47 protein-coding genes and 1 riboswitch are annotated in these 45372 nt (G+C 73.2%); of the genes, 27 read left to right on the top strand and 20 right to left on the bottom strand.

What is annotated here, in order from left to right:
* The 4 genes from ETD85_RS23925 to ETD85_RS23910 form a co-directional block, all read right to left on the bottom strand.
* The coding region (locus tag ETD85_RS23925) for a laccase domain-containing protein (RefSeq protein WP_138692008.1) at positions 1–324 on the bottom strand (324 nt) is incomplete at its 3' end.
* 170 nt (positions 325–494) lie between these two features.
* A complete protein-coding gene (locus ETD85_RS23920; RefSeq protein ID WP_138692007.1) occupies positions 495–1214 on the bottom strand; it encodes a TetR/AcrR family transcriptional regulator in 720 nt (239 codons plus the stop codon).
* Positions 1215–1257: 43 nt separating this feature from the next.
* Positions 1258–2475 carry an FAD-dependent monooxygenase gene (locus ETD85_RS23915; protein WP_138692006.1) on the bottom strand — a complete coding sequence of 406 codons (1218 nt, stop codon included), beginning with the start codon at positions 2473–2475 and terminating at the stop codon, positions 1258–1260.
* Between the two features lie 29 nt (positions 2476–2504).
* Complete coding sequence (locus ETD85_RS23910) at positions 2505–3521, bottom strand: MFS transporter (RefSeq protein ID WP_240779362.1); 1017 nt, start codon at positions 3519–3521, stop codon at positions 2505–2507.
* A 196-nt stretch (positions 3522–3717) separates the two neighbouring features.
* On the opposite strand from ETD85_RS23910, the gene ETD85_RS23905 reads away from it, so the two are divergent.
* Positions 3718–4269: a hypothetical protein gene (locus tag ETD85_RS23905; RefSeq protein WP_206058498.1), complete on the top strand. Its 552-nt coding sequence runs from the start codon at positions 3718–3720 to the stop codon at positions 4267–4269.
* Between the two features lie 18 nt (positions 4270–4287).
* On the opposite strand, the gene ETD85_RS23900 is transcribed toward ETD85_RS23905, so the two are convergent.
* Both ETD85_RS23900 and ETD85_RS23895 read right to left on the bottom strand, forming a co-directional pair.
* A complete protein-coding gene (locus tag ETD85_RS23900) occupies positions 4288–4908 on the bottom strand; it encodes a GNAT family N-acetyltransferase (protein WP_138692005.1) in 621 nt (206 codons plus the stop codon).
* A 9-nt stretch (positions 4909–4917) separates the two neighbouring features.
* Positions 4918–5006, bottom strand: a riboswitch (SAM riboswitch).
* Between the two features lie 38 nt (positions 5007–5044).
* A complete protein-coding gene (locus ETD85_RS23895) occupies positions 5045–7840 on the bottom strand; it encodes an ATP-binding protein (RefSeq protein ID WP_170246807.1) in 2796 nt (931 codons plus the stop codon).
* Positions 7841–8014: 174 nt separating this feature from the next.
* On the opposite strand from ETD85_RS23895, the gene ETD85_RS23890 reads away from it, so the two are divergent.
* The gene (locus ETD85_RS23890) at positions 8015–8617 is read left to right on the top strand and encodes a dihydrofolate reductase family protein (protein WP_138692003.1); all 603 of its coding nucleotides are present in this window, start codon (positions 8015–8017) and stop codon (positions 8615–8617) included.
* 89 nt (positions 8618–8706) lie between these two features.
* Here the strand turns inward: ETD85_RS23890 and ETD85_RS23885 are convergent, their stop codons facing one another.
* On the bottom strand, positions 8707–9657 hold the full coding sequence (locus tag ETD85_RS23885; protein WP_138692002.1) for an NADP-dependent oxidoreductase: 951 nt from the start codon (positions 9655–9657) through the stop codon (positions 8707–8709).
* A 49-nt stretch (positions 9658–9706) separates the two neighbouring features.
* Between ETD85_RS23885 and ETD85_RS23880 the strand changes: the two genes are divergently transcribed.
* Entirely contained in the window at positions 9707–10345 is a 639-nt protein-coding gene (locus ETD85_RS23880; RefSeq protein ID WP_240779358.1) for a TetR/AcrR family transcriptional regulator, read from the top strand.
* A gap of 15 nt (positions 10346–10360) precedes the next feature.
* Here ETD85_RS23880 and ETD85_RS23875 read toward each other — a convergent pair whose 3' ends face one another.
* Positions 10361–11419: a tyrosine-type recombinase/integrase gene (locus ETD85_RS23875; protein ID WP_138692000.1), complete on the bottom strand. Its 1059-nt coding sequence runs from the start codon at positions 11417–11419 to the stop codon at positions 10361–10363.
* Between the two features lie 153 nt (positions 11420–11572).
* Here ETD85_RS23875 and ETD85_RS23870 point away from each other — a divergent pair, with 153 nt between their 5' ends.
* Complete coding sequence (locus ETD85_RS23870; protein WP_138691999.1) at positions 11573–12142, top strand: DUF5994 family protein; 570 nt, start codon at positions 11573–11575, stop codon at positions 12140–12142.
* 119 nt (positions 12143–12261) lie between these two features.
* The gene (locus ETD85_RS23865) at positions 12262–12612 is read left to right on the top strand and encodes an STAS domain-containing protein (protein WP_138691998.1); all 351 of its coding nucleotides are present in this window, start codon (positions 12262–12264) and stop codon (positions 12610–12612) included.
* 24 nt (positions 12613–12636) lie between these two features.
* On the opposite strand, the gene ETD85_RS23860 is transcribed toward ETD85_RS23865, so the two are convergent.
* Together ETD85_RS23860 and ETD85_RS23855 are read right to left on the bottom strand one after the other, a co-directional pair.
* A complete protein-coding gene (locus tag ETD85_RS23860) occupies positions 12637–13407 on the bottom strand; it encodes a TioE family transcriptional regulator (protein WP_240779357.1) in 771 nt (256 codons plus the stop codon).
* Positions 13408–13470: 63 nt separating this feature from the next.
* Positions 13471–14493 (bottom strand): LacI family DNA-binding transcriptional regulator, encoded by a 1023-nt coding sequence (locus ETD85_RS23855; RefSeq protein ID WP_138691996.1) that lies wholly within the window; start codon positions 14491–14493, stop codon positions 13471–13473.
* Between the two features lie 52 nt (positions 14494–14545).
* Between ETD85_RS23855 and ETD85_RS23850 the strand changes: the two genes are divergently transcribed.
* Positions 14546–15865 carry an MFS transporter gene (locus ETD85_RS23850; protein WP_138691995.1) on the top strand — a complete coding sequence of 440 codons (1320 nt, stop codon included), beginning with the start codon at positions 14546–14548 and terminating at the stop codon, positions 15863–15865.
* Between the two features lie 306 nt (positions 15866–16171).
* Here ETD85_RS23850 and ETD85_RS23845 read toward each other — a convergent pair whose 3' ends face one another.
* Entirely contained in the window at positions 16172–16582 is a 411-nt protein-coding gene (locus ETD85_RS23845) for a VOC family protein (protein WP_138691994.1), read from the bottom strand.
* Between the two features lie 10 nt (positions 16583–16592).
* Positions 16593–17033 carry a helix-turn-helix transcriptional regulator gene (locus ETD85_RS23840; protein ID WP_138691993.1) on the bottom strand — a complete coding sequence of 147 codons (441 nt, stop codon included), beginning with the start codon at positions 17031–17033 and terminating at the stop codon, positions 16593–16595.
* Between the two features lie 171 nt (positions 17034–17204).
* On the opposite strand from ETD85_RS23840, the gene ETD85_RS23835 reads away from it, so the two are divergent.
* Positions 17205–17912 (top strand): hypothetical protein, encoded by a 708-nt coding sequence (locus tag ETD85_RS23835; RefSeq protein ID WP_138691992.1) that lies wholly within the window; start codon positions 17205–17207, stop codon positions 17910–17912.
* A 218-nt stretch (positions 17913–18130) separates the two neighbouring features.
* On the opposite strand, the gene ETD85_RS23830 is transcribed toward ETD85_RS23835, so the two are convergent.
* Positions 18131–18862 (bottom strand): SDR family NAD(P)-dependent oxidoreductase, encoded by a 732-nt coding sequence (locus ETD85_RS23830; RefSeq protein ID WP_138691991.1) that lies wholly within the window; start codon positions 18860–18862, stop codon positions 18131–18133.
* Positions 18863–18963: 101 nt separating this feature from the next.
* Between ETD85_RS23830 and ETD85_RS23825 the strand changes: the two genes are divergently transcribed.
* The gene (locus ETD85_RS23825; protein WP_138691990.1) at positions 18964–19566 is read left to right on the top strand and encodes a TetR/AcrR family transcriptional regulator; all 603 of its coding nucleotides are present in this window, start codon (positions 18964–18966) and stop codon (positions 19564–19566) included.
* Positions 19567–19799: 233 nt separating this feature from the next.
* Here ETD85_RS23825 and ETD85_RS23820 read toward each other — a convergent pair whose 3' ends face one another.
* On the bottom strand, positions 19800–20588 hold the full coding sequence (locus tag ETD85_RS23820) for an IclR family transcriptional regulator (RefSeq protein ID WP_240779356.1): 789 nt from the start codon (positions 20586–20588) through the stop codon (positions 19800–19802).
* A gap of 106 nt (positions 20589–20694) precedes the next feature.
* Here ETD85_RS23820 and ETD85_RS23815 point away from each other — a divergent pair, with 106 nt between their 5' ends.
* From ETD85_RS23815 to ETD85_RS23790, 6 genes are all read left to right on the top strand, one after another.
* Positions 20695–21960, top strand: a complete 1266-nt coding sequence (locus ETD85_RS23815) for a flavin reductase (protein ID WP_170246806.1) — start codon at positions 20695–20697, stop codon at positions 21958–21960.
* A gap of 29 nt (positions 21961–21989) precedes the next feature.
* Complete coding sequence (locus ETD85_RS23810; protein WP_138691988.1) at positions 21990–23267, top strand: acyl-CoA dehydrogenase family protein; 1278 nt, start codon at positions 21990–21992, stop codon at positions 23265–23267.
* Positions 23264–24667, top strand: coding sequence for an aldehyde dehydrogenase family protein (locus tag ETD85_RS23805; protein WP_138691987.1), 1404 nt, complete (start codon positions 23264–23266; stop codon positions 24665–24667). The genes ETD85_RS23810 and ETD85_RS23805 overlap by 4 nt, the downstream gene beginning before the upstream one ends.
* Positions 24664–25803, top strand: a complete 1140-nt coding sequence (locus ETD85_RS23800) for an FAD-dependent oxidoreductase (protein ID WP_138691986.1) — start codon at positions 24664–24666, stop codon at positions 25801–25803. Before ETD85_RS23805 ends, ETD85_RS23800 begins: the two co-directional genes overlap by 4 nt.
* Entirely contained in the window at positions 25800–27203 is a 1404-nt protein-coding gene (locus ETD85_RS23795) for an aldehyde dehydrogenase family protein (RefSeq protein ID WP_138691985.1), read from the top strand. Before ETD85_RS23800 ends, ETD85_RS23795 begins: the two co-directional genes overlap by 4 nt.
* 90 nt (positions 27204–27293) lie before the next feature.
* Positions 27294–28247 (top strand): alpha/beta fold hydrolase, encoded by a 954-nt coding sequence (locus ETD85_RS23790; RefSeq protein ID WP_206058496.1) that lies wholly within the window; start codon positions 27294–27296, stop codon positions 28245–28247.
* Here ETD85_RS23790 and ETD85_RS23785 read toward each other — a convergent pair.
* Positions 28229–28531 (bottom strand): Dabb family protein, encoded by a 303-nt coding sequence (locus tag ETD85_RS23785; RefSeq protein ID WP_138691983.1) that lies wholly within the window; start codon positions 28529–28531, stop codon positions 28229–28231. The two genes, ETD85_RS23790 and ETD85_RS23785, sit on opposite strands and share 19 nt — an antisense overlap.
* A gap of 87 nt (positions 28532–28618) precedes the next feature.
* On the opposite strand from ETD85_RS23785, the gene ETD85_RS23780 reads away from it, so the two are divergent.
* From ETD85_RS23780 to ETD85_RS23720, 13 genes are all read left to right on the top strand, one after another.
* Positions 28619–30145, top strand: a complete 1527-nt coding sequence (locus ETD85_RS23780) for a carbon-nitrogen hydrolase family protein (RefSeq protein ID WP_138691982.1) — start codon at positions 28619–28621, stop codon at positions 30143–30145.
* Positions 30142–30942, top strand: a complete 801-nt coding sequence (locus ETD85_RS23775; protein WP_138691981.1) for an oxidoreductase — start codon at positions 30142–30144, stop codon at positions 30940–30942. Before ETD85_RS23780 ends, ETD85_RS23775 begins: the two co-directional genes overlap by 4 nt.
* Positions 30939–31847, top strand: coding sequence for an alpha/beta hydrolase family protein (locus ETD85_RS23770; protein ID WP_138691980.1), 909 nt, complete (start codon positions 30939–30941; stop codon positions 31845–31847). The genes ETD85_RS23775 and ETD85_RS23770 overlap by 4 nt, the downstream gene beginning before the upstream one ends.
* On the top strand, positions 31840–33027 hold the full coding sequence (locus ETD85_RS23765) for an aromatic ring-hydroxylating dioxygenase subunit alpha (RefSeq protein WP_138691979.1): 1188 nt from the start codon (positions 31840–31842) through the stop codon (positions 33025–33027). The genes ETD85_RS23770 and ETD85_RS23765 overlap by 8 nt, the downstream gene beginning before the upstream one ends.
* Positions 33024–33782: a hypothetical protein gene (locus ETD85_RS23760; protein ID WP_138691978.1), complete on the top strand. Its 759-nt coding sequence runs from the start codon at positions 33024–33026 to the stop codon at positions 33780–33782. Before ETD85_RS23765 ends, ETD85_RS23760 begins: the two co-directional genes overlap by 4 nt.
* Positions 33779–34693 carry a hypothetical protein gene (locus ETD85_RS23755; protein ID WP_138691977.1) on the top strand — a complete coding sequence of 305 codons (915 nt, stop codon included), beginning with the start codon at positions 33779–33781 and terminating at the stop codon, positions 34691–34693. Before ETD85_RS23760 ends, ETD85_RS23755 begins: the two co-directional genes overlap by 4 nt.
* Positions 34678–35385 (top strand): SDR family oxidoreductase, encoded by a 708-nt coding sequence (locus tag ETD85_RS23750; protein WP_138691976.1) that lies wholly within the window; start codon positions 34678–34680, stop codon positions 35383–35385. The genes ETD85_RS23755 and ETD85_RS23750 overlap by 16 nt, the downstream gene beginning before the upstream one ends.
* Positions 35382–36122, top strand: a complete 741-nt coding sequence (locus tag ETD85_RS23745; protein WP_138691975.1) for a maleate cis-trans isomerase family protein — start codon at positions 35382–35384, stop codon at positions 36120–36122. The genes ETD85_RS23750 and ETD85_RS23745 overlap by 4 nt, the downstream gene beginning before the upstream one ends.
* A 12-nt stretch (positions 36123–36134) precedes the next feature.
* Positions 36135–36821, top strand: coding sequence for a hypothetical protein (locus tag ETD85_RS23740; RefSeq protein ID WP_138691974.1), 687 nt, complete (start codon positions 36135–36137; stop codon positions 36819–36821).
* Between the two features lie 86 nt (positions 36822–36907).
* Complete coding sequence (locus ETD85_RS23735) at positions 36908–37735, top strand: alpha/beta hydrolase family protein (RefSeq protein WP_138691973.1); 828 nt, start codon at positions 36908–36910, stop codon at positions 37733–37735.
* 55 nt (positions 37736–37790) lie between these two features.
* The gene (locus ETD85_RS23730; protein WP_240779351.1) at positions 37791–39305 is read left to right on the top strand and encodes a class I adenylate-forming enzyme family protein; all 1515 of its coding nucleotides are present in this window, start codon (positions 37791–37793) and stop codon (positions 39303–39305) included.
* Complete coding sequence (locus ETD85_RS23725) at positions 39289–40554, top strand: DUF4437 domain-containing protein (protein ID WP_138691972.1); 1266 nt, start codon at positions 39289–39291, stop codon at positions 40552–40554. The genes ETD85_RS23730 and ETD85_RS23725 overlap by 17 nt, the downstream gene beginning before the upstream one ends.
* Before the next feature lie 27 nt (positions 40555–40581).
* Positions 40582–41991, top strand: a complete 1410-nt coding sequence (locus tag ETD85_RS23720; RefSeq protein WP_240779346.1) for an MmgE/PrpD family protein — start codon at positions 40582–40584, stop codon at positions 41989–41991.
* Between the two features lie 36 nt (positions 41992–42027).
* On the opposite strand, the gene ETD85_RS23715 is transcribed toward ETD85_RS23720, so the two are convergent.
* The 5 genes from ETD85_RS23715 to ETD85_RS23695 all read right to left on the bottom strand — a co-directional run.
* Positions 42028–42483, bottom strand: a complete 456-nt coding sequence (locus ETD85_RS23715) for a Zn-ribbon domain-containing OB-fold protein (protein ID WP_240779342.1) — start codon at positions 42481–42483, stop codon at positions 42028–42030.
* Positions 42480–43604 (bottom strand): acetyl-CoA acetyltransferase, encoded by a 1125-nt coding sequence (locus ETD85_RS23710; RefSeq protein WP_138691971.1) that lies wholly within the window; start codon positions 43602–43604, stop codon positions 42480–42482. The genes ETD85_RS23715 and ETD85_RS23710 overlap by 4 nt, the downstream gene beginning before the upstream one ends.
* A 70-nt stretch (positions 43605–43674) precedes the next feature.
* Positions 43675–44052 (bottom strand): MaoC/PaaZ C-terminal domain-containing protein, encoded by a 378-nt coding sequence (locus ETD85_RS23705; RefSeq protein ID WP_138691970.1) that lies wholly within the window; start codon positions 44050–44052, stop codon positions 43675–43677.
* Positions 44034–44504 (bottom strand): FAS1-like dehydratase domain-containing protein, encoded by a 471-nt coding sequence (locus tag ETD85_RS23700; RefSeq protein WP_138691969.1) that lies wholly within the window; start codon positions 44502–44504, stop codon positions 44034–44036. The genes ETD85_RS23705 and ETD85_RS23700 overlap by 19 nt, the downstream gene beginning before the upstream one ends.
* The coding region (locus ETD85_RS23695; protein ID WP_138691968.1) for a RidA family protein at positions 44501–45372 on the bottom strand (872 nt) is incomplete at its 5' end. The genes ETD85_RS23695 and ETD85_RS23700, both read right to left, overlap by 4 nt.

Genomic DNA, 45372 nt, shown 5'->3' with positions numbered 1-45372 from the left:
CCCCGCATGGGCCACCCCCACCACTCCGGCCCGCGCGTCCGCCAGCAGGACGGGAGCGCAGTCCGCCACCAGAACGGCGAGCGCCAGGCCCGGCTGGTCCGTGCACATGCCGTCCATCGGCGTGGCGCCGGGATCGGGGCCGCTGACGTAGCCGGCCTCGGCGCCGTGCACCTGCCGCATGAAGACGACGTCGCCCGGCTCCAGGCCGAGCCTGCTCGCGAAGCGCGCCCGCCCGTGCCGGACCGCCGCCCCCGCCTCCTCGCCCAGCCGCCTGACCTCGGCGGGCGGCAGGCTGATGGCGTCGAACCTGTCGGAGAACGCCATACCCACACGATCATCATCGTCCACGCTTACCCAGGCTATGCGACGGCGGCGGCCGGCTCCCGATCGCGACGTCCCCGGTGCGGCAGGCCATGATCGCGTCGAGGTCGCGGCGCGGCATGGGCTCGAAGATCCATCTCCGACGCCTCCGGAAGAGCTCGTGATCGGCCGGATCAGTGTTCGGTGGTCTGGCCGCGTGCGATGAGGTCCAGAACGGCGTCCCTGACCTCGCGGATGACGGCGAGGGTCTCCTCGGCGGCCGCGGCGACGGCCGCCTCGTCCGGCGGGACGGGCGGTTCGAGCAGCAGGGCCACGGTGTCGGCGAGAACCGCGACCGGGTCGGCGACGCCGCCCGGTGCGGTGGCCGGCTCGGCGATGGCGGCGGAGAACCCGCCGAGCACGGCGTGCACGGCATAGGTCTGGCTGGACAGCGGCCGATCGTCGCGGATCAGGCCGTGGCGGCGCAGGATCGGCATGACCGCGGCGCACATGGCGGCGGGACTGGCCCGGTCGAACAGCTCGCGATCGGCGGGCTCCTGGGTGAGCAGCCGCAGCAGCTCCGCGTCGCCGCTGTGCAGGCGCAGCGCCAGCGGGAGCCGCTGCCCGGTCCTGATGAGCAGGGGGGCCAGGTGGCGGGGCAGCACGGTGGCCGGGTCGGCGGAGATGCGGTCGATGCCCTCCTGCGAGAGCGTCAGCAGATCGCGGGCGAACAGGCCGCGGATGAGCTCTTCCTTGCTGGGCCAGTAGAGGTAGACGGTGCCCTTGCCGACGCCGGCCGCGCGGCTGATCTCGGAGACGGTGACCTTGCCCGCGCCGTGGTCGAGCACCAGCTCGCGCGCGCTGTCCAGGATGCGGGCGGCTTTGCGTGAGTGGAGTTCGACCAGCTGGCTCACCGTACGGTCCTTCTCTTTCGTTCTGCCGGGCGTTCGGGCCTGGTCAGGGGGCGGCGACGTCGACGTTCTTGGCCCGCATGTCCTTGCTGTTGAGCATTATCCTGCCCATGGTCTTCCCCACGCCCGGCACGCGCATCAGGCGCATCATCCCGGCGCGCAGGAGGAGCTCTCTGCGGTCCTGCGGCGTGAACATCCGGCGGCCGGTCAGCGCGCTGTCCTGCTGGACGTCGATGAAGGGCCTCATCCGGGCCTCCCAGGCGCGCAGCGCGCCGGGCAGGTCGCCGGGGTGCCGCTCCAGCATGGTGCCCAGCAGCTCGCCGCCGGCGATGCCGCTGGAGGCGCCCATGCCCGCGTACAGGGTGACGCACCAGGCGGAGTCGCCGATCAGGACGACCCTTCCGCGGTGCCAGCGCGGCATCTTGACCTGCTGCACCGAGTCGAACAGGGCGTCGGGCGCCTGCTCGTAGCGGGTGAGCAGGCCCTCAAGAAGGGCTCCCGTGGGCTCGGGGCCGAACGCCCTGCGGATGGACTCGATCGGCGGGCGGGTGAACTCGGCGTCGATGTCGCCGGTGCGGTAGGAGAACAGCAGGCTGGGGGCGTGGTCGGCGAAGGGGAAGGCCCACATCGAGCGGCCTGGCTCGGCCAGGATCAGCCCGTCGGACAGGCCGAAGCCGTCGACCGGCCCGTCCAGGACGGTGGCGCCGATCATGTAGTTCAGCGGGTGCAGGTACTCCTCGGAGCCGAAGACGAGCCCGCGCACCGTCGAGCGCATCCCGTCGGCCCCCACCACCAGGTCGAAGCGCTCGGTGACGGTGGTGCCGGCCGCGGTGTCGTGCAGCGTCACCTCCGCCGCGCGCTCGTCCTGGGTGATGCGGGTGGGCACGGTGGAGTAGCGGATCTCCACGTCGTCCGGCAGCGCCGTGAACAGCCCCCGTTCCACGTCACCACGCAGCAGGGGGCGGGGGCCCACGGCCATGGTGAACGGGTTCATGCTGGGACGGCGGCGCCCGGCGCGGTCGACCTCGTACGTGGCGACGTGGGCGCCGGCGCGGTTGCCGATGTGGTCCAGCACGCCCAGCCGCCGGGCGGAGGCGATGCCGGCCCCGAACAGGACGATGAAGTACCCGCCTGAGCGGCGCGCGGGTGCCCGCTCCACCAGCACCGGCTCCCAGCCGATCTGGCGCAGCCGCACAGCGGTGGCGATTCCGGCGATCCCGAGCCCGACCACCAGCGCGCGGCCGCCCTTGCCTGCGTTCGTCATGACGATTCCTCTCGTATGTTCCCTCCATGCTAGATGAGAGACTGACCAAAACGGTTCTGTTGGTCAGTTTCGGAGAGCTCGGCTCTCGACCGCAGGCGCGGCAGGAGGGCCAGCGCCGCGACGGTCAGCACCCCGCCGGCGAGGAACGCCTGCACGTCACCGGCGGCCGACAGCGCCAGCAGCGCCACCGCCTGCCCGGCCACCGGGAGCGCCAGCGTCGCGAGCGGGAACCGGTCGAGCAGCGGCCCGGTCAGGGTGACCGCCGCGACCCCGGCGATGCCGAACACCAGCAGCAGGGCGCTGACCGAGTTCCCGGACATGCCGCTGACCTCCGCCAGGAACGTCACGACGTAGGTGAACCCGGCGAACGCCCCCGTCGCCGACAGGACAGTGGTCGCCAGCACGACCGCGAACCGGCGGGCGTCCGGCGCGAGCCCGCGGGCGGCATGCCCCTCCTCCGGCCGCGAGGCCGGCAGCAGCCCGGCGACGATGACGAGCGAGACGAGGGCGAGCCCGCCCAGCCCCAGGAAAGGGGCCTGCCAGCCGGAGTGCCGGCCCAGCCAGGCACCGGCCGGGACGCCGAGCACCGAGGCGAGCGAACCGCCGACGGACAGCACGCCGATGACCCGGCCGCGCATCCGAGGAGGGAACAGCCCCACCGCCACCGGCCCCATCACGGCCCAGAAGAGCGCCTGGGCCGCCGCCGTCGCCACCCGGGCCGCGAGCAGCACCTCGTACGAGGTCACCAGCGTCGAGGCCAGGCTGGCGAGAACGAGCACGGCCAGCAGGCCGGAGAGCAGGTACCGGCGCGCGATCCCGCGGGTGAGCAGCGCGACGGGCAGGGACACGATCGCCACCGTCAGGCCGTATCCGCTCACCAGGTGGCCGACGGCCGGCGGCGACACGCGCAGGTCCGCCGAGATGAGCGCGAGCAGCCCGATCGGCAGGTTCTCGGTGGTGTTGAAGGTGAAGGCGCCCAGCATGAGCGCGGCGACCACGGCGAACCTGCGCCAGGCGGCAGGCGGGCGGAAGGAGGTTGGCGACACCGGGCAAGGATGCCGAGCCGCCGACGCCGCCTTCCACTCTTTCGGATGAGGACGAATCACCTCGGCTGCCGGCGCCGGGGCCGGGTTTGACAGATTCCACTGCGATTCGTGATCTTACTGCTGCAGAATGCTTGGTAGAGGCCGTTGAACAGGGACTTCACACCTGACTTCGGACGAGACTCAAGGGGCTGATCCCATGTCAAACCCGACCACGGTACGGCACACGCGCCAGGTGACCGGCCGCGTTGCGCAGGGCGCGCTGACCGCGCTGGCCGCGCTCGCCGCGCTGGCCATGGCCGGCTGCGGCGGCCCCGGCGGGAGCACCCGAAGCGCCGAACTCGCGGCCTCCCCCGCCGCGCAGGATCCGTCTTCCACCGCGCCCGCCCCGTCCCCGGCGGTGACGGCGGCCGACGGGAGCGACCCCGAGGCGTGCTCCGACGGCAACTGCGAGATCGCGGTGTCGGCTCCGGTGACGATCCACTTCAAGATCCCGGACGGTCCCGCGACGCTGTCCCTGACCAAGGTCGGCAAGAACGAGGTCGGCTACAAGGTGACGTCGGGAGATAGCAGGACGAGCGGCGAGGTGAGCGGCGACGGGCGGGGGTGCGTCACCGTCTTCACCCGCAACAGCAGCAACAGCTCGTGCGGCCTGGCCGGCAAGCCCCCGGGCAGGAAGAAAGGCGCGGTCGTGGTGCAGGTGGTGGCCGGGGCGGACGGCACCGCGATCCTCCGGCTCATCTCGGCCTGACCCGGCTCACGGGTCCCCTCATGAGGTACGCGATTCGAGGCGCTTGATCAGGCCGCGTTTGACGTCGTTCCACTCCGTGTCGGTCACGGCGTACATGGCCGAATCCCGCAGCAGGCCCTCCTCGCCGGGCGCCCACGACATCGACCAGTTCCGCAGCACCCCCTCGAAGGTGACGCCCAGGGCCTCGATGGCATGCCGTGACCGCAGGTTGCGAGCGTCGGTCTTGAGGTCGACCCGCGCGACCTCAAGGGTCTCGAACGCGTAGGTCAGCAGCAGGAGCTTCGCCTCGGCGTTGACGCCCGTGCCCTGCGCGGACGCGCCGAGCCAGGTGAAGCCGATCTCGACGGCGCGCAGTTCGTCGCGCCCCGGCCAGCGGCGCGGATCCCAGTACGCCGTGCACCCCACGGCCCGGCCGTCCGACCGGCGGATCTGGGCGAACGGCACCAGCCCCTGTGCCGTCCGGTCGAGCTGGGCCCGCAGGTAGTCGTGGACCTCGTGGCCCCGGGGGACGAGCGTGAAGTCATAGCCGGCGCGATGCTCCTCCGCCGCCAGCGCCAGGTCTCCCGCGTGCGCGAGGGACAGCGGCTCCAGCCGGACCAGGGAGCCGTCCAGCGGCGGCACGACGAACCAGGGACGCATGACGGCGGCTCCTCATCGTTCCTGGCATTGGCACCTTGCCTCAGGGCAGGTTGCCGGACCGTCGCAGGGCCAGGTCCCTCGGATCCTCCCGATGAACGTCATCGATCATGGCCAGGCGGCCGCTCGCCTGTCAAGGTCAGGTCTTGGGCGGTACGCAGCCCAGCTCGGCCAGCTCGCTCGCGCCCTCGTCCGCCCGGCCGGGCAGGAGGAGCAGGGTGCAGGCGCGCTCGAAACGGGCGTCGATCCGCTCCCAGAGTGCCACGGCCGCGCTCAGGTCGTTCTCGTCCTTGCGCAGGCGGCCCCTGGCCCGGGCCAGGCAGGCGGCGGCCCAGTCGTTCTCGCCGGCGCCCGTGGCGGCCAGCCGGCCGGCCGCTCCCGGCAGGCCGGCGGCCACCGCCAGCTCGGCCGCGACCGCCTCCCGGTACGGTGCCGTCGCCGCGGTCGGGCTGCCGACCAGGGCAGCCTCGACGAGCTCGGCCGCCTGCTCGAACCGTCCGTGGTGCAGCGCCAGCCGGGCGTCGGCGAACGTCATGAAGTAGCTGTACCGCCGCCGGTGCGGCGGGTTGAGCGCGCGCGACCGCCACAGCCGTGCGGCGTCGCCGTCGCCGCGCAGGCCGTGGGCGAGGGACAGCGCCCCGATCGGCGGGCCGAGCTGCGGCCCGAACGGCCGGCCCGTACGTCGCCAGCCCTCCCACACCTCCGTCTCCAAGCTCAGCGCCTCGTCGAAGCGGCCGGTGAGGACCAGCGGCGTGATCAGGTGAGCGGCTGCCAGGTAGGAGCCTCCGACCAGGTCGTCGTCCATGGCCTGGCGGGCGACGGCCAGCGCGGCGGGCAGGTCGCCCACGCCGAGAAAGCCGTAGAACGCCATCCTGAGGGTGTCCACGATCTCGGGGCAGGCGGCGGGAACGTGCCGAGGCAGGCTCTCCAGCAGGGACAGTCGCCGGCTGGTGACGTGGCAGGCCTGGCGCCGCCGTTCGCGCCGGAGCGCGGCCATGGTCGCGATGTCCAGCGCCGCGCAGACGAGCACGGGATCCCCGGCGGTTCGCGCCGCCTCCACCGCCGCCTCCACCGCCGCCTCCGCTTCCGTCTCCGCTTCCGTCTCCGTCTCCGGGTGGTCGTCGGCCGCATGCACGTCGGCCGGGTGGTCGTCGGCCGCGTGCTCGTTCGCCAGCCAGGCCGCCGCAGCCGCCAGGTGCGCCGCCACCACCGGGTTCGCCGGGTCGCCGGCGGCTCGCGCCTCCGCCAAAAGCTCGGCCTTGGCCGCGTGCGGGACCCCCTCCTCGAACTCCACGTGATGGCGGCAGGCGGCGCTGACGACGGAGGCCAGAGCGATGGCCGTCAGGTCGCCGTCGCCCGTCTCGCGCGCCCGGCCGACGGCCTCCAGCAGCATCTCGAGCGGCTGCCGTCCGACGTCGCCGATCGCGGAGGTGCAGTCGGCCGCCGCGCGCAGGTCGGCCACCGCCTCCAGCGCGGTCGGCGCCAGCCGCGCCGCCGTCAGGTAGTGGCCCAGCGCCTCCCCGAGGAAGCGCCTGGCGTACGTCAGGTGACCCAGCGCCCCGGCCAGCCGGTACGGCAGGTGCCCGGGCACGTCCGGCGCCCAGGCCAGGGCGGCGCGCAGGTCGTCGGCGACGGCGTCGAAGCCGTCCCGCCACCGGTCGGCCGTCTCCAGGTGAGCCTCCAGAGCGCTCGCCACGCCCGCGGCCCACTCCAGGTGCAGCCGCCTGGCCGCGTCCGTCTCGCCCGCCTGGTCGAGCCGTTCGGCGGCGTAGGCCCGTACGGTCTCCAGCAGCCTCCACCTGGCCGCGCCGGAGCGGCGGTGCACGGCGAGCAGGCTCTTGTCGGCCAGCCGGCCGAGCACGTCCGCCGCCGCGCTCCGGGCCAGGCCGGGAGTGACGGCCACGACGGCGTCCAGGTCGAACGGGCCCGCGAAGACGGCCAGCCGCCGGAACAGCGCCCGCTCCTCCTCATCCAGCAGCTCGTGGCTCCATCCGATGACCGCGCGCAGCGAGCGGTGCCGCTCGTCGGCGCCCCGGCCGCCGGCCAGCAGGCGCAGATGATCGTCCAGGGCGGCGAACAGGCCGTCCGCGCCGAGGGCGGGCACCCTGGCCGCGGCCAGCTCGATGGCCAGCGGCATCCCGTCGAGCCGCGCGCACAGCAGCGTGAGCGTGGCCGGGTCGGCGGTGAAGCCCGGGTCCGCCGCGGTGGCGCGGTCGAGGAAGAGCAGCTCGGCATGGGAGGTGAGCGGCACGGGAGCCGCGGTGGCCGAGGCCGGCGGAAAGGGGGCCAGGGGGAGGGCGCGTTCGCCGGGCACGCCGAGGCGTTCCCTGCTGGTGGCGAGGATCCGGGTGCCGGGGCAGCGGCGGAGCGTCTGCTCGGCGAACCGGGCGACGGCGTCGATCACGTGCTCGCAGTTGTCGAGGATCAGCAGGGCGCCGCCGTCGCCGAGCCGTTCGGCGATGGCCTCGTGCAGGTGCTGGTCCGGGCGTTCCGTGACGCCCAGCGCGGCGGCCACCGCCTGGGCGACATAGGCCTCCCCCACCGGCACCAGGTCGACGAACGCCCCTCCCCCGGGGAAGGAGCCTTGGGCGCCTCCGGCCGTCTCGATCGCCAGCCGGGTCTTGCCGACGCCGCCCGGCCCGACCAGCGTCACCAGGCGGGCGGCCCGCAGGGCTGCCAGCAGCCGCTCGCGCTCGGCGGCGCGGCCGATGAACGTGGTCAGCGGCGCGGGCAGGCCGGTGATGCGGCCAGGCTCGGACGAGTCCTGCCTGGCCAGCCTGCCGAGCTCCCGGCGGTCCGCGACGCCGCATTTGCGCAGCAGTGACGACACGTGGTTCTCGACCGTGCGGACCGACAGGTGCAGGTGAGCGGCGATCTCCGCATTGGACAGCTGCGCGCCGACCAGAGCCAGCACCTCTGTCTCACGCTTGGACACGGCTCCTGGGTACGCGACGGCCACGGCCCCATCATGCCCCGGCCCGGAGTCGGGCGTGATCCGTTGCGTGGTCCTTTGAGTGGTGGAGTAGGTGTTCGCCCCGGATGCCGGCACGGTCCCGCCTGGCGATGATGAGCGCATCAGCCGACAACACCAGAGCAACGGAGCACTGTCATGGGACGAGTCGTTCTCTCCGTCTTCACCACCGTCGACGGCGTCATCGAGAACCCGCACGAGTGGACCTTCCAGTTCGTCAGCCCGGACGCCATGAAGACCGGCCTCGACCAGATCCGCGCCGCCGATGCGCTGCTGCTCGGCCGGGTGACCTACGACGGCTTCGCCGCGGCCTGGCCGGGCATGACCGACGAGGCCGGCTACGCCGACCGGATGAACTCCCTGCCCAAGTACGTCGTCTCGACGACCCTGGACAAGGGCGAGTGGAACAACACCACCGTCATCCGCGAGGACCCGGCCGAGCGGATCGCGCAGCTCAAGAAGGAGATCGAGGGCGACATCCTGATCTTCGGCAGCGCCGCGCTCGTCCGGTGGCTGCTGGGCGAGCGGCTCATCGACGAGCTGCGCCTGGTCACGTACCCGGTCGTGGCCGGCAAGGGGGCGCGGCTGTTCGACGAGTCGGTGGACACCGCGGTGCTCCGCCTGACCGGATCGCAGGCCTTCTCCTCGGGAGTCGTGGCCCTGACCTACGAGCCGACCGGCGACGGGCTGCTCGACCCCGCGGCGGCACGACGCGCGGCGATGGACGCCGCGGAGGGATGAGGGCCGCGCAGGGATGAGGGCCGCGCAGGGATGAGGGCCGCGGAGGGATGAGAACCGCGATCTCCCGGTGACCGGCCGCGGGCGCCGGATCAGTTCACCAGCACGATCCTGCCGCGAGCGCGGCGGCTCTCGCTCAGCTCGTGCGCGGCCGCGGCCTCGGCCAGCGGGAACGCCGCCGCGACCGGCACCCGCAGCCGCCCCTGCGCGGCGAGGTCGATCGCGATGCCGAGGCCGTGCAGCGCCAGCGGGTCGGCGGCGGCCCCGACGGCCGCGCCCGTCTCGTCGGCCGGCGCGCCGTGCGACATGTGTACGCCGTGGGCCGCCGCGGCGAAGTCGGCGATCGTCACGACCCGCGCCTTGTCCCCTGCGACGGCGATCAGGTCGGGCAGGGCTCCTCCGGCGCAGTCGAACACCGCGTCCACCCCGTCCGGTGCCAGCGCGCGGACCCGTTCGACCAGCCCCGTCCCGTACGTCGTCGGCTCCGCGCCGAGGGAACGCAGGAAGTCGTGGTTGTGCTCGCCGGCCGTGCCGATGACGGTGGCGCCGCGGGCGACCGCCAGCTGGACGGCGACGGTGCCCACCGCACCGGCCGCGCCCTGCACCAGGACAGTGTGCCCGGCGCCGACCGCGAGCCGGTCGAGGACCCGGGTGGCCGTCTCGACGCTGCCGGCGGCGCCGCCCGCTTCCGCCCAGCTCCACGCGGCCGGTTTGGGCGCCCAGGCGGCCAGGACCGCGTAGTCGGCGTTGGCGCCGCGCGCCGCCGGGGCGGTCATGCCGAACACCTCGTCGCCGGGCCGGACGCCCGTCACGCCGTCGCCGACCTCGTCCACCACGCCCGCGGCGTCGAACCCGGTCCGGTACGGGAACGTCGTGGGCACCACGTCACGCAGCATCCCGGAACGGATGTAGGTCTCCCCCGTCGAGAACCCGGACGCCCGGACGGCGATGCGGATCTTCCCCGGTCCGGCGTGCGGCTCCTCGACCTCGGCGACATGCACCACGCCGGGCGGGCCGTACTCGGAAAACTGAACAGCTCTCATGCGCCGCACCGTAACGGAACACCCCGTCCGTTTGATTAAAGTGAGAGCGGTGACGGCCCAAGTGATAACGAAGCTCCGCTCGGACGCCCGTGACAACCGCGTGCGCATCCTCGCGGTCGCCCGCGCGGCCTTCGCCGCCGAGGGCCTCGACGTGCCGATCCGGGAGATCGCCCGGCGCGCGCAGGTGGGCGTCGCGACCGTCTACCGGCACTTCCCGACCAAGGAAGCGCTGTTCGCCGAGGCTTTCGCCGAGCCGATGGCCACCTGCTCGGCGGTCGTCGAGGAGGGGCTGAAGGCGGCCGACCCGTGGCGCGGGTTCTGCCTGGTGATCGAGAAGCTCATGGAGGTGCACGCCCTCGACCGGGGGTTCTCACGCGCGTTCACCTCGCGGCTTCCCGCGGCGGCCGACTACTTCACCGCGGATCGCGACCGGACGCTGCGCCTGCTGCTCGAGCTCATCCGGCGGGCGAGGAGGACGGGTGAGCTGCGGGCGGATTTCGTCCTGGAGGACCTCGTCGTGGCGCTGATGGCGAACGAGGGCATCCGCGCCGAGTCACCCGGGATGAGAGTCGCGGCCTCACGGCGCTTCGCCGCCTTGATGATCCAGTCGTTCCGGGCGAACCCCGTCGCTGCGCCGCTCCCGCCGGCCGTCCGGCTGCCGCTGTCCGCCCGCCGTTCGGCCGGATGATGGGCCGCGGCGTCTCTAACGGTCGGTGATGAGGGCGTCCAGGGCGGCCTGCTTGTCGGTTTCGGCGGGCAGGGCGTAGCGGCGGGTGGTGTCGAGCGAGCCGTGCCCGAGCAGCTCAGCGACCAGGATGGGGTCCTTGCCGTCGCGGATGAGCTGGGTGGCGAAGGTGTGGCGCAGGACGTGCGGGCTGAACGGCTCGGCCGGGTCGTCGCCCAGGCCGATGGCGTCGCCGAGACCGGTGATGATGTCGCGGGCGGCGCGGTCGCTCAGTCGGCCGCCGCGGTGGTTGAGGAACACCGCGGTCTGGGTGCTCGCCCCCTTCCAGCCGGCGCGGGTCCGCAGCCATTCGGTCAGGGCCTGGCACAGGTCCGGGTGGACGGGCAGCAGCCGCACCTTGCCGGCGTCGCGGCCCTGACCACGGATGCGCAGCTCCCCGTCCTGGGGCTGCTCACCCTCGCGGCCCTGCTCACCCTCGCGGCCCTGCTCACCCTCGCGGGGCGGGAGGCGTACGTCGGACAGGTCGAGGCCGACGACCTCGGAGATGCGCAGCCCGGCGAAGTAGGGCAGCAGGGCGACGGCCTTGTCCCGCGCGGGCGCGGTGCGCTGGACGTGCCGGACGTAGCGGCGGGCGCTGCGCGCGTCCAGGGCGTACGGGGCCGCGGGGCGGGCGTCGCGCTCGCGATCGGCCTGGGGCTTGCCGAGGCCGCGGCGGGCGTAGAAGTCGTCCAGGGCCGACAGGTAGGTGTCGATGGTGTTGGGGGCGCGGCGGTCGTCCTTGAGGTGACGGCGGAAGTCGCCGACCGCGCCGGTGGCCGCGGCCTGGTCGGCGAGCGGGTCGCCGTCCAGCGCGCCGGCGGCTGCCCGGCCGGCCAGCCAGGCCAGGTAACCGCGCAGCCGGGAGACGTACTTGGCCTTGGTGGAGTCGGCCAGCGGAGCGTGCTCGAGCACGGCGGAGTAGTCGGCCAGGACAGCGGCGTGCGAGGCGGGCAGTGGGACGGCCCGCGACCGGCGCTTGTCTCCGGAAGCCGCTCCGGCCGATTCCCTGGACTCTGAGGGCGCGTTTCCGGAAGTCACTCCACCAGTCTACTTCCGGAATTGAGCAATTCCGGAAGTCTTGGGGTAGGGTGAAGACACCGAGGACTTCTCGAGCGTTGGCATTCGGGTCTGCGTCGCCCCCGGCGAACCACCACCGGTCCTCTCCGAAGGGCCCGGACAGGTCAGGCGGCGATGACGCCGACGCTCGTTTCTCAGCGCTCCACACTCAACCCCGTCTCATCCGCAGTCACTCCGGCCGGCTCCGCGCTCCGGCTTGTTCTCGACCCGGCGCTGGACCGGCGGGCCGTGGTGGACGGCGCCTGGTGGCCCGGCTCTTCCGACGCGTCCGCCGAACTGGCCGGGCTCATCACCGCCGTGGACGAGCGGCTGGGCCGTACCACGCTGCGGGTCGGCGTCCACCGGGACGCCTGGGAGCACATCCCACGCCGCATCCCCGCACAGGGCCGCAATGTCCGCGTCGGCTGGTTCCGCCACGGGGATCCGCATGTGATCACTCTCATCCCCACCACCGGCGAGCCCGTCGTCCTGCTGATCGTCCCGCCGGGCACCGCCGCCGGCGCCGCCGAGGCCACGCTCCGGCTCGCCGCCCAGGACCTCGCCGGCCTGACCACCGACGACATCCTCACCCTGGCGAGCCTGCCGCCAGACCCCGCAGCCCGCGCGGCGACGGCCGGCAGCCCAGGGCCGGTCACCGGGCAGGAGGCAACCTCGTCCATCAGACCGCCGTCGGCTCGGGCATGACCACGTGCCGCCTGCCGGCCGGATTGAGCGGCTCAGGCATCGCCCGTTATGGCGGCGAGCCGCTCTCCGGCCGGCAGGCATCCCATCCCGTTTCAGCTTCTCCAGTGAGGAGACCTTCTATGAGTGTCGTCAACACCGTCCCATCGGGCGAGGCGACCACCACCGTCCCGCCCGGCAGGGCGACCACCGCGGCACGAACCGTCGTGCACCTGTCGGGGGACGTCGACATCTTCACCACGGCGCGGTTGCGCCGGCGGCTGATCAACACCCTGACCGCCAGCACCGGCCTGCTCGTCCTGGACCTGTCCCGCGTCACCTTCTGCGGCTCCGGCGGGCTGGGAGTGCTGATCGGCGTGCAATCACGGGCCAAGGCCCTGGGCATCACGCTGGCCCTGACCAGCCTTCCCCCGCACATGACCCGGCTGCTGCGCATCAGCGGCCTGGACCACCGCTTCCCGATCGTGGCGTGACCGGCGTTCCGGCCACCCGCCACGTCACCGGGGCAGGCTTGCTCTCTTCGGAGCGAGCCGGCCGTCGCCGTCTCGCGTGTCGTCCAGCACCTGGAGATAGTCGGCGAGCTTTCCGGCGGCGGTGAGCATGGCTCGCCCGCGGTCGGCGAGACGCCGTCGCCAGTCGTGCAGTGAGAGGGCCAGCGGCTCGGGGCCGCCGGCGCTGCGGACCTCGTGCATCACCGTGGCGATGTGCTCCAGGGGGTAGCCGCCACGCCTGAGCATGTGGGCGAGCTGGGCATCACGGACCTCCGTCGCGGTGTACTGGCGCTGCTTGGTACGCGGGTCGCGCGCAGGCAGCAGGATCCCGGTGCGCTCCCATTTCCGGAGGGTCGCCGGCGAGATGCCGAGCCGGTGGGCGAGATGTCCGATCGAGATGGGGCGGTCCGGCGGGTCGGCGGCCGGGGGGTGGGTGAGCGCGTCGACGGTGGCTTCGACGGCGTCGAGCGTTTCGCGGTCGCGGAGCAGCTGGGCATGGCTGCGGTCGATCGCGAGGAGTGCGGTGTCGAGGTCGCCGCGGTTGGCCGCGTGCATGATCTGCCCGCTGGTCGCGTAGCCGTGTGCGGGGATGAGGGCGAGGTAGGCCCGCAGGGCGTGAACGTGGACGGCCGAGTAGGTGCGGTAGCCGCTGGGCGTGCGTCCGGCGGGCGGGAGCATGCCGTCGCGCTCGTAGTTGCGTACCGCCTGGGTGGAGATCCCGTGCTCCCTGGCGAGGTGAACAGGACGGTAACACTCACCCTGGATTTGAAGGTTCACGCCCCGTTCCTCCTGTGTCCTACCTGGCAAGTTCATACCGGCCGGTCAAGGATACGGTAGAGGTCATCGGCTCTCGACGGCGGGCGCGGAGCCGGAGGCGATGCTCCACGGGATCTCCCCGCCGGTCGGCCGGTCGGGGTTGAGCGCCAGTTGCGCGCAGCGGCGGCCCTGGTCCCGCAGCGGGTTCGTGACGGACGTGATGCCGAGCCCCTGACCGGCCGGTGAGGCGTCCCAGCCGAGGTAGGCGGCCTCCGGACGGGTCTCCCGGAGGGCCTGGTGGGCGCCCAGGGCGAGTTCGTCGCTCATGGCGATGACGAGCGCATCGGGAGCGAGCCGGGCGGCGAGCTCTCGCGCCGCCTCGACGCCGTCCCGCCGGGTGTTGCGCGCCACGACGGCGACCGGCGTGCTCGCCCAGCTGAGCCCGGCCTCTTCGATGGCGGCACGGTAGCCGCGCAGACGGGCGTCGGTGACCGGAAACGGCACCCGCGACGGCAGATCCGCGCCGATCGTCACCATCTGCTCGCGGTTGCGGTCGAGCGGGAAAGAGATCACTACGGGTGTCCGGCCGTCACGGAGCCCGTGGGCGGCGATCGCGCGGGCGGCCCCGTAGTCGTCCTGGGTGACGCACGCGATCCCCTTGCGTGACGGGCCGCCCTGGATGGCCGCGGGGCGGGGGTCGCCGGCGACCGCCGCCAGCACCGGATCGTCGTCCGCGGTGGTCCACAGCACGAAGCCGTCGGCCGCCGCGGACAGCACGCGATCGGCGTCGTCGCCGTCGCCTCGCGTGGGGATGAACGTGAGGCCCTGGCCTTCCTCGACGCAGACCTCCGCGACCCCGGCCAGGAACTGTGCCGCCTGGGGATCGTCGAAGGCATAGGCCAGGTGCTCGCTGAAAACCACCCCGAGCTGACGCGTACGGCCGGATTTCAGCGCGCGGCCCACGGCGTCGGGGCGATAGCCCAGCTCGCCGGCCGCGCGGTGCACGCGATCACGGGTGGCGGCCGCGACCCGCGCGGGCCGGGTGAAGGCGTAGGAGGCGGTCATGGGCGACACTCCCGCACGGGCCGCCACATCCTTCAGCGTCACGCGTCTACGGCTGGTTGGCACGGGACCATCCTAGTTGTGTAGCGTTACACAAATGTCGACAGTGATCGCCCGCCCCGCCGGGATGCTTCGTGCGGCGCCTTTTCTCGGTTTCGCCGGATTCGGCGCCTTCTGGGGAGTGTGGGGTGCCACCCTCCCCCTGCTGCGGGCCCAGGCAGGGGTGAGCGATGCCGAGTTCGGCGTCGCGCTGCTCTTCGTGGCGGCCGGAGCCCTGCCCGCCATGCTGCTGACCGGGCGGCTGGTCGACGCGCTCGGGCTGCGGGTCGCCGGCGCGCTGCTCGCACTGCTGGGCGTCATGGGCGTCGTGGTGTCCGCCTCGGCAGACTACGCGGCGTTGTGCGCCGGAATGCTCCTGGTGGGCGCCGCCTCGGGCGCGGCCGATGTGGCGATCAACACGCTGGCGGCGACGGTCGAGAAGCGGACCGGACGGCCGGTCGTGGCGCGCTCGCACGCCGCGTTCTCCGCCATGGTCGCGGCCTCCAGCCTGGGCGCCGGCGTGCTCACCGGGATGATGGGCAGCGCAGGCGCCGGCGTGCTCGCCGGGATGACCAGCAGCGTGGGCGCCGGCGCGCTCGCCGGGATGACGGGCGGCCTGCGCGCTAGCTTCGCCGCGGGCGCCGTGATCACCGTGGCCCTCGGCCTGGCCGTCGTCGCCGCGACGCGCTCGGCCTCCGCCCAGCGCGCCGCCACGCCTGGGGGCAGGGACGCGCCGGCGCAGGCCGGTCATTTGTCGTGGCGGGTCGTCCTGCTCGTGATCGGCGCGGTCGGCGCGCTGGCGTTCGCGTCGGAGAACGCCTTCCAGTCCTGGAGTGCCGTCCTGCTGACCGACGCGTTCACCGCCGCGCCTCCGCTGGCCGCCCTCGCGCCGGCCGCGTTCGCCACGACAGCCGCGCTGGCCCGCCTCGCCGGCGCCGCGCTCACGATGCGCCACCCGATCGCCACGCTGGCCGGCGGCAGCGTGATCGCCACGGCCGGCGGCGTCCTGACGGCACTGGCACCCACGTTGCCGCTCGCGCTGGCGGGCATCGTCGCCGCCGCCGCAGGCACGTCGGTGCTCTTTCCCACCCTGCTGTCCTACGGCCTCCGACCGGTCCCCGACGAGTCACGGGGACGGGCCACGTCCGCCATCTCCACGGTCGCCTACCTCGGCTACCTCGCCGGCCCCGCGTACTTCGGCCTGCTCGCCGATGCCGCCGGTGTGCAGCGGGCGTTTCTCGGCATCGCGGTGCTGACCGCCGTGCTTCTGGTGACGATCCCGGGGCTGGCGGCGCTCAAGCGGGCCCGGACCTCCCGCCCTGGCGGCGAGACGCCGGAGGCGGGGCGCGGCGTCCGGCCGCGGGTCCGCAGGCCGTGACATCGCCTGCCGCGTGCCGGCTTCTCCGTGTACCAGCTTCCCCTGACCTGTGCCGGCTTCCCCTGACCTGTGCCGGCTTCCCCTGACGGGTGCCGGCTTCCCTGGCGGGTGCCGTTCCTGCCTGATGCCGGGCTCGAAGGCTGACCAGATGCCCGGCCCAGGCATTGCCGCCCACGAGGCCGTGGTGACCGCGCGGTCGTGGCCGGTGCTCGCCGCCGCTCAGCTCGCTCGCAAGCGGGGAGCCGCCTCCGACGGCCGACCAGGCGGGGCCGAGTCCTCCCTGAGGTGATTCCGATGGCCGGGCCGCTACGCCTTGACCTGCTGCTGGATCCGGATCATGTTCCCCGAGGGGTCGCGGTAGGCGCAGTCGCGCGGCCCCCAGGGCTGGTCGATAGGCTCCTGCAGGACCTCGCCGCCGGCGGCCCGTACCCGCTCGAAGGTCGCGTCGACGTCGTCGGTGCTGAAGACGAGCATCGGCAGGACACCCTTGGTGAGCAGCTCTTGCAGGGCGTCTCCGTCGGCCTGGGAACGGCCGGCGTGCGGCTCCGAGAGCACGAGCTCAAGGCCCGGCTGGGTCGGGCTCCCGAGCGTGACCCAGCGGAACCCGCCGGACGCGACGTCATTGCGCATTTCGAGGCCGAGCCCGTCGCAGTAGAAGGCGAGGGATTCGTCCAGGTCGTTGACGGTGATGTGGCAGTACTGGAGTGCGATGCTCATGTCGCCAACGTTAGGCGGCGGCGGAGCTGTCCGCTTCTCGTATCCTGCTCGGCGAGTTTCGCAGCGGGCGGGTGCACGCCTTCGCCACGCACGCGGGCATCGCCGCCACGGCACGGTGCTCCCGGCGGCGGTACGCGCTCGGCGTCTCCCCCACGAGCTCGGTGAACCGCGAGCTGAACGAGCCTAGCGAGGTACAGCCGACCGCCATGCACGCGTCGGTCACGCTCATGCCCCCGCGCAAAAGGGCCATCGCCCGCTCGATCCGGCGGGTCATGAGATAGCCGTACGGCGTCTCGCCGTAGGCCGCCCGGAACCGTCGTGAGAAGTGCGCCGGCGACATGAGCGCGCGGCGGGCCATCGTCGGCACGTCGAGCGGCCGAGCGTACTCCCGGTCGATCAGATCTCGCGCTCGGCGCAGGTGCGCGAGGTTGGCGAGCTCTTCCGGAGTCATGGGGCCGACGCTACCACAAACCCCACGAAACAGCCTTCTACCTGCATGAACGTGGATCAAGGCGGCGGGCCGCAATGACGGGTGCCGCAGGAGACTCTGGCTCTGGTCGTTTCGGTGCGTGTAACGTCGTTTCCGCTAAGCCGGAAAGATCGTCATCGTGGAAGGACGTACATGGGATCTCATCCGAACGGCTGGTGGATCGTCCTTCATCTGGTGCTGTTCGTCTTCTGGCTCGGCGGCGATCTGGGCGTGTTCTACTCCAGCAGGTACGTGCTGGATCCGGCCTTGAGCCCGCAGGCGCGGACCACCGCGTTGCGGATCATGAGCGGCCTCGATCTCGCGCCGAAGATCTGCCTGGTGCTCTTCCTGCCCAGCGGGGTCACGCTGATGGCGCTGGAGCCGCACGGGGCCGCGCTGTTCGGCGTGCAGTTGTTCCCGCTCTGGTCGGTGCTGCTGGTGTGGGCGTTCGCGCTCGGCTGGCTGGCGCTGACGGTGGCCGACCACCGCACCCACGGCCGGTTCCCGCTGGTGCGGCGGGCCGACTGGGCGATCAGGCTGACCCTGATCGCCGTGATCGCCGGCTCCGCGCTCTACACGCTCCTCGCCGATCGTCCCTTCGGCGTCGAGACCAACCCGCGCTGGCTGGGCGCCAAGCTGGCGCTGTACGCCCTGGCCATCGCGGCGGGGCTGGGCATCCGGCTCAAGCTGCGCGCCTTCGGCCCGGCCTTCGGCGCGCTCGGCGCGTCAGGCTCCACCCCGGAGGTGGAGCGTATGCTGCGCGGCTCCGTGAACGGCTGCCTGCCGTACGTCTGGACGATCTGGGGCAGCGTGCTGGCCGCGGCCGTGCTGGGGGTGCTCAAACCGGGGGCGACGCTGTAGCGAGCGGCCGGAACGAGCCAGCGGGAGATCGCGCCCGAGCGCCGGCATGCGTCTCCGTCGATCGGCGGACGTGGATCGGCGGAGGTGGGGCGGCGGGCGCGGAGCGGCGGACATCGGGCAGCGGACGTGGAGCAGCGGACGTGGAGCAGCGGGACATGGGGCGGGGGCCGGTCGACCGGCTGCTGCCGTTGTCCCGCGGGTGACTGGGTGCCGAGCCCTCAGGCGAAGGCGCTGAACGTGGCCTCGGGGCGGTCGCGCTTGGCGTACAGGTCCCAGGCGGCGTCGGCGATCGCGTCCGGGTCGAGGGACCTGCTTCCCACGTCCCCGAACCGCTCGGGCTGCGAGGTCACCAGCTGGTAGATGTCTCCTCGCTCGACCAGTCCACCGATGATCAGGCTCCCGGCGTAGACGCCCTGCCCGGCCAGCGCCGCGTTGAGCGTCAGGGCGTAGTTGCGCAGCGCCGCCGAGGAGAGCGCCAGGCTGCCGAGTGCGGGCATCGGCATGACGGCGCTCAGCCCGCCGGCGAACAGCAACCCGCCCTCCCCTCTCTCCACCATGCCGGGCAGCACCTTGCCGACCACGTCGATCGCCGGGTAGAGCACGTCCATCGCCTCCCGGGCGTCCGCAGAGGTGGTCTCGGTGATCGACCGGCGCGGGGCGTCCAGGTCGGCGGCCCCCGGACCGTAATAGAGGACGTCGATCGTCCCGAACCGCTCGGCGATCGCGTCCAGCGCGGAGAGCACCCGGTCACGGTCGCGTACGTCGGCGGCGAAGGCCGCGGCCTCGATCCCCGCCTCGGCCAGCGACGCCACATATCCGGCATGCCGGGCATCCGTACGGGAGATCAGCGCCACGGCGTACCCCTCACCCCCGAACCGGTGCGCGACGGACATGCCGAGCCCGGGCCCGGCACCGATGACGACGGCGGTCTTGCGTGCTGCTGAGGACATGACAGTGCCTTTCGACGACAGCTAAATCGAGGGTTACCTCAACTTCTGTCGTGACCGTACCATGAAACTGAGGGAGCCCTCGACTTCGTATGATGAGAGGCATGGCAGCCGAAACGAAACCGCTGCGGTCGGATGCCGCACGTAACCGCGACAAACTGCTGGTCGCGGCCACCCAGGTCCTCGCCGAGCGCGGCCTCGACGCGCCGCTGGAGCACATCGCCCGCCGTGCCGGGGTCAGCATCGGCACCCTCTACAACCACTTCCCCACCCGCGAGGCGCTCCTCGGCGCGATCCTCCCCCAGCGGCTGGCCGCCCTGAACGAGATCACCGCGGCGGCCCTCGCCGACCCCGACCCCTGGGCCGGATTCACCGGCTTCCTCGAAGGGCTCTTCACCCTGCAGGCGGAGGACCACAGCCTCAACGACGCGCTGGCCCAGAGCTTCTCCCTGACCACCGACGTGAGCCAGGCGTGTCACCGGGGCTTTCTCGACGCCGAACGCATCATCGAGCGGGCCAAGGCCGGCGGTCGGCTACGCCCCGACTTCGGGCCCCAGGACCTGGTCACGCTGGTCTGGGCGATGTCCCAGGTCATCAGGGAGTCCATGGAGACCGCTCCGGGCACGTGGCGCCGCCACCTGTCCTTCTGCCTCGACGGCCTGCGCGCCGAAGCGGCCCATCCCCTCCCGGAGGAGCCGGCCCGCTAGGCACGGGCCGGAGGTGTGACCGGCTTCGGGAACGGGGCTTGAACCTGCGCACCGCCCGCACCGACCCGACCCCGACCCGGCCCCGGCCCGGTGGTGCTGCTGGGGGATCTCCGCGACGCGGCCATCCGGCTCGTCCATGCTGAGCGGTGACCACGACTGGCGACCGAGCCGGGCAGACGGGCGAGCGGTGGCTACAGGCGATGGGCCCACCTGAGCCGGCAGATGAGCGGCGGCTACGGGTGGTGGCCGAGTTGGGCGGACAGGCGGGCGGCCGATTCGAGGAGTGGCTGGGCCGCTTCCTGCAGGTGCGGTTTGAAACGGGCGCCGGGCCCGGCGACGCTCAGGGCCGCGATCACCAGGCCGTCGTGGTCGAAGATCGGCGCGGCCACGGAGGCCGCGCCCTCCTGGCGCTCGCCCAGCGAGGTGGCGTAGCCCCGGCGCCTGATGGACGCCAGCTCGGCGCGCAGCTTGTCAGGGTCGGTGATGGTCTTGGAGGTGAGGGCCTCGAGCTGGTGCCTGACCATGTAGCCCTCGATCTCCTCCTCCCGGAGGAACGCGAGGATCGCCTTGGAGGAGCTGCCCGCGTGCAACGGGTAGGGGATGCCGAGCGAGACCTCCATGCGCAGCTCCTGGGCGGGCACGACCTGGTCCACGTAGAGGCGCGTGTCGCCGCGCCGTACGGACAGGGTGGCCGTCTCCGCCGTGCTCACGGACAGGCGGCGCAGCTCGGAGCCCGCCATGGCGCGCAGGTCGGTGCGGGCCATGTAGGCGCGGCCGAGCGCGATGGCGGCGTGCCCGAGGGAGTAGCGCCTGGTGACGGGGTCGAGCGCGATCAGCTCGCGGCTGCGCAGTGCCGTGAGGATGCGGTGGACGGCCGCCTTCGTCAGGTCCAGCTCCGTGGCGATCTCGGTGACGCCCAGGTCGGCGCGGCTGCTGCGGCCGAACAGGAGCAACACGTCCATCGCCCGCTCCACCGAGGCGATGGACCTGCTCTGGTTCTCGATCTCGACTTGAGCGTTCACACGCCCAGTGTATTTCGGTGAGGGAAACAGCGTCACATTGACACAAAAGAACAGGTTCGTTACCTTCAGCGTTACAGCGTTTCCTCTGTTGAAACAGCGAGGAGCAGTGGCGACTGACGGCGAGGCCTTTCGCGCGGTCCTGGCACAGTGGCCGAGCGGCGTGGTGATCGTGACCACCGGGGCCGGCGGCCACTGGCACGGCATGACGGCGAGCGCCTTCTCCAGCGTGAGCCTGGACCCGCCGATGGTGCTGGTCTGCCTGGCGCGGGGCACCAGGACGCACAACCTCGTGGCGGAGAGCGGCTCGTTCGCGGTGAGCATCCTCGGCAAGGACCAGGCGGCGCTCGGCCGGCGCTTCGCCGGGCCGGACGCGGACCGGTTCTCCGGGGCGCGCTGGCAGGCGGGGCAGACCGGGTCGCCCGTGCTGGCGGACTCCGTCGGGTGGCTGGACTGCCGGGTCGCGCACGCGTACCCGGGTGGTGATCACACGATCTTCGTCGGCGAGGTGCTCGCCGCCGCGACGCCGCGGCGGGTGGCGCCCGTGCTGTTCCATTCACGGGCCTGGAGCCAGCTCGCCGACCCGCTGCCCGACCGGATCGCCGTCGCGGACACGGGGCTCCTCGCCGTCCTGCGTGCCCGGGGCTACAGCGGCCCGCGCCTGGCCGGGATCGCGCGGATGCTGCGCGCGGCGGGCACCAGGGTGCGGCTCTTCGACCTGTACGGCGACGCGCCCCCGCCCGAGGACCTCTCCCCGGCCACCGCCTCCGCCCTGATCACCCGGCCCGAGCAGGTCCCGGCCGTGGCCGCCGCCGGAGCCGGCGTGGTGGAGTTCCGAGCCGACGAGCACGGCCCGAGCCCGGAGGCGACGCGAACCGCCGGAGCCGGCGAGCACGGTCCGATCCTGGAGGCGGCGCAGCGGGCCGGGCTGGCGACGGTCGCGAACGTGCCCGACGCCTTCGCCCCCGGCCGCGAGCACCGGGTCGTGGCGAAGGTCGCCCGCCTGGCGGCGCTCGGCTGTGACGAGATCGCCCTGGAGGAGGGCGGGTCCGCGGCCACCCCGCTCCGGGTCCGGCGCCTCATCCAGGAGGCCGCCGCCGTGTCGGGGAGAGCCGCGCTCCGCGTCGGGCTGCGCGAGCGGCACGGCATCGGCCTGGTCAACGCGCTGGTCGCGATGAAGAGCGGGGTGTGGCGGTTCGACACCACGCTCGGCGGCGTGGATGGCGCGCTGCCCGCCGAAGACGTCCTGTTCCTGGCCGGGGAGCTGGAGGTGGCCAGCGCCGTGGACCGGGCCGCCCTGGTCGCCGGCGCGGCCGAGCTGGAGCGTTCCTGGGGCTCGGTGCTGCCGGGCCGGACCTATCGATTCACCAACTGAGCACACTGAAGGCTGCCGAAGGGGCAAACGTGACCGACAGGCTGACGGGTGAACGGCTCGTCGACGACATGACCACGGCCGAACGCGCCCGGGCGGAGCGCGTCGAGTCCGTGCTTCCCGCGCTGCGCGCCGCCGCCGCCAAGGCCGACGAGGAGGCCCGCTTCCCCATCGAGCACGTGGCGCTGCTGCGGGAGGCGGGGCTGCTCGGGCTGGTGGTGCCGCAGGAGTACGGCGGGCTCGGCGGGACGCTGCGCGACCTGGCGGCGGCCACGTTCGCGATGGGCACCGCCTGCCCATCCACCGCGCTGGCCTATTTCTTCCACAACACCAGCGCCTCGCGCGGGCTGCTCCCCCTGGAGGCCGTCGAGGCGGGGCTGTTCACCGACGAGGAGATCCCGGTCGTGCGGGCCTTCGCCGAGAAGGTGCTCACCAGGATGGCCTCGGGGGTGTGGCTGGCCAACTTCGCCTCCGAGTCGGTCAAGAGCTCCAGCGCCAACATCACCATCGCCACCACGGCCCGCCGCACCGCGGGCGGGTGGGTGCTCGACGGCGAGAAGTCATTCGGCTGCGCGACCGGCGTGGCCGACTACTACCTGACCACGGCCAAGCTCGAAGGGCACGACACCGCCGACGGGCTCGTGACGTTCTTCGTGCCGCGCGAGGCCCCGGGCGTGTCCGTCCGCGCGCCGTGGGACGGTCTCGGGATGCGCGCCACCGCCAACAACGGCATCCGGCTGGAGGAGGTCTTCATCCCGGAGGAGGAGGCGCTGACCATCCCGGGGGCGTTCACCCGGATGCTCCGGATGAGCCGCGGCAGCTTCGTCGGCAACCAGCTCGCCATCGCCGCCGTCTACACCGGCTGCGCGCAGAACGTCTTCGATGTCGTGATCGAGCAGCTCACCAGGAAGACCTTCGCCGACACCGGGCGGCCGATCGCCTCCTCCCCCGTGCACCAGCAGCTCATCGGGGACATGACGGTGCAGCTGGAGACCGCGTACCTGTGGCTGCGCAGGCAGCTGCTGCTGGAGACCTCGCAGCCGCCGCTGCGTCCCAAGGACGAGGTGTTCCGCCAGTGGCGGCTCGGCAAGGGATCGGTGACGGAGTCCTGCTTCCAGGTGGTGCTGAGCGCGTTCAAGGCGTCGGGCACGTCCGGCGCGATGATGGGCGGCGTCGTCGGGCGGGCGCTGCGGGACCTGGCGATGGGCCTGGTGATGACCTTCCCGGCCGAGCGCGGCAGGCTGGAGGCCGCCCAGCTCGTCACCCAGGCCAAGGAGAACGAGCTGTTCGCCGTGGCGGAGCGGGCATGACCCCCGGGATCCCGCCGGCCCGCGACCTGGTCGACGGGACGTGGGGCGACTGCGGGGACGACCTCGGGTTCGACCTGGAGGACCCGGCCACCGGCGAGCCGCGGGGCAGGGCGCTCGGCTCGTCTCCAGCGCGCATCGAGGCGGCGCTGGCCGCGGCCGACCGGGTGGCCCCCGCGTGGGCCGCCACCCCTGCGCCGCGCCGCGCCGCGTTGCTGGAGGAGGCGGCGCAGGCGCTGGCCGATCGGGTCGGGGAGATCGTCCGCCTGGAGTCGTTCGCTACCGGGGTGCCGATCCGGCAGGCCGCCCCCCTGGGCGTGATCGTCCACGGGGCGTTCGCGCTCGCCGCCGGTCAGGTGCGCGAGGGGCTGCTCCTGTCGGTCAGGGACGCGGTCGAGGTGCACCGGCTGCCCTGGGGGCCCGCGCTCTGCCTGGTGCCGTGGAACGCGCCCGCGCCGATGGCCGCGCACAAGGCCGCCAGCGCGCTCGCGGCGGGCTGCCCGGTGATCGTCAAGGTGAGCGAGTACGCCCCGCACGGCACCCAGGTGCTCGCCGAGGTGCTGCACGAGGTGCTGCCGCCGGGCGTCTTCCAGCTCGTCCACGGCGGTCCGCGCACCGGCGCGCTGCTCGCCGAGGACCCCAGGATCCGCGCGGTGTCGTTCACCGGCGGCCTCGCGGGCGGCAGGTCCGTGGCCCTGGCCTGCGCGGCGGGCCTGCGTCCCGCCCAGCTGGAGCTCGGCGGCAACAATCCGCTGGTCATCATGCCCGACGCGGGGACCGGGGCCGCCGCCGGCGCCGCCGCCGAGCTGCTCACCACGCTCAACGGGCAGTGGTGCCGGGCGCTGGGCCGGCTCGTCGTGCCGCGTGCGCGGCTCGGCGAGCTGCTGGAGGCCACCGGGGAACGGCTTGCCGCGCTGCGCGCGGGTGATCCGCTCGCGGACGAGACGGAGTTCGGGCCGCTCGTCCACTCCGCCCACCTGCGCCGGGTCAGGGACGCGGTCGCCGGGGCCGGCGGGCAGGCGACGACGTATGGCGACATGCCGGACAAGGGGAATTTCCTGGCGCCGACGCTGATCACCGGGGCCGACCTGGCCGACGAGATCTTCGGGCCGGTGGCCGCCGTCGTGCCGTACGACACGGTGGAGGAGGCGCTGACGCTGGCCAACGCGACACCGTACGGGCTGGAGGGGTATGTGGTCGGTGGCGATGAGGAGCGGGCGCTCGCGCTCGCCCGGCGGATCAGGGCCGGCGAGGTGAAGGTCAACGGCTCCAGCGTGATGAGCCTGCATCTGTTCGCGCCGCGACCGGCGTGGGGGCTGTCGGGCCTGGGCGAGGAGGGCACGGCGGAGACCATCCTGTTCTTCACCGGGGCGCGGGTGGTCGGTGTCCAGGAGGCTCCGTGAGCGGGCGCGTGCTGGTGGCGGGGGCCGGGCCCGTGGGGCTGGCCGCGGCGCTCACGCTGGCGCGCGGCGGCGTCCCGGTCACCGTGCTGGAGGCCGGGATCGGGCTGGCCGCCGAGTCGCGGGCCTCGACCTTCCATCCGCCGACGCTGGAGATGCTGGCCGCGCTCGGGGTGCTCGACGACCTCATGGCGCTCGGCCTGACCGCCTCGACCTTCCAGTACCGCGACCGCCGCGGCGGCCCGATCGCCACGCTGGACCTGCGGGTGCTGTCCGGCGACACCCCCTATCCCTTCCGGGTGCAGTGCGAGCAGAGCAAGCTCACCCCGATCCTGCACGAGCGCGTCCTGCGGCACGGCGGCGAGGTGCTGTTCGGGCAGGAGATCGCGGACGTCTCGCCGCACGCGGGCGGCGTGCTGGCGACGACCGTGCGCGGCGAGCGTTTCACGGGTGACTGGCTGATCGGCGCCGACGGGGCCCACTCCGCGGTACGCCGCTCGCTCGGCATCCCGTTCGAGGGCATCACCTACCCGGAGCGTTTCCTGGTCGCCTCCGTCCACGAGGACCTGGAGGCCCTGCTGCCGGGGATCGCGCCGATCAACTATGTCTTCGATCCGGAGGAGTGGCTGGTCCTGCTGCGTACCCCCGACCATTGGCGGGTGCTGCTGCCCACCCCCGACGGCACCACCGACGAGGAGGAGCTGGCCGCACTGCCGGGACGGCTGCGCGCGGTCGCCGATCCCGGCCGCGACTGGGAGGTGGCGCACGCCTCGCTCTACCGCGTCCACCAGCGGGTGGCCGCCCGCTTCCTCGACGGCCGGGTGCTGCTGGCGGGAGACGCGGCGCACGTGAACAACCCGCTCGGCGGGCTCGGCATGAACAGCGGCATCCACGACGCGGTCCTGATGGCCACGGCCCTGGCGAGCGGGAGCCCGCCCGGCGCGGTGGCCGCGCGGCGGCGGGAGGTGGCGCTCGGTCACGTCCAGGCGATCAGCCACGGGAACTGGGAGCGGATGCGCTCCCCCGGCCGCGCCTCCGGCCGGCACGACGAGCTGCGGGCGCTGGCGGCCGATCCGGGGGCGGCCAGGACGTACCTGCTGCGGGCCTGCCTGATCTCCTCGCTGCGGGAAACGGGGTGATCGCCAAGGAGAACCCGGCCCGGATCACCGAGCTGGTCGGCAGCGTGCCCGTCGCCGGCGCCTCCGGGGTGGACGCGGCGGTCAGGCGGGCGGAGGCCGCGCGCCGCGACTGGGCGGCGGGCCCGCTCGCCGCGCGGATCGCCGCGCTGCGGGACGGCGCCGCCGCGATCGCCCCCCGGCTTGACGAGCTGGCCGTCCTGCTGGCCAGGGAGTCGGGCAAGCCGCTGGCCGACTGCCGGGGCGAGATCGGCTTCGCGCTGGCCTACCTGCGGTGGGTGTGCGAGCACGCGCCCGGGGTGCTCGCCGTCTCCGACGTCGCGGACGGCTCGGGCCGGCTGGTGACGCGGCGCAGGCCGTACGGCGTCGTGGCGTGCGTGACCCCATGGAACGCCCCGGTCATCCTGGCCATGACCAAGCTCGCCCCCGCCCTGGCCGCGGGCAACACGGCAGTGGTCAAGCCGTCGCCCCTCGCCCCGCTGACGGTGAGCGAGATCGCCGCGGCGCTGCCCCACGTCGAGATCGTGCACGGCGGCGCGGAGACCGGGCAGGCGCTCGTCACCCACCCGCTGGTCCGCAAGGTCGCCTTCACCGGCGGTGACGCGGCGGGCCGGGCGATCGGCGCCGCGGCCGGCTCGATGCTCACGCCCTCGGTGATGGAGCTGGGCGGCAACGATCCCGCCCTGCTGCTGCCCGATTTCGCGCTGACGCCGGAGGACTACGAGCGCCTGGTCATGGCCACGTTCGCGACCAGCGGGCAGGTGTGCATGGCGGCCAAGCGCCTGTACGTCCCCCGCCGCCGGGCCGCGGAGTTCGCGGCGGCCTACGTCGCGGCGGCCGAGCGGATCCTGCTGGTGGGCGACCCGCTCACCGCCGGGGTGAGCATGGGCCCCGTCATCTCCGCCCAGGCCGCCGACCGGATCAGGGAGCTGGTGGGCCAGGACGGCACGGCGGTGCCGCTGGGCCGGGCCACCGGCGACCTCGGCGCCGGCTATTTCGTGACCCCCGCGCTGGTGACCGGGCTGCCGGACAGCGCCGCCCTGGTCACCGCGGAACAGTTCGGCCCCGCCGTGCCCCTGCTCGAGTACGACACCGAGGAGGAGGCCCTGGCCAGGGCCAACGCGAGCGAGCTCGGCCTGGCCGCGTCGGTCTGGTCGGCCGACGAGGAGCGCGCCTTCGCCGTGGCCGGACGGCTTGAGGCGGGGTTCGTCTTCGTCAACACCCACAATCGCACCGGCATGTCGCCACGCGCCCCCTTCGGCGGGGTCAAGCGCAGCGGCTACGGCCGCGAGTACGGCGAGGAAGGCCTCCTGGAGTACGTCCAGACCACGGTCGCGCACGCCCCCGCGGCCTTCCGCCCGGGCGGATCCGGCATGGCCGCCGGCGCTTACCCGGAGCTCTGACCCCCTCTGAGCTGCGCGGTGTCAGACACCCATTGACTTCGTTTGGAAACGCCGTTTCCTTATATGAAACAGCGTTCCGAGGAGGGAACCTTGGGCATCAGAAGCCTGCTGGCCGCGTTGATCCTGACGCCGGCCCTGCTGCACACCCCCGCGCACGCCCAGTCCGTGACCAGAGTCGAGAACACGGTGGAGATCGGCTGCGCCTTCACCACGCTCCGCCAGGGCAGCGACTGGTACTTCCCCTCCGGCACCCCCAAGGCCCTGCTGTGGTTACAGCACGGCTTCGCCGGGACCAACGACGGCATGGCCGACACCGCGCAGCGCTTCGCGGCCCAGGGGTTCCTGGTGTTCGCGCCGACGCTGCCCTCGGCCCACATCTACGGCTGCACGCTGCAGAACCTCGGGAACAACACCGACTTCCTGCGCAACGTGGCCGCCCTGTTCGGCAACTCGGCCGACCCGGGCGCGGGCCTCGGCCGGAGCTTCGCCGACGCCAGGACCAAGGCCGGCCGGGCGGGCCTCGCGCTGCCCTCCGCCCTCGTCTTCGCCGGCCACTCCGCGGGCGGCGAGGCGGTGCCGTACGTGACCGAGCAGCTCCACGCCGGCTATCCGGCCGCCTTCTCCCGGGTGCGCGGGCTCGTCCTGTTCGATCCCGTGAAGTCCGTCATCGGCGACAACCTCGGCGGCTCGCTCGGCCCGCTCGCCACCACGGGCCTGCCGATCCTGGCGATCTCCTCGCCGCCGTACCTGTGCAACAGCAACGCGAGCGGCACCGTAGAGCTCGTCGACCGGCTGGCCCGGCCCTTCCTGGGCGTGCGGCTGACCACCGGATCCCACATCGACGTCGAGGGCGCGAGCGCGCCCGCCGTGGAACGCCTGGCCTGCGGCACGCCCCAGGCCAAGAACGTCTCCGCGCTGCAGACCCTGGCGACGGGCTGGGCCTCCGACTTCGTCACCGGATCCGTCACGCCGGGCCTCTACCCGGGCGGCGCCTACTACGAGGGGCTCCGCTCGGCGGGCACCGTTCAGCCGCTGATCTCGTAGTCGACGGTCTCGTAGTCGACGACCGCGCGCGCGGCTATCCGGGGGCGCAGCCAGGCCGCCGCCTCCAGGTGCGCCGGGTGCTCCTGGTAGCCGCGCAACCCCTCGGGCGAGTCGTGCACGGTGGTCATGCACAGGTCGTACGAGACCGGCGACCCGACCACGTCCAGGCCGACCGTCAGCTCCCTGATCTGCTCGACCCGCCCTCTCAGCCCTTCGAGCAGGTCCTTGGCCTTGGCCGCGTCGTCGCGGTCGGCGAACTTCATCAGCACCACGTGGGTCAGCACGGGCCGCCTCCTCTGGACATTCACGTGTGGTTCGCGAGATCCTACTTGTTGGAAACGGTGTTTCTCCAGACGTAACAGGAGGCCGGGTTGGTACGCGTCGCCGCGGTTCAGTACGAGGTCGGCACGGACCCGGAGGCCAACCTCGCCACCGGTCTCCGCATGATCGACGCAGCCGCGGAGCAGGGAGCCGAGCTGATCGTGCTGCCCGAGTTCTGCAACCACCTGTCCTGGTACGAGAGCCGCGAACAGGCCCGCACGCTGGCCTGCCGCCACGGCGACCCCTTCCTGACCGCGATCGCCGCGCGCGCCGCCCGCCACCGCGCCCACGTCAAGATCGGCGTCACCCTGGCCCGCCCGGACGGGCGCACCACCGGCGCGTCACTGCTCTACGGACCCGGCGGGGAGCTGCTCGGCGAGGCGGACAAGCAGGTGCTCATGGGCGCCGAGAACGACCATCTCGACCCGGGCGACACCGCGGGGCCCGTGCTGGAGACGGCGGCCGGCCGGCTCGGGATGTACGCCTGCATGGAGGGCGTGATCTGCGAGGTCACCCGCGGCCTGGCGCTGCGCGGCGCGCAGGTGCTGCTCAACAGCCTCAACTCGTTCGCCGTGGACGAGGCGGCCCTGCACATCCCGGTCCGCGCGGCCGAGAACAAGGTCTGGGTCGTCGCGGCCAACAAGGTGGGCCCGCTGATCCCCGCCGACCGGCTGGCCGAGGTGGGCGCGGGGCTCGGCGTGCCGCCCGAGTGGCTGCACGGAGCGGGTGAGAGCCAGATCGTCGCCCCCGACGGCTCCGTGGTGGCGCGGGGGCCGCGCACCGGTGAGGCGGTGGTGGTGGCGGAGATCGATCCGCCCGCCGCCGACGCCGAGCGGGCCCGCCACTTCGCCACCCGCGGCCCGGACCGCTACGGCCCGATCGCCGGGCCGCCCCGCGACCGCACGGCTCCGGCGGGCGCGCCGAGCCTCCCGGCCGCCGTGGTGCGGGGCGACGCCGCACTCGTACGCCGGGCCGCCGCGGAAGGGGCCCTGCTGATCGTCCTGCCGGAGGGCTCGCCGGTCACGCCCGAGGAGGCCGCCGAGGCCGTGGGCGGGACCGGAGCGCACGTCGTGACCGGCACGGGCGTCCTCGTCGGCCACGACGGCCCGGTCACGCCCGCGCCGGACGTCTACGAGCTGCCGTGGGGACGGCTGGCGATCATCACGGGTGCGGCGGCGCGGCACCCGGAGGAGTTCAGGCTCGCCGCGCTGGCCGACGCCGACGTCGTGGCCGTGCCGTTCACCCCGCGCGAGCCGTGGGAGCTGCGTCTCGGCCTGCTGGAGCGATCGGCGGAGAACCGGCTCAACATCGTCGCCGCCGGGCAGGACGGCCCGGACGGCCTGGCGGGCGCGATCCTCGCGCTGCCCGCCGACTTCACCCTGTGGACCGCGTGGCAGGGCCCGTTCACCGGGCAGATCAGCCACCCCGTGGTCACCCACGTCAAGAACGCCGACCTGCTGGTCCACGGCACCCTCTCCCCCGCCCAGAGCGTCAACCGGCTCGTCTCCCGCAACACCGACCTGGTCGCGGGACGACCGTGGCGGCTGGCCGGAGCTCTTCTGGAAGGACATCAGTGAAGGAAACGCTGCAGCACGTGGAGCAGATGCTCGACGAGTCGCCCGTGATCGACGTCACCGAGACGTTCGAGCGGCTCGACGACATCCTCGGAGAGCTCAAGGCCAAGATCGACGCGCGGTTCGAGCTGTCCAGGGATCCGGCCTCGCCCGGCGAGTACGGCGCCCATCCCGACGGGCCCGGCGGCCGGCTGGACGCCTACACGGGGCCGGAGATCGACTGGCTGGTCCACTCCTGGCTGGGCAACCCCACGGCGAGCTTCGCCAACCTGCACCTCACCGCCTGGCTCGGCCCCCACATCAAGGTGCCGCATCTCGGCATCGCGCTGCTCGTGTGGCCGGACGGGTGGTTCTACCAGGACTTCATCCCGAGGACGAGCCTCACCCAGGACGGCGGGCACTTCGACCGCTACTACGCGCCGCTCGACGCGGACTGGCTGGCGTTCAAGGAGGAGAACCCCGATTTCGTGTGGTTCACCAGCAGGGCCGCCTTCATCCGCACCAGCCTGTCGCCCAACGCCTACTGCTACTCCTTCCCCCGCGCCCGGCCGCACCTCGACACGGTGCGCGACCTGCTCCACGCCCAGGTCGACCGCTGGCTGGGGTGGGTGGACGAGGCCGAGCCGGTGCCCGAGGCCGAGCGGGCGCCCCTGGCCGCCGCGGACCTGGCCGTGCGCCGCAACATCGCCGAACGCGATCCGGCCAACGTGATGGGCGTGCGCTACTTCGGCCAGGAGCTGACCGACCGCCTGGTCAGAGGGCTGTGGGGCGGCGACCGCGAGCTGCCGAGGCCGTCATGATCCGGTCGCTGTGGTGGGCCGCGAAGACCGGCGGGGAGCCGCCCTTCGACACCGCCCATCTGAAGGTCTACTATCCGGCCGCCGCGGACGGCGACCGGCTGACCGGCGTCTTCGCGCCGGAGGGCGGGCCGTACCCCGTCGTGCTGTTCGTCTCCGGGATCAACGTCGGGCAGGACGCCTACCGCTGGCTGGCCGTCGAGATCGCGCGGGCCGGGTTCGTGTGCGTGACGTTCGACCGGGTCGGCGAGCTGTTCGGCGGCGAGCACGGCCTGACGCCCGGCGTGGACCTCGAGGCCGCCGCGCCCGCCGCGTACGGCACCCGCCCGACCTGCCCGGCCATCGGCGCGGTGCTGGCCGCGCTGGCGGAGATCGACCTGCTCAAGGGCGCGATCGACCTCGATCGGGTGGCGCTGGGCGGGCACTCGGCGGGCGGGTCCGTGGTCCTCCAGTCGGCCAGGCACTTCCCCTCGGTGCGCGCGGTGTTCGCCTACGGGGCGCACACCATGGTGGCGACCATGCTGGGCTGGGCGCCGGGAACCGTCGTGCCCGCCCAGGCCGACTGCCCGGTCCTGCTCTCGGTCGGCACCCGCGACGGCGTGATCATGGGCAGCTCCGACCGGTACGGCCAGGAGGGGCACGCCCACGATCCGGTCACCCGTACCTTCGAGGAGGCCCTGGGCGAGGGCGAGCACCTGCTCGCCGTCATGGAGGGCGCGAACCACTTCGCGATCGCCGACCCGGTGGACCCCACGGCGGCCCGCGCCTTCCTCGACCTGCCCGCCACCGCCGACCGCCGCCCGGAGCTGGCCCGGCTGATCACCTCCTTCCTCCGCACCCACCTGCACGGTGACGCGGAGTCACGCGCCATGCTGGACGGCCTGGACCTCAGGAGGAGCCATGCTTAAGAACTTCTGGTACGCCGTCGAGTTCAGCCACGCCGTGGAGCGCCGCCCGCGCAAGGTCACCTGCCTGGGCCAGGACTTCGTGCTGTGGCGCAAACGCGACGGGCAGGTCTCCGTCCTGTCCGATCTGTGCGTGCACAGGGGCGGCGCCCTGTCGATGGGCACGCTCGCCGGGGACGACCGCATCGCCTGCCCGTACCACGGCTGGGAGTACGAGCCCGACGGCACCTGCGTGAAGATCCCCGCCAACCCGCCCGGCCGCGGCATCCCCAAGAAGGCCCGGGTGGACGCCTATCCGGCCGTCGAGCGCTACGGGCTGATCTGGGCGTACCTGGGCGACCTGCCCGAGGAGCAGCGCCCGCCGATGCCGCACTTCCCCGAGCACGACGACCCGTCCTTCCGCGCCGTCTACTGGGAGACGACGATCGAGGCCAACTACGAGCGCACGATGGAGAACGTCGTGGACGCCGCGCACACGCCGTTCGTCCACGGCACCTCCTTCGGCAACCCGGACAAGCCGGAGATCCCCGACTTCGAGGTGACGCAGAGCGAGTGGCAGGCGGAGGCCGACATCCTGCTCAGCCCGCCGCCGCCGAAGGGCCTGTGGGGCCTGCTGCGCTCCGGGGTGCGCCCCGAGCACGTGGTCGTCACCAACGGCTGGTACCTGCCGAACATCGTCAAGCTGCACGTGCGCCTGCCGTTCGGCGACCTCATCCTGTACGACCACAACATCCCGCTCTCGCAGGGACGCACCCAGGTGAAGATCGTCGGATACCGCAACTTCTTCACCGGCAAATGGGCCGACGGGAACGCGCTCAAGCGCATCTCCAAGATCTTCGAGCAGGACCGGCCCGTGGTCGAGTCGCAGCGGCCCGAGCTGCTGCCCTTCGACCTGTCGGCGGAGCTGCACCTGCGCAGCGACGCCCTGCAGGTCGCCTACCGCCGGCGCCGCCAGCAGCTCATCGACCAGGGCTGGTGGGTGGGCGGCGACGACGTCGTCACGGGTGACGTGCCGCGCCGCCAGGCCACCGTCATCGCCTCTCCCGCGCGCCGCGACAACCCCGAACTCGCCCGCGCCTGGGTGCACAAGACCCGCGGCACCCGTGGCACCGGCGGCACCGACAGCAACGGCACCGGCGCGACGGCGGAGACCGCCGGCGACCTCCAAGGAGAGCGATCATGAGCCTGCCCGCGACGCTGAGCGAGCACACGTTGGGGCGCCTGGTCGCCGCCCTGGACCTGCACGCCGCCGAGGACGTGCCGCTGACCTCGCCCATGTCGCCCGCCCCCGTCGGACGCCTGCGCGTCCTCCGCCCGGCCGCGCCACCGGCCGGCCGGACCGAGACGGCGGCGGCCGGGCCGGCCGGCGTGCCCCCGGCAACGGCGGCTGAGGTGGTGAAGGTGGTCGCGGTCTCGCTGGTGGTGCCGCCGATCGGCCTGGACAGCCACATGATCTTCGCGTTCACCCGCCCCGAGTCCGCGGTGCCGCACTTCACGCTGGACGCGGTCGCCTCGGCCGACTACCACGCCATGCACCTGGACCTCATCCCCCGCGCCGACCTGGCCGTCCACCTGGCCTACCTGGACACCTGCTTCGTCCCGCTCACCGAGCCGCTGGAGGCCGCCTGGCGGCTCGACGGCCTGTCGCCGGCGGCGGTCGGCCCGCGCCAGCGCGCGATGATGTCGCCCTGGATGCTGGTCTGCCGCGCCACCGAGGAGTCCTTCGCCAAGCTCGGCCCGACCGTGGACGCCTACCTCGACCACTGGCTGCGCCTGCTCGCCGCGGGCGTGCCACAGCCCGGTGCGGATCCGGCCGGGCGCGACCGCGCCAACAGGGCCAACCTGTTCTCCCCCGACGTGGACCCGGTCTGGCACCAGGTGACCCGGCTGCTGGGCGAGGAACAGGCCGAACGCGTCCGAGGGGAGCTGCTGAGGTGAGCGAGCCGAGCGAGTGGCAGCGGCGCATCGAGGGCGAGTGGCACGGCCGGCCGTCCCTCTTCGACGCCACCGGCGCCTGGCAGGGGTTCGAGGACATCCGGCGCTCGTCGGTCTTCGAGGACGGCGCGGTCACGTACTACATGGACGGCGGCCTGGAGGGCGGCGGCCCGCTGGCCGGCCGGTTCAAGCTGGGGGCGCCGTTCGCGTTCGGCGTGACCGACGCGGGCGCTGACCGCGTCTACACCGGACCCGACTTCTACGGCTCCGGCCGGCCGTACGGCTCCTTCGTGGACGCCCGGTACTACGGGCCCGGCTGGCAGGTGGGCCTCAACACCTGGAACCTGACGATCGGCGACACCCAGGTCTACTCGTCGGTGCTCTTCCAGGGCCCGGCGGTGGTCGGCTGCTTCAACGGCCTCTACACCCGCGACCCCGCCCAGGTCGGCGACTGGTTGCCGGCCGAGACGGCGAACGGGCCCGTGCCGTACATCCTGCCGACGAAGGCGGCCGGAGCCTACGCGGGGGCGTGCGAGCTGTACGGCCCCGACGGCAAGCCGCAGGGCACCGTGGAGATCACCGTCGAGCTCGAACCGATCGACCTGCTCAGGACCCGCCACCACGTCACCTGGACGGGAGCCCTGGACCGCCGCCACACCGTGGACGTCCGCCGCGACGGGTTCCGCTCCTTCTACGAGGGGCCGGACTCCTGGGGCAACGCCCAGGCGTACGGCCGGGCGAACTTCCCGCGCCTGCACCTCGCGGACGGCGCGCGGCTGGAAGGACGCGAGTTCATGATGGACGCCTCGCCCGGCATGGGCGCGGGCACCTCCCTGGCGGTCGTCTACGAGGTCTTCGAGGGCAATCTGCTCGGCGCGGTCCTGTATGGAGTGCTCACATGGTCATCGTCGTAACCGGCGCCACCCGCGGCATCGGCCGCGGGCTCGCCGACCAGTTCCTCGCCCGCGGCCACCAGGTCGTCACCTGCGGCACCACGGGCGGCGACGTCGTCGCCGACGTGACCGACCGCGAACAGGTCCGCAAGGTGTGGGACACCGCCGTCGAACGGCACGGCCGCGTGGACATGTGGATCAACAACGCCGGCATCACGCAGTCCCGCGTGCCGCTGTGGGAGCTGCCCGCCGGCGAGGCCCGCCAGGTGGTCGACGTCAACCTCAACGGCGTCGTCAACGGCTGTGCCGTCGCGCTGGCCGGCATGGCCGCGCAGGGTCACGGCCACGTGTGGAACATGGAGGGGCTGGGCAGCGACGGCCGTACCGTGCCGGGGCTGGCCCTCTACGGAGCGAGCAAGCGGGCACTGACCTACCTCACCAAGGCGCTGGCCAAGGAGGTGCCTCAGGGCGTCTCCGTCGGGTTGCTCAGCCCCGGCATGGTCGTCACCGACCTGCTGCTGCGCGACGCCGATCCCAGCTCCAGCCGGGTGTTCGGCCTGCTGGCCGACCGGGTGGAGACGGTGACGCCGTGGCTGGCCGAGCAGGCCGTCGCGCGGGCGAAGAACGGCGCACACGTGCGCTGGCTGACCGGCCGCAAGATCCTCACCCGCTTCGCCCTGGCCCCCTTCACCGACCGGAAGGTGCTCCCGTGACCGACGCGCTCGGCTGGCGCCGCAAGTTCGGCGTGATCGCGCCCTCCACGAACACGATCGTGGAGCCCGACTTCTACCGCATGACCGTGCCGGGCGTGACCGCGCACTTCGGCCGGATCCACATCCGCGACCAGAACATGGCCGGCGACGAGGGCATGGAGCGGCTCCTCGAACAGATCCGCGAGGAGATCGGCGCGGCCTGCGAACGGGTGCTCACCTGCGAGCCCGACTACATGGTGATGGGCATGTCCGCCGAGACGTTCTGGGGCGGCGTCGAGGGCAACCGCCAGTTCGTCCGGCAGATCCACGACCTGACCGGCCTCGAGGTCGCCACCGGCGCGGAGGCGTGCGAGCGGGCGTTGCGGCTGTACGGCGCGCGCCGCATCGGCGTGGTCACCCCCTACCAGCCCGTCGGCGACGAGAACGTGGTGCGGTTCTTCTCCGAGATCGGCTTCGAGGTGACCTCGATCGTGGGGCTGAAGTGCCCGACCGCGGTGTCGATCGCCCACGTCACCGAGCCGGAGCTGCGCGACGCCCTGGCGCAGGTCGCTCCGGGCGCGGACGCGATCGTGCAGTGCGGGACCAACCTGTCGATGGTGCGCCTGGCCGACGAGGCGGAGCGCTGGCTCGGCCTGCCGGTCATCGCCATCAACGCGGCCACCTGGTGGATGGCGCTGCGGGACAACGGCATCCAGGACCGGGTGCACGGCGCGGGAAGCCTGCTGAGAGAGCACTGAGAGGCGCGCGCGATGGATTATCCGTTAGCCCTGGCACTCGTCGATTTCCTGCCGGTGCTCGCCATGGCGGCCGGCATCGCCCTGCTCGTGCCGTACGTCGGCCTGGCCTCGGGACGCTTCGCCGGTCGGGTCGCGCTGGCGGGAGGCACGATGGTCGTGCTCGGCGGCGCGCTCAAGGCCGTGTGGAAGCTGCTGGTCGCGGCGGGCGGCCCCGATGTCGCCTGGCTGGCCGGTGTGCAGTTCTTCCTGTTCGGCCCGGGGTTCGCGCTGCTGGCATGGGCGGCGCTGAGCGTCAGGAGGACAGGTGCGGCCCTGAGCTCCGCCCGGGCGGGGGCGCCGTTGTGGGCGCTGGCCTCCTTCGCGGGGGCGGGCGTCGTCGCCGCCCTCCTGGCCGGCGCCACGTGGCCGCTGCTGCTGGTGACCACCGTCTGCGCCACGATCCTCGGCGTCCGGCTGCTCCTGCTCTCCCGCCACCCGGCCGGGCGGTCGCTGTTCGGCTTCAACCTTCTCGGCACCTACACCATGGGCCTGCTCGCCTCACGTCCCGAGCAGACCATCGCCCTGCAGTGGGCCGAGGAGACGCTCAACACGCTCACCTGGGCGGCCTTCGCCCTCGCCGTCTGGCGGCTGTCATGGGAGAGCGCCTCCGCGGATGACCGTCCTGAACCGACAGGAGAGACATCATCGCCACGTCACTGAGGCGGCTGCGCGCCGCCGTCGCGCTCGCCCTCATCCCCGCCATCGCCGTCCTGCCCGCCTCGCCCGCCGGGGCGACGCCCGCCTGGGTGAGCTCGTACGAGATCCAGATCGGCGCGGATCCCGCGACCGTCTACCTGCCGCCCGGCCGGACCGCGCTCCCGGTCGCGCTGCTCCTGCAAGGGGGCAACGTGCCGAGGGAGAGCTACAGCCGCTTCGCCAGGACGGTCGCCGGCTTCGGCTTCGCCGTCGCGGTGCCGGACCACCGGCGCGCGGTGGGACCGGTCAGCGGGCTCTTCCCGGAGAGCCGGCAGATCGACATCACGGCGCAGTGGGCCGCGGAGGAGAACGTCCGCGCCGGCTCCCCGCTCGCCGGGCGGCTCGACGCCGGCCGGCTGGTGCTGCTCGGGCACTCCTTCGGCGCGGCGGCGGGCCTGTTCGCGATCGGCGGGCTGTGCACGCCGCCGTTCTGCTTCGGCCCCGTCTACCAGCGGCCCGCGGCCCTGCGCGCGGCCGCCTTCTACGGTGCCGCGACCGCGGCGCAGGGCGGCCCGGCCGTGCCCATCGCCAACGCCGGCGTGCCCGTGGCCCTGGTGCAGGGCGCCGTGGACGGGGTCAACCCGCCCGCCGCCGCCCGCGCCACCTACGACGGGCTGTCCTCGCCGCCGAAGGCGTACGTCACGGTCGGCGGCGCCAACCACTACGGCCTCACCGACACCCAGACGCCGACCGGCGCGACTCCGGACGCCGTACCGCAGACCGTCACCCAGGACGCGAGCATCGACGCCGCCGCCAGGTGGAGCGGGCTGTTCCTGCGCGCCTCGCTCGGCGACCCCCTGGCCGCGGCCTACGTCTACGGCTTCGGCGACGCCTCCGACGACAGCGTCACCGTGATCCACGACAAGGGCACCACGTGAGCGTGCCGCCACTCGGCCGGGCGGGCGGCTTCCCGCCGGAGGGGGTGGGGGCCGCATGACGGTCCGGCTGTCGATCGCGGGCGGGATCCGGGAGATCGCGGCCGCCGCTCCCGGCACGATCGCGGTGGCCGACGGCGACCGGCGGCTGACTTACGGGGGGCTCGACGACCGTTCGAGCCGCCTGGCGAACGTCCTGCTCGCCGCCGGGCTCCGTCCCGGTGAGCGGGTGGCGGTCCTGCTGGGCAACCGGCTCGAATATCCGGAGGTCGCGGCCGGCATCGCCAAGGCGGGCCTGATCATGGTCCCGCTCAATCCGCGGCTGACCCCGGCCGAGAGCGCGTACATCCTCGATCATTCCGCCGCGGGCGCCCTCGTCGCCGACCAGGCGCACGCCGCTGCGGTGGAGGGCACGACGCTGCCGCCCACGGTGCTGTGCCTGGGCGGTCACGGGCTCGGCCCCTCCTACGAGGCGGCGCTGGCCATGGCGGAGGCCGCCGATCCCCGCGTGAAGGCCGGCGACCTCGACCCGTTCTGCGTCGCCTACACCTCGGGCACCACCGGCCGGCCCAAGGGCGTGCTGATCAGCCACCGCTCCCGCTGCCTCACCTTCTACGCCTCCGCGCTGGAGTGGGGGCTCGGCCCCGGGCGGCGCACGATCGCGGTGGCCCCGATGTACCACGGCGCGGGGTTCGCCTTCGGCTACGCGCCGCTGTGCACGGGCGGCACCGTCGCGATGCTCAGGCAGTGGGATCCGGAGCGGCTGCTGGCGATGATCGCGAAGGAGCGGGCGCAGTCGGTCTTCCTCGTCCCGACGCACGCCCACATGCTGCGCGCGCTCGGCCCCGCCGCCCTGCGCGCGCACGACCTGTCGTCGCTCGACACCCTGTACTTCAACGCCGCGGCCCTGCCGGGGACGCTCAAGGAGTGGGTGCTGGACGCCTTCCCCGGCGTCGGCGTGCACGAGCTGTACGGATCGACCGAGGCGGGCATCGTGAGCGTATGCCGCCCCGCGGACGCGCGACGCAAGCTCGGCTCCGTCGGCCGCCCGTGGTTCATGACCGAGGCCAGGATCGTCGACGACGACGGCAACCCGGCTTCGCGCGGCGAGCTGTTCAGCCGCTCGCCGTACCTGATGAACGGCTACCTCGGCGACCCCGTGGCCACGGCCGGGTGCACCACCCCTGACGGCTTCCTGACCAGCGGCGACATCGTCGAGCGCGACGACGAGGGCTTCATCTACATCGTGGACCGCAAGAAGGACATGATCATTTCTGGGGGCGTGAACATCGCGCCGCGCGAGGTCGAGGAGGTCCTGTCCACGTTCGCCGGCGTGGCCGAGGCGGCCGTGGTCGGCCTGCCGGACGAGCGCTGGGGAGAGCGGGTGACCGCCTTCGTGGTGCCGTTACCCGGCGCGGACGTCGACGTCGCGGCCCTGGTCGCGCACTGCCGTACCCGCCTGAGCGGGCCCAAGGTCCCGCGAACGGTCGAGGTGGTCGCCGCGTTGCCGAGGAACGCGGCGGGCAAGATTCTCAAGCGCGCGTTGAAGGAGAGCCATGCGCCCCCATGTTGAAGTGATCCACGAGGACGACTACATCTGGCACGCGGCCGAGCTCGTCGGCGGCGAGGGCCGGGCCAGCGAGCGGCGGCTGTCGGCCGACGAGGAGGACGGCTCCTGCTCGCTGCGCGTCGACTTCCACACCGACTGGGGGCGCGGCCCCGGCATCCATCACGCCACCACCGAGTTCTACGTGCTCGAAGGCTCCATGACGTACGGAGGCCGCCGCATCGGCGCGGGCGGTTACCTCTACCTGCCCAAGGGCGTCCCGGCCGACGCGGTCACCTTCGCGGAGGGCACCAGGACCCTGCACTACCGGGAGTACGGCGACGCCGGCTTCGACCCCGTGGAGAGCCTGAACGCGCCCCGGTGGGAGGGGGCCCGCGAGGACGTCATCGTGCTGGACTCCGCGGCCATGAACTGGGACGCCGTGCCCAACCCCGGGCCGATGCCGGGCATGTTCATCAAATATCTGCACGTCGATCCGGTCACCTGCTTCTACACCCGGCTCGTGCACGCGCAGGAGGGCTGGGCCGACCACCGGCTGGCCCACCATCCGTGCTACGAGGAGGCGTACACGGTGCAGGGGCTGATGGAGTACAACTTCGGCACGCTCGACCTGGGCACCTATTTCTTCCGGCCCGCCCGGGTCAAGCACGGCCACTTCACCTCCTTGGAGGGCGGCGCCACCTGGCTGCTGCGCTCCGACGGCGAGCTGTACAACTGGTACACCGAGAACGAGTGGATGCGCTGGGGCGGCGAGGCCATCAACTGGGGCCCCGGCGACGGGCGCATGCGCTGGTCGCAGTCGGCCCACGACCTCGGCAGGGGCTCCACCAGGCGGAGCGAGCGCGATCGGGAGCTGCTCGGGGCCTCGCTGGACTATGCCCGGCAGCAGGGGGCGGTCGATTCCGAATGGTTCCCGCCCGGCCACGGGCCTGACAAGAGCCTGCTGGCCATCGCCAAGGCCATGGACGCCGCCCGCCTCCAGGGCGGCCACGGCGACCACCATCATGACCACGGCGACCACGACCACGGCGACGACCACGACGACCACGGCGGCCACCATGATCACGGCGACCGGCATCCCGCGCTGGAATGGGGCGCGGACCCGGCGAAGCTGGAGCACGCGCACGAGCGCGAGTCGCACAATTGGGGGCAAGGCCGTGCGTGGAAGCCGGGCGACCCCGTGCCCGCTCCCATCGTCTCCAGTCTTCCCGTCCGCAGCCGGTCCCGCGGCCGCTGGGACGGCGACGGCTTGTGAGCGGCGTTTTCGATGGAGGATGATCCGGTGACTCATGTGCGGCGTCTGGCCGAGTTCGCGGCGGCCTGCCGGGACGGTGACCTGCCCGCCGAGGTGCGGGACGACGTGCCAGGCAGGGTGCTCGACGTGCTCGGCAACTGCCTGGCCGCCTACGCCGACCGGCAGGGCGACGCCGCACCCGCCGTCCTGCGTGCCGTACGCCGCTGGGCGGGGAACGGGGAGGCCACCGCGATCGGCAGCGGCGACCTGCTGCCCGCGCCCTCGGCGGCGCTGGTCAACGGCACCCTGGCGCACGCGCTCGACTTCGACGACACCCATCTGCCGTCCGTCCTGCACCCCAGCGCCGCCGTGGTGCCCGCGGCCCTGGCGGCGGCGCAGAGCGCGGGGGCGGGCGGAGCAGAGCTGATCGCGGCGGTCGCGGCGGGCGTCGAGGTGTGCGGCCGGCTCGGCATGGCGTCCTACCTGCCGCAGGCGCGTAACTCGCTCTTCTTCGAGCAGGGCCAGCACGCGACCTCGATCTGCGGCACGCTGGGCGCGGCGGTGGCGGCCGGCCTGCTGTTCGGCCTGCCGGCCGAGGGCATCGCGCACGCGATGGGCGTGGCGGCCTCGATGGGGTCCGGCCTGCTCGAGGCCAACCGCACGGGCGGCACGGTCAAGCGGGTGCACTGCGGCTGGGCGGCGCACGCGGGCGTGTCGGCGGCCGTGCTGGCGATGGAGGGGGTGACCGGGCCGCCGACCGTGCTGGAGGGGCGGTTCGGCTTCTTCCAGGCGTGGCTCGGGGGGCGCTACGACGAAGAGGCGCTGCTGTCCGGGCTCGGTGAGCGGTGGGAGCTGCTGCGTACGGTCTACAAGCCGTACCCGACGAACCATTTCACGCATCCGGCCATCGACTGCGCGCTGGCGCTGCGGCGCGGCGGGCTCGATCCGGCGCGCATCGCGTCGGTCGAGCTGGGCGTCCCCGAGCCGGTGCTGCGCACGATCGCCGAGCCGCCCGAGGAGAAGGCCCGGCCGCGTACGCCGTACCACGCGAAGTTCTCCGGGCCCTACACCGTCGCCGCCGCGCTGCTGGGGGGCGGGGGACTCGGGCTGGCGCTGGAGGACTTCGCCGAGCTGGACCCGGCGCGGCTGGAGCTGGCGTCCCGGGTGCGGTGCGTGGCCGACGAACGGGCCTCGGAGATCTTCCCCCGGGCGTTCGCGGCGGTCCTGCGGGTGCGGCTGCTCGACGGCTCGGCGCTGGAGCATCGGGTCGACTCCTCGCGCGGCGGGCCCGAGCATCCGCTGTCGGCCGATGAGCTGGAGACCAAGTTCCGCTCCAACGCGGGGCAGGCGTTGCCGCAGGGCCAGGTCGGGGAGCTGGCCGAGGCCGCGAGGAAGCTGGGCACGGCACGCACGGTGACCGACCTGCTGCGGCGGACTGTGGCCGCCGGCGACGGCTGATCCGCGTCCCCGACGACCGGTACGGGTCGGCGGCGGCTAGGGCGGGTCGCTGACGAAGACCGGCAGGCGGCGGCCGTCGTCCAGCTCGCGCCAGGCCAGCCGGACGCGCTGGTCGCAGCGCCAGTCGGTGGCACCGATCAGGTTGGTGAGCAGGACCGGGCCCTCGTCGAGCCGGACCCTGGCCACCACATAAGGGGCCGGGTGCTCAGGAGACGGCGACCGGTGCACGACGGTGTAGGAGTCGACGCTCCCGCGCCCGGCCGACTCCCGCCAGCCCAGGTCGGTGCCGCCGCAACCGGTGCAGAGCGCGCGCGGGTAGTGCTGCGTGTGCCCGCAGGCCAGGCAGCATTGCAGCAGCAACCGCCCTTCACGGGTGGCCTCCCACCAGGGCGCGGTGATCTCGTCGCCCGCCGGGCCGCTCCCGGCGGCACCACTCGCCGGGCCGCTCCCGGCGGCACCACTCGTCGGGCTGCTCCGAACAGCGTCGCTCATCGGGCGGCTCCCAGCAGCACGGTCGCGTGGGTGGAGAAGATGCCGCCGACGCCGTGCGCGAGCGCGATCTCGGCGCCGGGCACCTGGCGCGGGCCGCACTCCCCGCGCACCTGACGCACCGCCTCGACGAGCAGGAGCAGCCCGTACATGCCGGGATGGCAGTACGAAAGCCCCCCGCCCGTGGTGTTGAAGGGCAGCTCTCGAGCGCGTACGAAGTCGCCCGCCTCTCCAGGACCGCAGAAACCGAGCCCTTCCAGGGTGAGCAGGACGGTGATCGTGAAGGAGTCGTAGAGCTGGGCGACGTGGACGTCCTGCGGCCCCAGCCCCGCCCGCGCGAAGGCACGCAGTCCCGAGTCGATCGTCCCGGTCCGCAGCAGGTCGCCGGGGGCCGCCATGCCGTCGTGGGTGGTGGACTCCCCGTACCCCAGCACGACGACGGGATCCCGGCGCAGGTCCCGGGCGCGTTCCAGGCTGGTCAGCACGACGGCGGCGCCGCCGTCGGTGACCAGGCAGCAGTCGGCGGCGGTCAGCGGGCTGGAGATCATCGGCTGGGCGAGAACCTGCTCGACGGTGAGCGGTCCCGCCCGGTGGCGGAACGCCTTCGGGTTCAGCAGCGCCCATTCGCGGGCGGCCACCGCGACCTCGGCCAGGTCCTCGCGTCGCGCCCCGCGCTCGTGCAGGTACCGCTGGGCGACCATCGCGTAGTACGACACCGGGTAGAGCGGGCCGTACGGCGCCTCGAACTGCGTCTGCGGCGTGTGCGGCTCCAGCACTCCCCCGAGCGAGCGCGACCGGGCGCTGCGCTGGTCGGAGCCGTAGGAGATCAGGACGGTCGTGCACTGGCCGGCTTCGATGGCCTGGACGGCGCGCGCCACGTACATCTCGAAGGCCGAGCCACCGGCGAAGGTGGAGTCGCTCCAGGCGGGCTGGATGCCGAGATATTCGGCGACCTGGGCGGTCGAGAAGCGCGAGGCCCCGGCCGTGGCCAGGCCGTCGATCTCGCTGAGCGCGAGTCCGGCGTCGTCGAGCGCCCTGGTGATCGCCTGCGTCTGCAGGTGCAGGATGGACTTGCCGGTCACTCCGAGGTCGGACTCGGCCACGCCCACGATGGCGACGGTCAACGGATCACCGCCGTCGACCCGATGCCCCGGCTGTATCGCTCCGGCGGATCGGCGTCGGGCCGCCGCCGCGTCACCACCGGGTCGCCACCGTCGCTCCGGCGGGCGCGACCGCGACCCTGCCGTCCTCGACCACCTCGACCTGCTGCTCGACGGTGATCAGTCCGTCCTCGGCGCCCGCCACCCGCCCCGTGCAGCGCACGGTCTCGCCGGCGAACACCATGCTCCTGAACCGGAAGCGCAGCCTGACGACTCGTGCCCCGGGGCCCAGCCAGTCCTGGAGTTGTTCGGCGAGCAGCGCGCCGAAGACCTGCCCGTCGACCACCGGCCGGTCCAGGCCCTCGGGGGCGTAGTGCAGCCGGTGCCAGTCCCAGGTGGCTCCGGCGTAGGCGATCATGTCGGGCAGCTCGATGCGCCGCTCCAGCGGCGGGATCACTGTGCCGGGATCCATATCAGCGTCTCCTCGTTGACCGCCAGCAGGTCGCCATGCTGGTTGGTGTAGGTGGCGCGGGAGATCACGAAGAGCTTGCCCGCCTTCTCCTCGGCGTCCTGGATGCGCCAGGTCACCGTGATGACGTCGTCCGGGCGTACCGGCTGGTGGAGCTCGTAGGCGTTGCCGCCGCGGACCAGCCGCGCGCCCGGGATCTCCAGGCCCCAGGTGTGCCCGGCGAAGCCGTCGGCGTCCCTGGGCAGCCCGGTGTACTGGTTGGTCTCGCAGATCAGGGTGGGCGGGGCGACGACGCCCTCGTAGCCGTGCGCGCGGGCGTAGGCGTCGTCGGTGTAGAGCGGGTTGTCGTCGCCCACGGCCTGGGCGAAGTAGCGGAAGGCCGCCCGGCCCAGCTCCTCCGGCGCGGTGTAGGCCGCCTCCCGGCCGACCAGGGCCGCGATCTCGCCGGGCGTCATGGGAACACCGCCGTGGGCACGACCTCGATCAGGAACTCCGGGCGCAACAGGGCCGAGCAGACCACCGAGGTGAGCGCGTACCCGCCGGGGAAGCACCGGTCCCGTAGATCGCTTATTTCGTGATATTTCGGGATGGCGGCTGGGGTGAGGTATTCGACCAGGCGTACCACCGCGTCTCCCGCCAGCCCCGCCTCGCGCAGCACCGCCACGATCGAGGCGTAGGTGAACTCGGCCTGGGCGAGCAGGTCGCCGTCGAAGACGGCCTGCTGCGTCACCGGGTCGAGTGCCCCGAAACCCGACATGAACAGGGTGTCCCCGGCCGCCACCCCCGGCTGGTAGGTGAGCGTGTCGTACCGTGCCCAGCCGGGGTTGACCGGCCGCAGCGGGCGCCGGGAGGCGACCGCGTCGAGCCACACCATCGCGCCCTCGGCCACCGGGTGGTCGACGAGGATGCCGGCCGCTCCCGGGTACACCCCGCCCTCGCCACCGAGCAGCTCCTTGCGCGGGCGGCCGCAGCGCGGGTATTCGGCGCGGGTGGCCGTGGCGGTGTAGTCGGTCGTGCGCACCAGCGCGTCCAGGCCGGTGCCCGCGACCTTGAGCAGGTCGCCGGCGACGTCCAGGCAGGAACGGTACTGCTCGCGGAAGCCGGCCGTCAGGTCGGCGGGCAGGATGCCGGGCAGATAGACGATCTCGCCGGCCACCGTGACCACCCCGTGCGGGGTCGCGGTCCGCTCCCCGCCGCCGGGGTACGCGGTCACCTCGACCGCCACCTGGTGTCCTGGCTCGACCAGCCGCTCGACCGCCACCCTGGACACGGTCACCCCACCGAACCCGGCAGCTTCCCGCACCCCGCCAAGCCTCCCTATCC

Source organism: Nonomuraea zeae (assembly GCF_005889725.1).
GTDB classification, from domain to species: domain Bacteria; phylum Actinomycetota; class Actinomycetes; order Streptosporangiales; family Streptosporangiaceae; genus Nonomuraea; species Nonomuraea zeae.
The sequence above is the reverse complement of the archived record's forward strand: the minus strand, read 5'-3'. Positions and strand labels throughout refer to the sequence as shown.

What these genes read in the sequence shown, in the direction of transcription:
- ETD85_RS23915 (WP_138692006.1), bottom strand. Translation starts at nt 2,475, where the DNA reads ATGACGAACGCAGGCAAGGGCGGCCGCGCGCTGGTGGTCGGGCTCGGG.
- ETD85_RS23905 (WP_206058498.1), top strand. Translation starts at nt 3,718, where the DNA reads ATGTCAAACCCGACCACGGTACGGCACACGCGCCAGGTGACCGGCCGC.
- ETD85_RS23900 (WP_138692005.1), bottom strand. Translation starts at nt 4,908, where the DNA reads ATGCGTCCCTGGTTCGTCGTGCCGCCGCTGGACGGCTCCCTGGTCCGG.
- ETD85_RS23890 (WP_138692003.1), top strand. Translation starts at nt 8,015, where the DNA reads ATGGGACGAGTCGTTCTCTCCGTCTTCACCACCGTCGACGGCGTCATC.
- ETD85_RS23885 (WP_138692002.1), bottom strand. Translation starts at nt 9,657, where the DNA reads ATGAGAGCTGTTCAGTTTTCCGAGTACGGCCCGCCCGGCGTGGTGCAT.
- ETD85_RS23870 (WP_138691999.1), top strand. Translation starts at nt 11,573, where the DNA reads ATGACGCCGACGCTCGTTTCTCAGCGCTCCACACTCAACCCCGTCTCA.
- ETD85_RS23865 (WP_138691998.1), top strand. Translation starts at nt 12,262, where the DNA reads ATGAGTGTCGTCAACACCGTCCCATCGGGCGAGGCGACCACCACCGTC.
- ETD85_RS23850 (WP_138691995.1), top strand. Translation starts at nt 14,546, where the DNA reads ATGTCGACAGTGATCGCCCGCCCCGCCGGGATGCTTCGTGCGGCGCCT.
- ETD85_RS23845 (WP_138691994.1), bottom strand. Translation starts at nt 16,582, where the DNA reads ATGAGCATCGCACTCCAGTACTGCCACATCACCGTCAACGACCTGGAC.
- ETD85_RS23840 (WP_138691993.1), bottom strand. Translation starts at nt 17,033, where the DNA reads ATGACTCCGGAAGAGCTCGCCAACCTCGCGCACCTGCGCCGAGCGCGA.
- ETD85_RS23835 (WP_138691992.1), top strand. Translation starts at nt 17,205, where the DNA reads ATGGGATCTCATCCGAACGGCTGGTGGATCGTCCTTCATCTGGTGCTG.
- ETD85_RS23830 (WP_138691991.1), bottom strand. Translation starts at nt 18,862, where the DNA reads ATGTCCTCAGCAGCACGCAAGACCGCCGTCGTCATCGGTGCCGGGCCC.
- ETD85_RS23825 (WP_138691990.1), top strand. Translation starts at nt 18,964, where the DNA reads ATGGCAGCCGAAACGAAACCGCTGCGGTCGGATGCCGCACGTAACCGC.
- ETD85_RS23805 (WP_138691987.1), top strand. Translation starts at nt 23,264, where the DNA reads ATGACCCCCGGGATCCCGCCGGCCCGCGACCTGGTCGACGGGACGTGG.
- ETD85_RS23770 (WP_138691980.1), top strand. Translation starts at nt 30,939, where the DNA reads ATGATCCGGTCGCTGTGGTGGGCCGCGAAGACCGGCGGGGAGCCGCCC.
- ETD85_RS23765 (WP_138691979.1), top strand. Translation starts at nt 31,840, where the DNA reads ATGCTTAAGAACTTCTGGTACGCCGTCGAGTTCAGCCACGCCGTGGAG.
- ETD85_RS23760 (WP_138691978.1), top strand. Translation starts at nt 33,024, where the DNA reads ATGAGCCTGCCCGCGACGCTGAGCGAGCACACGTTGGGGCGCCTGGTC.
- ETD85_RS23750 (WP_138691976.1), top strand. Translation starts at nt 34,678, where the DNA reads ATGGTCATCGTCGTAACCGGCGCCACCCGCGGCATCGGCCGCGGGCTC.
- ETD85_RS23740 (WP_138691974.1), top strand. Translation starts at nt 36,135, where the DNA reads ATGGATTATCCGTTAGCCCTGGCACTCGTCGATTTCCTGCCGGTGCTC.
- ETD85_RS23730 (WP_240779351.1), top strand. Translation starts at nt 37,791, where the DNA reads ATGACGGTCCGGCTGTCGATCGCGGGCGGGATCCGGGAGATCGCGGCC.
- ETD85_RS23725 (WP_138691972.1), top strand. Translation starts at nt 39,289, where the DNA reads ATGCGCCCCCATGTTGAAGTGATCCACGAGGACGACTACATCTGGCAC.
- ETD85_RS23715 (WP_240779342.1), bottom strand. Translation starts at nt 42,483, where the DNA reads ATGAGCGACGCTGTTCGGAGCAGCCCGACGAGTGGTGCCGCCGGGAGC.
- ETD85_RS23705 (WP_138691970.1), bottom strand. Translation starts at nt 44,052, where the DNA reads ATGGATCCCGGCACAGTGATCCCGCCGCTGGAGCGGCGCATCGAGCTG.
- ETD85_RS23700 (WP_138691969.1), bottom strand. Translation starts at nt 44,504, where the DNA reads ATGACGCCCGGCGAGATCGCGGCCCTGGTCGGCCGGGAGGCGGCCTAC.